Source organism: Deinococcus sp. NW-56 (assembly GCF_002953415.1).
Lineage (GTDB): Bacteria > Deinococcota > Deinococci > Deinococcales > Deinococcaceae > Deinococcus.
Window position 1 is genome coordinate 162501 of the sequence record NZ_CP026516.1, and the last position, 52674, is coordinate 215174.

Below are 52674 nucleotides of genomic sequence, written 5' to 3' on the forward strand. Positions count from 1 at the left end.
CCGCGGCCCTCCCCCCGGAGGAGGCGCTGGCGCAGGCGGTGGCCGAAGACCCCCTCAATCCCTTCCTCGCGCTGCGCGAGGCGCGGGCGGCACGGGGCAACCGCCTCGCGGAGTTGCGGGCGGTGCGGCGGGCGCTCTCGGCAGAGCTGCCCTTTCCGGCCTGGGTACAGCTCGCCGCCGACCTCGACGCGCTGGGGTTTCCGGCCGCCGCCGACGTGGCCCTCGACCGGGCGCGGCGGGACGCGGCGGCGCGGGGCTACGACCCGGAAGTGCGGGTGGGCCGGGGGGCACTGGGGGCCTACGGCAATCCCAGCGGCTACGTGGGCACCCTGCTGGCGCAGGGGCGGCTGGCGCGGGCGGACGTGTGGCTGCGCTACCTGCGCGACCTGCACCCCCGCTTCGAGGGCGGCGACGCGCTGTACGCCCGCTACGCTGACCTGCTCGAGGCCCAGGGCCGGGGCGGCGAGGCCGAGGAATGGCGGCAGTTTCGCCGGGAGCTGCGGGCGGGGACCCTCTACAACCTGGGGCCGCAGGCTCCCGACCTCGTGCGGGCGGCCACCCGCACCCTGACCCTGGCGCTGCTGCTCGCGCTGGGGGCGGCCCTGCTCGCCCTGACCGCGCGGGCGTGGCGGGCGCAGGGTGTCCAGACCCGCCCGCTGGGAGGGCGCTGGCGCGGCTGGCGGCGGCCCCTGCTGCGGCTGCGACACACCTCCGTCCTGTACGCGACCTGGACCGAACGGCTGGGACTGACCGTGCTGGCGGCCGGTCTGGCGCTCGCGCTGGCCGCCTGGGGCTGGGCGAACGCGACGGCGGCGCAGCTTCAGGAGCCCGCCCTGAATGCGGGCACCTACGGGGGCGGGTGGGGCGCGGCCCGGCTGGGCGACCTGGGGTTGCGCCCCGGCCCCGACGCCGCGCTGCTCTCGGGCCTCGCCGCGCAGCTCGACGGGGACGACACGGCCGCCCGCGCACGCTACGCCCAGGCGGCGGGGGACCCCTGTGCCCGCAACAACCTCGCGGTGATCGCGCAGGCGCGGGGGGACGCCCCGCAAGCCCGCGAGGGGTACCGCGCCGCCCTGGCCGAGCGCCCCGACCTCGCCGCCGCCGCCTACAACCTGGGGCTACGCCCCGGCACCCCCGGCACCGACTTTCAGCGGGCGCTGCGGCCGGGGCAGCCCCGGCTGTGTTTTCCGGATGACCGCAGCCTCGCCCGCGCGGTGAGCGGGGACCTCGGGGTCACGCTGGGCCGCCTGGCCCGCGAGCCGCTGGCCGCCGGGGCGACGCTGGGCAGCCCCGGCTGGGCTGGGCCTTTCTGGGGGCGCTGGGGCTGGTGGGGGGCCTCGCCTTGAGCCTGCTGGTGCCGCGCCCGCCCGGGGCCGCGCGGCAGGACCGGCCGCCCCTCTACCGCCTCGCGGCGCTGCTGCTGCCGGGGTCAGCCCTGCTGGACAGCCCCTGGGGCGCGGTGCTGCTGCTGGCCTGGGGCGGCGCGGCGGCGGCGCTGCTGCCCCTCGCCGGGCTGACCCGCTTTGCCCCGCCGCTGGACCCCGCCGACCCGGCGGTGCGGGCCACACTGCTGGCCGTGCTGGCGGCGACCTACGCCCTGAATACGCTCGCCCTCGTGGGGGCCGAGGTGCGCCACGCCCGCGACCGGCGCCGCGCCGCGCAGGCGGGCTAGGGACACCCCGCCCGCAGACACGGGTCAGGTTGGCCCGCCATACTGCCCGGATGTTTAGCCGAGAAGGTCTTCTCCGCCCCCTGACCCCAGGCCGCCGCCGAAGTTCGCGGACCCTCCTGACCACCCTGCTGCTGGGCTTCGCCCCACTGGCCTGGGCGCAGGGCGCGGCGCAGCTCACCGTGACCACCGACCAGACGGTCGCCTACGTCAATGGCGTGGCGGCCCCCTTTCCCGCCGCGCCCCGCTTGATCGGCGGGCGCACGCTGGTGCCCCTGCGCGAGACGGCGGCGCTGCTGGGCCAGCCCGTGGCCGAGGTGGGCGGGCAGCTTCAGGTGGGCCGCCTGAACGTGGACCCAGTGCGCTCGGCGGCCTTTCTGGCGGGAGCCGCGCAGCCTTCCGGCAGCGTGGCGGACGTGGGCGGCGTGCTGTACGTGCCCGTGCGCCTGCTCGCCGACGCCCTGAACGCGAACCTCAGCGTGGGCGCCGACGGCCGCACGCTGACCCTGTCGGTGCTGGCGCAGGGGGTCAATCCCCTCGCGCCGCAGGCCCGCTTCGCCACCGACAAGACGGTGTACGCGCCCGGCGAGCGGGTGGTGTACACCGAGTACGCCTTCGACCCCGACGGGGCCGACCTCACCGCGCGGCGCTGGACCGGACGGCAGGAGGTCTTCTTCCAGCCCGGCACCTACACCGTCACCCTGCAGGTCACCAACAGCCGGGGCCTCCAGAGTGCGCCCTTCTCCCGGACCCTGCGGGTGGAGGGTCCGGCGGTGGATACCCCGCTGACCTACGCCCTGCGCTACGCCGAGCCGGGCGACCGCTTTCCCGATCCGCAGATTCGCAGCTATCCGCTCGCGCCGACCCAGCCCACCTTCCGCGAGAACCATCCCCTGATCTTCAGCAACAGCCCGGAGGTGCCGACCCAGAGCGGCGTCCTGTACCAGGACAGCGTGTCCGGGCGGGTGCGGCTGCTGGGCTACCACCTCAACGGCCTGAAGACCGGAGCGCGGCTGCACATCCTGGCCCGCAACTTGGAGGGCCGTCCGGTGGACCTCCGCACCGAGCGCCAGGGCGAGACGGCCCCCACCCGCATCGAGACGCTGCTGGGGCAGGTCACGTTGCTGGACTACTTCGCGAGCACGGGCGGCCCCACCCTGACCCTGCCGCCCGGCGAGACGGTGCCGGTGTACGCCAGCCCCACCCTGACTCCCGGCACCGGCGTGAACGTGATGCAGGACCTCGTGGCGTCGGGGCGGGTCGAGCTGACCTTCCTGATGCTGGAAGAGGGCCTGCCCGCCACCGCGCAGGTGGCCCAGCAACTGCCCTATCTGCCCCACGACGGCAAGCACCAGCGCGGCACCTTCGAGAACGCCGTGCGCGGCCTGCGCGTGAACCTCACCAGTCTGCCCGCCCGGCTGGTGATCGGGGACGGTCAGGTTGACCCGGCGATCACCGGGGTGGACAAGCTCACCGGGCAGCCCCAGCGCCTCGCGGGGAACTACGGGGTGCGCTACCACCTGGAGGTCTACGGGGCGGGCGGCGCGGCGGTCGCTTTCAGCCCGCGCGGGGGCCTCTACCGGGGCGCGATGCACGTGCAGGACGGTCCCCTGGCCCAGACCATCAAGCTGCCGCGCACGGGCAACGCCATCGAACCCGACCAGCCCGTGCTGCTGTGGCGCTCCCAGAGTGACCGCCTCGACCTCGACCTCGTGCCCGCGAGCGGCAGCAACCTGCCGGTCAGCCTGATCTTCTACAAGACGAGCGGGCTGGGGACGGGAGGCTACGGGGGCCTGTTCAAGCCGTATCAGCCGTAGGCGTAGGGGAGGAGAGAGGGGGCAGAAGAGGCGGCGGTCAGGGTTGCCCTTCTGCCCCCTGCCGTTGCCTGCTACAGCGTCCGGGTCGCCACCACCCACCACTCCGGATGCCGCGCCCGCAGGGCCGCCGCCGCCGCGTGCGCCGCGTCGTCGTCCGGGGCGAGGGCGAAGCAGGTCGCGCCACTGCCGCTCATCAGGGGCGAGCGCAGGCCCGCCGAGGCCAGGGCCGCGAGCGCTTCCCGGATGGGCGCGTGACGGGCGGCCACGGGGCCTTGCAGGGCGTTGAAGTACGGAATCGGGCCGCTCCCCGCCAACCCGGTCAGGATGCCTTCCACGTCAAGGGCGCGGGTGAACTCGTCCTCCTCGTCCAGCCAGGCGTAGGCGTCGCGGGCGCTGACCTCCACGCCGGGGTTGACGAGGACCAGCGGCACGTGCGGAACGGGAAGCGGCGTGAGGACCTCGCCCACCCCCTCGGCGAGCGCGGCCTGCCCCAGCAGGAAGAAGGGCACGTCCGCCCCCAGCGAGAGGGCCAGCTCCGGCAGCCGCACCCCCGCTGGGTAGAGCCGCGCGAGCGCCATCAGGGTGGTCGCCGCGTCGCTGCTGCCCCCGCCCAGCCCGGAGGCCAGCGGCAGCGTCTTGCGCAGGGTGATCGCCGCGCCGCCCGGCATTCCGGCGGCGTCCAGATAGGCCCGCGCCGCCCGGTAGACGAGGTTGCGCTCGTCCGCGGGCAGCCCGGTGGCCCCTTCCACCCGCAGGGTCAGCCCCGGCGCGGGCGCGATCTCCAGCTCGTCGCCCACCCCCAGCGGCACCATGACCGTGTGCAGCTCGTGGTACCCCCCCTGCCGCAGCCCGCGCACGCTGAGGCCGAGGTTGACTTTGGCGGGGGCGAGGTAGGTGGATGGGGCAGCAGGGGAGGGGGCGGTCATCGCGCCCCAGCATCCCACAAGGGAAACGCCCCGGTTATTTGAGGTAGCCCGTGCTCTTGAGAAAAGGCACGACGCAGGGAAGCTGGCGCATGGCCGAGTTCAATCCACGAGCCGGAAAGACGTAGGTCTGGTCGAACAGCTTGGTGGTGAACTGCCGCTGGGTCACAAAGAGTTCCGCCGTGACCAACCCCAGTTTGCCGTAGCGCCGCAGGTCATCGTCACGCCCAATGACTTCCCAGTTCTCCGAGATACTACGTCGGCTATCGGCCTGCCAAGTGACGGGGATACGTGCTCCCGTCAGGTACCCCCAGTCACGGAATGTCCCGTCGGTTAGGAACAGGCTCTCTGTACCGGACATCTTCAGGTTGAAGCTGTGCTGGACGGAAAATTTCTGAACGTGTGATCGGTCGCGAAGTGGCACAACAAACGGCGGTGTTTTGAGTGTGTGACCATCCCAAAACCCGCCGATCTCCAGCGTATCGAACTCACCCGCCACTTCAAAGCCTGCGTGCCCTTCCTGCGCCACGACACGCTGCAGCGTGTCGTGGACTTGATCTTCGCGATGGTGACGGCCCGAAGCGTGAACCAGAGTGACCTGTGCGCCCACCTGCCCGGAGTCAGCTCCCTCGACGCAAAGAGACGCCGGGTGGAACGAGGGTACCGGGATCCTCAGCTCACCGAGTCCGTCTTCCTGGCCTTCCTCCTGGCTCTGCTGCCCCCAGGGAAATTGCTGCTCAGCATGGACCGCACGACGTGGGAGCGCGGCGAGTCGCCCCTGAATCTCCTGGTGCTTGGCGTCGTCCTGCACGGCTACACGGTGCCACTCGTCTGGACTGCCCTGGATCACGACGGCAACAGCAGCACGGTCCGGCGGATCCAGCTGGTCTCACGACTCCTGAAGGCCCTTCCAGCGGGCCGCTGGAAGGGCCTCGTCGCCGACCGGGAGTTCATCGGCGGCGAGTGGTTCCGGTTCCTGAGACGGAAGGGCATCAAGCGCGCCATCCGTATCAGGAAGAACGCCGTGGTCGACGAGTTGCGTGTGGATGCGTGGTTCGGTGATCTGAAGGTCGGAGAAGTGCGGTGCCTCGCCGAGCGGGCCAACGTGTACGGGGAGGTGATGCAGGTCGTGGCCACCAGGTCCCCGCGGGGGACCTGGTGGCGATCGCCACGGATTTCAGCGTCTGGGACACCTGCGTCCTGTACCGGGCGCGCTGGTCGGTGGAGTGCACGTTCGCCAGCCTCAAGGTGCGCGGGTTTGACCTGGAGCGGACCGGTATCACTCGACCAGACCGACTAGAACGGCTGTTCGGGCTGGTCATCCTGGCCTGGGTCAGTTGCCTGCGGGTGGGCGTATGGCTCCAAGCGCACGTCCCGATCAAGGTGAAGGCTCATGGCCGCCCGGCCATGAGCCTGGTGCGGTACGGCGCAGAGCAGCTGTGCAATGCCCTGCGGTGGAATCTGCCCGAATTACCAGGGCTGATCAGGCTGCTGAGCATGCCGTTTCACGTGCCAGGCGCAGTTTAAAGGCAAGATGTCCGGTACAGAGGAACAGGCTGACATTGGGTGTTCTCGTGTCCACGCAAAAGACGTAGAGGCCCATCACGCCGTCCATAGAAGTAAGGAAGACCGTGCGGCTCTTTTCTCCTGTCACTGGATTGGTGCGAGTCCGGACGAGGGCTTCCCCGAACCGTGTGGTCTGCGCTTGCCCTTCACCCACTCCGACGAGCGAAGCAAGGACGAGGAGACTGGGACCGAGGCGGCACTGAGGACGGGAACTCACGCGCTGAAAGTAACACGCTCCCTGCAAGGGTTGGGCCGGGAATCAGCGTCTACTCTATTTCCCCAGCATCCCAGACACGGGCCACTGCCTCGGCCAGCGCGAGGTCGCCCGGTGTGGTGACCTTGAACAGCCGCGCGTCGCCGGGCACCAGCCGCACGGGGAGACCCAGCCGCGCGACGAGTCCGGCGTCGTCGGTGGCCGTGACTCCCTGCGCCCGCGCCTCCGCGTGTGCCCGCAGCAGCAGCTCGCGCCGGAACGCCTGCGGGGTCTGGACCGCCCACAGGCCCTCACGGGGGACTCCTTCGGCCCACCGAGCACCTTCGCCCCGCACCAGGGTGTCCGCGACCGGAAGGGCCACCGTCGCTGAGCCCGTCTCGGCCACCGCCTCCAGCAGCGCCCTCACCACTGTCCCCGGCAGGAAGGGCCGCGCCGCGTCGTGGACCAGCACCACGTCGGCGTCGGTCGCGGCGAGCAGCCGGGCCACGCTCTCCTGGCGCGTCTCCCCGCCGACCACCGCACGGGCGGGGAGGCCGGGGGGCAGGTCCATCCCGGCGGGCAGGGCGACCAGGACTTCATCCATCCAGGGCGCGAGCGCCGCGACGCTGCGGGCGAGCAGGCTCACCCCCGCGACCTCCACGAACGCCTTCGGCCCCCGCCCCAGCCGCGTGCCCGACCCGGCGGCGGGAATCAGGGCGGCGGTGCGGCCCGCGAGGAGGCAGGCGCCGGTCATGCCCCCGAGTCCTTCCAGCGCCGGAAGCCCGGCACGTCCAGCCCGAACTGGTCGAGCACCCGCGCCGTGACGAAGTGCAGCAGTTCCTCCACGGTCTCCGGCGCGTGGTAGAAGCCCGGCGAGGCGGTCATCAAAGTTGCCCCCGCGTCGTGGGCGGCGAGCATGTTCGTCAGCATGGGCCGGGGCAGCGGGTCCTCGCGCAGCACGAGCACCAGCGGCCGCCGCTCCTTGAGGGTGACGTGCGCCGCCCGCGAGAGCAGGTTGTCCGCGAAGCCCCCCGCCACCTTCGCCAGCGTGCCCGCGCTGCACGGCACGACCAGCATTCCATCGGTGCGGAAGGACCCGCTCGCCACGCTCGCCGCGAGGTCGCGGTCGTCGTGGACGGTGTGCGCGAGCGCCGTGAGGTCGGCCAGCGTAGGGCCGCCCGCCTCGGCCGTCATCACCCGTTTGGCCCCGCTCGTCACGATCAGGTGCGTCTCCACGCCGAGTGCGTGCAGCGCCCGCAGGATGCTCCCGGCATACGGAATCCCGCTGCCTCCACTCACGCCGACGACCAGCCGCATGGGGGAGAGGGTAGCAGGGCAGGCGCTGGGAACAGCGGGCGGAAAGACACGGACAGACGGCGGCGTCGGGCCTCCTCACTTGCCCCAACCACCACCCCGTTCATGTTCTAGCCTGACCCATGACCCCCCTTCCCACCGCCGCCGCCCTCCTTCAGGGCTACTGGCAGGGCGCCCACTTCGCCGACCCACCCCCCTACCTCGACCGGGCGCGGGCACTGTCACCCGTCCTGTACGACCCCGCCAGCGGCATGGCCCTGCTGACCGGGCACGCAGCGGCGGGCGCGGCCCTCAAGAGTCCGCACGTCCGCACCAGCAAGTACGCCGCCGACCCCAGCTTCGCCAGCAGCGAGGCCGCCCGGTTGATGGCCCCGATGATGCTCTTTCACGACGGGGCCTCGCACACCCGGCTGCGGTCGCTCGCGGGGCGGGCCTTCACGCCCCGGGTGCTGGAGGAGAGCCGTGAATTCGTCACCGGGCTGACCGACACGCTGCTGGACGGGGCCGCGCGGCAGGCGGGCGCGAACGGGGGAGAGGTGGACGCCGTGGCCGCCCTCGCGGTGCCGCTGCCCGTCGCCGTGATCGTGGAGATGCTGGGGCTGTCCGGGACCGACGCCGACCGCTTCAAAACGTGGGCGGGCAGCGTGGCCGACCTGATCGGCGGCCTGAACGTGCCCCCGGAGCGCTGGGCACAGGTCGAGGCCGACGCCGGGGCGATGCGCTCCTACTTCCGCACCCTCGCGGACGACCTGCGTGCCCATCCCCGTCCCGGCCTGCTCTCGGCCCTCGCCGCCGCCGAGGACGGGGGCGAACGCCTCAGCGGCGACGAACTGCTCGCCAACGCGGTGTTGCTGCTTGTCGCGGGCCACGAGACAACCTCCAACCTGCTCTCGGGCAGCCTCCTCGCCCTGCACGGGTGGCCGGAGGAGCGGGCCTGGCTCGCGGGGGACCCCGGGGGACGGGTGGGGAACGCGGTGGAGGAACTGCTGCGCTTCCTCTCGCCCGTGCAGGGCACCGCCCGCTTCACGACCGCGCCGCTGACGCTGGAGGGAGTGGCGCTGCCGCCGGGCCTGCCGCTGCTCGTGAGCCTCGCGGGGGCGAACCGGGACGCCGCCGCGTACCCCGATCCCCACACCCTGCGCCTCTCGCGGGAGAATGCCCGCACGCACCTCGCCTTCGCCGCCGGGGCGCACTACTGCCTGGGGGCAGGGCTGGCGCGAATGGAGGCAGCGGTGTTCCTGACGCGCTTCCTGGCCCGCTTTCCGGGGTACCGGGTGCCGGAGCAGCCGCTGAGCTACCTCCCCAACCTGACCCTGCGGGGCCTGCGGGCGCTGCGCGTGGCCCTGTAGGTCGGGCGTGGCCCCCGGAGCCGTTCGCGCCCACGCTGGCGCGGAGGGTCCGCCTGTCTCTGGGCAGGGCTGCCGCGCTGGCGTGGCGGCAGCCGGGCGGCGCCCGCTAGACTCGGGGCCTATGGCCGACTCAGACCGCACCCGTGAAGCCCTGCGAGCCGCCATGACCGCCTGGGCGGTCGCGGAGGTGCGCGGCGACCAGGCGCGCGTGACCCTGGCGCCCCACCCCCAGAGCCTCGCCCGGCACCTCGAAGCGGTGGACCCGCAGTGGGCACTCGCCTGGGCCTGCGACAGCGTGACACCGCCCGTGGTCCGCGCCCGCCTGACCGTGGGGGGCGCCACCCGCGAAGGCCTCGCCACCGGCCACACCCTCCCCGACGCCCGGCTGCGGGCGCTGGCCGACGCCGCCCGCTTCTTCGGCCTGGAGTTGCCCGAGGAGGCTCAGTGGGTCGAGTACGACCCCGAGGACGGCCCGAATACCACCGACCTCGACGCCGAGGTGGAGGAGGGGGCAGCCCCCGCCCCCCGCGCCGCCGTGCCCCCGGCCCCGCCCCGCGACCCCCAGATGGAAAAGGCCCGGCAACACATCCAGGACCTGATTGAGCAGCTCAAAGCGGCAGGCAAGGCGAAGGAAGCCACCCAGGCCCTGATGCGCGGCTACGGCGAGTCGCTGGAGGAAAGCCGCGCGATCTACAAGGAACTCCAGGGCATCTTGCGCGGCTAGCCCATGCTCAAGGTCATCGCGGTGGGGGACGTGCACGCCGACTGGCCCGCGCTGTGGGCGGCGCTGCGGGCGTCGAGCTGCATGGACGCGGCCGGGCGGCCCACGCCCCCGGTGCTGGCGGGGCTGTATCAGGTGGTCCTGATCGGTGATCTCGTCCACCCCAAGAACGAGCGGGCCTACGAGCGCCTGACCGGACTGCACCGCTTCGACGTGCGCGACCGCGACCACCTGCTGCTGGCCGCCCGCGAGCAGGTGCGCGAGCTGGAGCGGCTGCGCGAGTACCACGCGGCGGCCCCCCACGCGGTCCACCTCATCCTGGGCAACCACGACGCGGCGGTCCTGAACCTCGACCACGTGCTGGGCACCGGGAGCGGCCTCGTTCACGTCGAGTTCGACCCCAATCGGGGCGGCACCCTGCTGCCGGAGGGCCTGCGGCGCTGGATGGAGGGCTTCCTGCGCGAGGTGCGCCTGGGCAGCGTGCAGTTCGCCCACGTCTCGCCCCTGCCCGCCCACGCCATCTACGACGACCTCTTCTACAGCGACGCCAGCTCCAAGCGCTGGTTTCGCGACACTCCCGAGTACGTGCGGCAGGCGGGCCTGAGCCTCGGCGTCTACGGGCACACCCAGATGCCGACGGGAATCCGGATCGACCGCGACGCGGGGCTGTGCCTGATCGACGCCCTTCACGCCCGGCAGTACCTGGAACTGCTGCTCGACCCCGCCGCGCCTGAGCCGGTGCAGGGGGTCCGGGCCATGCCGTTTTGACCCCTGGGTGGCCCTCACCCCAGGCCGAAGTGTAGTCGTGTTGACAGCTGGGGAGGGGGCCGCTATCCTTGACCCCGCTGCTTTTGCGGCAGCGCGGAGTGGTCCGGTAGTGTAGCGGTTAGCATAACTGCCTGTCACGCAGTAGGTCGCGGGTTCAAATCCCGTCCGGACCGCCACCCGGCTAGGTAGCTCAGCTGGTAGAGCAAACGACTGAAAATCGTTGGGTCGCCGGTTCAAGTCCGGCCCTGGCCACCAAGACAAAGACTCCGCCCCGCGCGGAGTTTTTGCTTTCCACGCCTAGAGGCTGCCAAGAACCCTAAGCAAAAAGTGGCGTGAGGTTGTGGCAGAGCAGAATGCAGGCGGCGAGGAAGTGGAACCCAACCAATGTGGAGGGAAGGCGTTCCAGATCTCGGCTCAGCCTCCGGAAGCGTGCCAGCCACGCAAACGAACGTTCAACCACCCAGCGTTTCGGAAGCAGGATGAACCCCTTGGTCGCTTCTGGACGCTTCACGACGACCAGCTCGACGCCCGCATCCGTCGCGTCTAACGCGGTCTGGACTTTCGTATACCCTTGATCCACGAAGGCGACTTCCACCTGTGCTCCGGTGGCTTCCTGCACCTCTAGGCACAGGTCTTTGACCTGTGCCCTGTCCTGTTCGTTGGCTGGGGAAGTGAGGATAGCCAGCACGTGTCCCAGGGTGTCCACGGCGAGGTGAACCTTGGTGCCCTTGCGCTTCTTGGCCCCGTCATAGCCCGCACGGTGACCGCTTTCAGGTGTGCTTTGGAGGGTTCGGCTGTCCATGACCACCGCGGACGGCTCGGGATCTCGACCTTGCTCCACCCGGGCCAGGATTCGCAGGTCGTGGGCGGCATTCTCGAAGCAGCCTGCCACGAACCAACGGTGCGCCTGTTGGCGCACCGTCTCCGCAGGAGGAAAGTCGTTTGGAAGATAGCTCCACTGCGCCCCCGTGCGGGCCATCCACAGCAAGGCGTTCAGGACATCCCGGATGGGGTACTTCCGTTGACCTGCATCCGCACGGCTGAGCAGCAGGTACGGGAGCAGGAACAAGTAGGTGTCGTCGTCAACGTCGCTGGGGTAGCCTCGCCGCGTCACCCACCCATTCTGCTGTTCTCAGAGCCACGCCCCTCGAGTTCGTCCCTGTTCTTGGCAGCCTCTAAGAACCAAAACCCCCGGCCGGAGTTGGCCGGGGGTCAAAGTCACGTTGTTGCTCAGTCCGCCGAACCCGCCGGGGCTAGCACCAGCGCGAAGCTCTGGCTGGGGCCGAAGGTCTCGGTAAAGCGGCGCTCGGCGGGCACGTTCAGGCGGTCGAGGATGTTCTCCACCGCCCGCGTGAAGCCCTCAGGCCCGCAGTAGTAGTACTCGGCGTCGCCCTGGGGCAGGTGGGGGCGCAGCGTCTCCATCCGGATCAGCCCCGCCTCGTCGTGGTGCTCGCCGGGGCGGTCCCCTGCGCCCACCTCGGTGTAGTAGACGAGCTTGCGGACATTCGGCTGGGTGCGGGCCACCTCGTTCACATGCTCGCGGAAGGCGTGCGCCGAGGCCCCCAGCGCCGCGTGGACGAACAGGACCGGGCGGGTCGAGCCGGAGGCGACCAGGGTGTTCAGCATGCTCAGCATCGGCGTGATGCCCACCCCGCCGCTCATCAGCACGACCGGACGGTCCGAGTCTTGCAGGAAGAAGTCGCCCGCCGGGGTGTGGACCAGCAGCTCGTCCCCCTCCTGAATGTCGTCGTGGAGATAATTGGAGATCAGGCCGCCGGGCGCGAACGGCTCGGTCTGGGGGGCCAGTTCACGCTTCACGGCGATGCGGTAGCTGCGGCCGTTGGGCGCGTCCGAGAGGCTGTACTGACGAATCTGGTCGCGCTCCTGCGCCGGCACCCGCACCTTGAGGCTGAGGTACTGCCCTGGCCGGAAGGGGGGAAGCGGCTGCCCATCCACGGGTTCGAGCACCAGCGAGGCGATCACGCCGCTCTCCTGCACCTTGCGGGTCACCCGGAAGGGCTTGAAGCCGCGCCAGCCGCCGGGCTGCCCGGCCGCCTGGGCATACATGCCGCCCTCCACCCCGATCATGATCTTCGCGAGTTGCCCGTAGGCCGCCGCCCAGGCATCCAGAATCTCGGGCGTGGCGGCGTCGCCCAGCACGCTGGCGATGGCCCCCAGCAGGTGTTCGCCCACGATGGGGTAGTGCTCGGGCAGCACCTCCAGACTGACGTGCTTGTGCGCGATCCGGCCCACCATGCCGCCCAGCCGCTCGGGGTGGTCGATGTGCGCCGCGTAAGCCAGCACCGAGGCCGCGAGGCTGCGGGCCTGCCGCCCGGTCTTCTGGTTGGCCGGGTTGAAGATGTTCAGCAGTTCCGGGTGCGCCGCGAACATGGAGGCGTAGAAGGTGCGGGTGATCGTCTCACCGTGCGCTTCGAGCGCCGGGACGGTGGCTTTGATGATGGCCGTCTGTTCGGGGGTCAGCATGGGTCGGGGTGTCTCCAGGGAAAAGAGGGAGGGGGAGGGGGCGGAGGGCCTCAGCCCAGGTCGAGCAGCGTGACGAGGACGCGGGTGCCGTCCTCCAGCGCCCGGCTGGAGAAGAGGCCGGTGGTCTGGACGTGGAGCACCTCGCCCGCCGGGACTTCGTGGTCCTGCCCGTCCACGCTCAGGCGCAGCCGCCCGCGCAGCACGGCGACGACCACGGCCTGTCCGGCGTGGGTGTGGGGCGGCAGGCCCTCGCCCGCCTGGTACTCGAACAGCAGGGCGCGGCCCGCCGGGGCCTTGACGAGCATCCGGGGGGCAACGGGGCGGGGAGCGGGGTCAGTGGACATGGGAAGCCTCCGGTGGGGCCGCGAGGGCGTGGCGTTCGAGGTTGGGATGCATCCGGCGGGCCAGCCCCAGCAGGGCGGCGGCCTCGGCGGGGGGCAGCTCCTCGCCCAGCGTCTGCTCCCACAGGGCCAGCCAGCGGCCAAAGTGCGCCGGGCCGATGCCCAGGCCGGTGTGCGCCGGGCCGGGTTGCCCCCGGTACGCGCTCGGCCCGCCCGTCACCGCCCGCCAGAACCCCTCCAGCCGGGCGATGTGCAGCGGCCAGCCGCCGCGCGGAAAGGGACCGATCCGCGCGAACACCGGGCCGAGCAGGTCGTCGGCGGTGGCCTTCGCGTAAAAGGCCCACAGCACCCGCCGCAACCGTTCCTCGCCCAGCCGGGCGAACAGGCTGCCTTCCGGAGTCAGGGAAAGGGTCATGGTCGGGCCTCCAGGGGCGTCCGGGCGATGTTGACTGGAGAGCGGACGGGGAGAGAAGACGAAGGAAAGAACATCAGGCGATCCATTCCGGATATGCGGGTCCACATATCCATTGACCGCCACAGCCTAGACGCCTATAAAGTGGATGTCAAGGTCCACCACTCACGGACCCAGGAGGCGCCTCTTGTTTTCCCAGACCACCGAATATGCGCTGCGGGCCGTCGTGACCCTCGCGGGGGCGGAGGGCCAGCCGCTGACGACCGCCGAGATCGCCGCCCGGACGAAGGTGCCCCCCGGTTACCTTTCCAAGGTGCTGCAAACGCTGGGGCGGGCCGGGCTGATCACGGCGGCGCGGGGGCTGCGCGGGGGCTACCGCCTCAGCCGTCCGGCGGCGGATATCTGCATGCTGGAGGTGGTCAATGCCGTCGAGCCGTTGGCCCGCATCCGCGAGTGCCCGCTGGGGCGGCCCGACCACACCAGCCTGTGCCCGCTGCACCGCCGCATCGACGAGGCCGTAGCCGCCACCGAGCGCCAGTTGGCGAGCACCACCCTGGAGGAACTGATCGACCCGGTTCCCGGTCACCCAGAAGTACCGCTCTGGCCCGTGCCCGAGCAGCCCACCTCCTGAACGTCAGGAGGGAGTGGGAGTCAGACGACCCCGCAGGGTGTTTACCCGCTGCTGGAAGAGCTGAGGATCGTCCAGGGCGCGGGCGACCGTGTAAGCTCCTTGGACAGCCAGAAACACCTCGTCGGGGTCGCCGTCGGGAAAGACGACCCGCGTCCGGGCCGCGACCGCCTCCCGGTAGTGCTGCACGATCCGGGCGGCGCGGGGAGCGGCAGGGTCGCGCAGCGCCCGCAGCTCCACCGCCAGCGTCCCGAAGGGGCAGCCCTGGTGCGCGGCCGAGTCCGGGTCGGTCAGCAGCCAGTCGAAGTAGGCCGCCAGCCACACCGGGGGCGGCAGGGGCGTGAGGTCGTCCAGCAGGCCGCGCAGCTCGGCCTCGCAGGCGTCCAGCACCGCCAGCAGCAACTCTTCGCGGGTCCGGAAGTAGTAGTACAGGTTGCCCAGCGGCACCCCGGACACGGCGGCCACGTCCTTGAGGGTGCTGCCGCACACCGCCTGGGTCCGGTAGAGGCGCAGCGCCCCCCGCACGATCTGCTCGCGTTTGCTCCCTGTCACGCCTCTGGCCTCCCTCCGGGGTCAAGATGCCATGAAGCGGGGCTGAGATTTGGCCCGGCCTTCACCCCTACCCTGAGTCAGAAAGCCAACTGAATCCTGAGTTGGTTCTCCGGCTCCTCTACCGGTGCCGGAGCGAGGAGAACCATGAAGAACCGGACGATGCTGGCACTGATGATGGGGCTGGGCCTGGGAGCCGCGCAGGCAGGAGGGGCCGAGGGTGTCCGCCAGGAGGGCTTTCTCGACGTGAATGGGGCGCGGATTCACTACGTCAGCGTGGGGCAGGGCACGCCCATGCTGCTGCTGCACGGCTATCCGCTGAGCGGCGAACTCTTCGCCCGCAACCGCGACGCCCTGGCCGCCGCTGGGTACCGCGTGATCACGGTGGACCACCGGGGCTACGGCCAGAGCACCGCCCCCGCTTCCGACCCCGGCAGCCTGACGACCTACGCGGCCGACGCCCTCGCGGTGATGGACCGCCTCGGCGTGCAGCAGGCCATCGTGGGCGGCATGAGCATGGGCGGCCCCATCGCCTTCGAGATGTACAAGGCGGCTCCGCAGCGCTTCCTGGGCCTGGTGCTGATCAACACCATCGCCAACCCGGCCTCCATCGTGGAGCAGCACCTCTGGCGGGGCATGGCGCAAAAGGCGAGCATCTTCGGACCGCAGTCGCTGGTGGGTGAGCTGCTCAAGGACATGCTGACCGGGCAGACGCGCCTGAACCGTCCCGCCGACGCGGCTTTCCTCACGGCCATCGTCAAGCAGGCGACGGGCGCGGCGGACGTAGCAGGGGCGAATGCGCTGGCGACCCGGCCCGACTACGTGCCTTTCCTGAAGACGATCCAGGTGCCCACGCTGGTGCTGGGGAGCGTGGAGGACACGGTGTATCCGCCCGAGTTCAGCCGGAAGATGCAGCAGAACATCGCCGGGTCGAAGCTGGTACTGATTCCGGGCGCCGCCCACGCGGCGATCTTCGAGAAGGCGGACGCGGCCAACCGGGCCATTCTCGACTGGGCGCGGGCGAACAACCTGCGCTGAGCGGGATGCAGAGGGACGCGGGGAGCTTTCGGCCTCCGCGTCCCTCGCCTGTTCACCTGCCAGACTTCCCCCATGCACTCCACCGCCGACGTGCGCGGCATCTGCGCGGCCCTGCCCGGCTCGCGCGAGACGTTCCCCTTTGACGCGACCACCCTGGTCTTCAAGGTCGCGGGCAAGATGTACGCGCTGACCGACCTCACCGCCGATCCGGTCACCCTCTCGCTGAAGGTGCGGCCGGAGGATGGGGAAGCGTTGCGGGCGGCCGACCCGGCGATCACGCCCGGCTCCCACCTCAACAAGCGCCACTGGGTCACGGTGACGCTGGACGGGACGGTGCCGGAGGCGGTGGTGCGTGAACTGCTCGCCGGAAGTCACGCTTTGGTCGTGGCCGGGCTGACGCGGGCGCAGCGGGCGGGGCTGGGGGGATAAACCAGAAGGGAGCCAGGTTCGTCCCGGCTCCCTTCTGGCGTCCTGACCTCAGAACGCCGTGTCCAGTGCCCCCAGCGCCGCCTGGGGGTCCTGAATCCCGGCCTGGGCCATGTCGGGCCGCCCGCCGCCCTTGCCGCCCGCCGCCGCCGCGAGCTTGCCCACGAGCTGCCCCGCGTGCGCTCCGCGCGAGACGGCGTCTTTCGTCGCCTTCACCACGAGGCCCTTGTCGCTGGCGATCACGGCGAGGTCGGCCCCGCTGGTGTCGAGCAGCTTGTCGGCGGCACCGCGCAACTCGTTGCCCTCGATGCCCGCGAGCTTCAGCGCGGCGACCTTGAAGCCGCCCAACTCGCGCACCTGCTGCCCCGCGCCCCCCCCGCCGCCCATCTGGGCTTCCGCGAGCTGGCGACGGACCTGGGCGGTTTCCTGCCCGGCCGCCTTGAGCTGGGCTTGGAGGCCCTGCACGCGGGCTTCCAGGCCCTCCACACCGGTGTTCAGCAGCCCGGCCACCCGCGAGGCCGCCTCCAGCCGGCCGCGCACCCAGGCGGTGGCCGCCTCGCCCGCGAGCGCCTCGATGCGCCGCACGCCCGCCGCCACGTTCTCGTCGGACACGATCACGAAGGCCCCGATGTCCCCGGTCCGGCGCACGTGTGCCCCGCCGCACAGCTCCTTGCTGGTGACCGTCGTGCTGCCAAAAGAGACGCTGCCCTCCACGCTGACCACCCGCACGGTGTCGCCGTATTTCTCCCCGAAGAGGGCGGTCGCCCCTGCCGCCTTCGCCGCCTCGATGGGCATCTCCTGCCACGTCACCGGGAAGTTGGCCGTGACCCAGCGGCTGACGAGCGCCTCTACCTGGCTGACCTCCTCCGCACTGAGAGCCGCCCCGTGCGCGAAGTCGAAGCGCAGGCGGTCAGGGGCGACCAGCGACCCGGCCTGCCGCACCCCTGACCCCAGCACGGCCCGCAGCGCGGCGTGCAGCAGGTGGGTGGCCGTGTGGTGCCGCTCGGTGGCCCGGCGGTGGGGGGAGACGACGCCGCGCACGCGGGTGCCGGGGCGCAGCTCGCCTTCCTCGACCAGCACGTCGTGGAGGAACACGCCCGCCGGGGTCTTGCGGGTGTCGCGCACGCGCCCGGCGCCGCCGTCCCACTCCAGCCGCCCGGTATCGCCCACCTCGCCGCCGCCCTCCGCGTAAAAGGGGCTGCGCGAGAGGACCACCATGCCCTCGCTCCCGGCGGGCAGATGCTCCAGCCGCTCGCCCGCGCCCATCAGCGCAAGCACCTCGCCCTCGGCCTCCAGCTCGTCGTAGCCGACAAACTCGGTGGCGGGCAGGCCGTCGAGCGCCTCCTGGGAGCCGCCGAACAGCTCGGACTTGCCGTACTTGCTCCCCGCACGGGCGAGGTTCTGCGCGTTTTCCAGGCTCTCGGCGTATCCGGCCTCGTCCACCGAAACGCCGTACTCCTCCGCGATCTCCTTGGTCAGGTCTACCGGGAAGCCGTAGGTGTCGTACAGCACGAAGGCGTCTTCACCGCGCAGCGTGCCGCCCTGCCCCAGCCCGGAGAGCAGCCCGCCGAGGCGCTGGATGCCGCCCTCCAGCGTCTTCAAAAACCGCTCCTCCTCGGCGCGGATGGCCGCCTGCACCCGCTCCTGCTCGGCGCGGAGTTCGGGGTAGGCATCGCCCATCTTCTCCACGACGAGGGGCACCAGCGTGTGCAGCGTCGGCTCGCGCAGGCCCAGCAGGTAGGCGTGGCGGGAGGCGCGGCGCAGAATCTTGCGGATGACGTAGCCGCGCCCGGTGTTGCTCAGGGCCACGCCGTCCGCGATCACCATGCTCACCGAGCGGACATGCTCGGCCACCACCCGGTGCGACACGCTCTGCGGCCCCTCGTAGGGCTTGCCGCTCAGCTCGGCCACCCGCGCGATCAGGGGCGCGAACACGTCGTTGGAGTAGAAGTCGTATGCGCCTTGCACGACGGTGGCGATGCGCTCCAGGCCCATCCCGGTGTCGATGTTCTTGAAGGGGAGGTCGGCCAGCACGGGCGTGCCGTCGGGGAGGGGGTCCTGACGGTCGTACTGCGGGAAGACGCAGTTCCAGATTTCCAGGAAGCGGGCGCTCTCGCGGGTCTGCGCGTAGTCGGCCCAGGTGTCGTCGCCGTAGGCGGGACCCCGGTCATAGAAGATCTCCGAGCAGGGGCCGCAGGGACCGTTGGGGCCTTCCCTGGGCGCGTCGGCAGGCCAGAAGTTCTCGTCGGCCCCGAAGCGCAGGATGCGGCCCTCGGGGAGGCCGATCTCCTTCGTCCAGATGCCGAAGGCTTCCTCGTCTTCTTCGTAGATGGTCGCGTGAAGCCGCTCCGGGTCCAGGCCCATCCATTCGGGCGAGGTCAGAAATTCCCAGGCCCAGGTCAGCGTCTCGCGCTTGAAGTAGTCCCCGAAGGAGAAGTTGCCCAGCATCTCCAGCAGCGAGCAGTGCCGCAGGGTGCGGCCCACATTCTCGATGTCGCCCACCCGCAGGCATTTCTGCACGGTGGTCACGCGCCGGTTCTCGCCGTGGCCGGGGAACTTCGCCGGGGCGCCCATGAACTGCGGCTTGAAGGGCTGCATCCCCGCCACCGTGAACAGCGTGGTCGGGTCGGGGGCAATCAGCGAGTGCGAGGGCAGCCGCAGGTGCCCCTTCAGGGCGAAGAATTGCAGGTATTTCTCGCGGATTTCAGCGGTGGTCAGCGGCCCGGTCATGGGGGGAAGTGTAGCGCGGGGGCTGTGGGGCGATTCTGGCGGGGGCACCTGGGAAGGCGGCGGGGTGAGCCACCCAACGAAAGAGGCGGGGCCGCAGCCCCACCCCCAGACCGGAGACGGGCTTAGACGAACTGTCCGCCGTGCCGGGCCGCCGCCGCCTCGACCGCGTCTGCCGGAATGCTCTCCTCGACGGCCACCGCGCGGCCACTTTCGCCCGCGCTGCTGCGGAGGCGCTCGTACTGCTCGTCACTCACGTCGGAGGAGGAGCTGTAGCTCCGGCTCGCCCCGCCCGTCTCGTCCACGCCCGCTGCGCCGCCGATGGCGCCGACCGCCGCGCCCACGCCGCTGCCCAGGGCCGTCATGCCCAAGATCACCGGCAGGGCCAGTCCGCCCGTCGCCACCGTGGCCGCCGTGCCGAGGACACCTGCCGCCGCGCCCACTGCCGCGCCCACGCCCGTGCCCTTGACCGCACCCTCGCCCGCGTCCTCGGGGGTGCCGCCCCCCTGTACATACTGGGTTCCCGTCGTGGTGGTCGTGCCCATCGTGCCGCCCGCCATACGGCGGTTCACGGTGGTCTGGCCCATCTCGGGCTGAATCAGCCCCTGGCTCCGGAGATCGTCGATAAAGGCGTCGGCCTGGGCCTTGCTGGGAAAGAGAAGGTGTCGCATGGGGCGCAGTCTGCGGCGCCTGCCCCGCGCCCGGTATGAGAGGAAGCCCAAGCGCCGCCGCCCAGCGGGTAGGGTCTGCCCCCGGTGCCCGAAGAAAGGGATAACGGCGACCTCGCGCGGGGCCGCCGTCGCCGGGTGCTGGGTTCAGTCCAGGTCCACCGACCACCACGCCTCGCGCCGGGCGGCGAGGCGGGCGCGGGGGTCGCCCAGGGTCTCCATCGCCTCCGTCAGGCCCCGCCAATCGCTCTCGCTCATGGGGTCGAGGGCCAGCGCCCGCTGGTGGAACTGCGCGGCGTCCTTGGGGCGGCCCGCCGAGGCAGCCGCCTGCGCGGCCAGCCCCAGGACGCTGAGCTGCTTGGCCTCCAGCCGGGCACGGGCTTCGTCCACCCAGGGGCTGTCGGCACCGGGCAAAAAGAGGCCGTACAGGTCGGCGAGTTCGCGCAGTTCCTCCAATCCCAGGCTGCCCGACTCGGCCTGTTTGGCAAGCAGCTCGAAGCGGGCCACGTCGTAGTCGGGCTGAAGGTCGGCGGCGAGCGCGTATCGGCGGTTGGCGCTCACGACGGCCTCGCTGCTCAGGCTGCGGCGCAAGCGGTGCAGGGTGGTGTGAAAGAGGCTGCTGGCGCGGGCCTCGTCCTTTTCCGGCCACAGCGCCTCGGCCGCCTCCCAGGAGGTCACCTCGCGGCGTTCGAGCAGGTAGAAGAACAGCTCCAGCGCCTTGCGCGACACCCACGCGACCGCCGTGCCCTGCCACACGACCTGCGCGGTGCCCAGGGCGCGGGCCGACATCCCGCTTTCCTGGGTGCGCGTCAGGCCCACGCGGCGCAGCCGGGCGTCCACGGCGGTGGTCAGGTCCTGCGGGGTAAAGGGCTTGGGCACATAGTCGTCGGCCCCCAGGTTCATGCCCCGGCGCACGTCGCCGCGCTCGGCATGGCTGGAGAGCAGCACGAAGGGCACGGCGCTCAGCTTCTCGTGGCCCCGGACCTGTTCCAGAAACTCCAGACCGGTCATGTAGGGCATCACCACGTCACTGATGACGAGGTCGGGGGTAAAGACCTTCAGGAGATCGAGCGCCTCCACCGGGTGACTGCTCGTGCGGACCTCGTGCCCGGCGCGGGACAGGATCACGCTGACGAGCTTGAGGATGGCGGCGTCGTCATCCACGACCAGGATGCGCGGCATGGGGGGCAGTGTAGCAGCGGCTGGGGCCGGGACACGTACCGGGATTCACACGCCCGCCGCCGGGCTAGGCTGGGGGGCATGACCACGCCTGCGCCCCTGACCCTCCTTCACGTCCGGACCCTCACCCTGAATCCGCAGCAGCCCGAGGCCGGGGCCGTGCTGGTCGGCGGCGGGCGCGTCCTGGCGGTGGGAAGCCGCGAGGAGCTGCGGGCGCTCGCGCCGGGGGCCGAGGTGCAGGACCACCGCGACCTGCTCCTGACGCCGGGGCTCGCGGAGGCGCATGTCCACCTCGTGAGCTACGGCTTCTCGCTGTCTGAACTGGGCCTGCACGGCGCCCGCAGTGTGTCGGAGGTGCAGGCGAAGGTCGCGCAGCGGGCGATGAACACGCCCCCCGGCACCTGGATTCGCGGGGGCGGCTTCCTGCTCTCCGAGCTGGGTCTCGCCGAGTACCCCACCGCCGAGCTGCTGGACGAGGTCAGCCCGCACCATCCCGTCCTGATCTACTCGCGCGACCTGCACCTGAGCTGGGCGAACTCGCTCGCGCTGCGTTTGAGCGGAATCACGGCGGACACCCCCGACCCCGAGGGCGGAAAGATCGTGCGCCCGCTGGGGACGCTGCTGGAACACGCCAGCGGCCTCGTCGCACGGATCCGCCCCACCCCCACCGACGCCGAATACCTCGCGGCGGCGAAGGCGGGCGCCGACGATCTGGCCGCGCGAGGCTACGTCAGCGCCCACACGATGGCCTTCGAGCCGGTGGAGGCGCCGAGAGCCGTGCAACTCCTCGCCCAGCGGGGTGAGTTGCCGCTGCGGGTGTGGGCCACCCTGCCGCACGACCGGCTGGAGCACGCCCGCGACCTGGGGCTGCGCCTCACGCCCGGCGGCCTCTTCCAGTGGGGTGGGGTCAAGTTCTTCGCGGACGGGGCGCTGGGCAGCCGCACCGCGTGGCTGCACGCGCCCGGCTTCGCGGACGGGTCGGGCACCGGGATTCCCCTCGACCCCCCCGAGCTGATCCGCGAGCGCGGCGAGGAGGCGCTGCGGCTGGGCCTCACGCCCGTGACCCACGCGATCGGGGACCGGGCGAACACCGAGGTACTGGGCGTATACGACGCCCTGCGCCCCCTCGCCGACGGGGTGGGCGTGCGGCTGCGGATTGAGCACGCGCAGCACCTCCGCCCAGGGGACATCGCCCGCTTCCGGGGCCTGACCGCCAGCGTGCAGCCCATCCACCTCCAGGCCGACGGTCCGATGATCCGGGAGCTGTTGCCGCACCTGCTGGAGACGAGCTACCCTTTCCGGTCCCTGCAGCAGGCCGGGGCCATCCTCGCCTTCGGGTCCGACGCCCCGGTCGCGCCGCCCGAGTACCGCGCCAACTTCGCCGCCGCGCTCACCCGCCGCGACGACGCGGGCGAGGCGATCGCCCCCGCCGAGGCCCTGACCGAGGGGGAGGTGCTGTGGGCGCACACGCGCGGCCCCGCTCTCGCCGCCGGGTGGGACGACGAGGGGATCATCCGGCCGGGAGCGCGGGCGGCCTTCACCCTGTGGGACCGGCTGGGCGGGCAGGCGCGGGCGCTGGTGCTGTAGGAGCCGACCTTACAGCCCGGTCGTGCCGCCGGGTCCTGGCAGATTCGGCCCGACGTGCCCCGCCTCGCGCCGGGTGTCGTCCAGCGCGTCCATCGTGCGGTTCAGCCTCGCCTGACGCACCGCGAGCACGGCCATGGTGCCGAGAAACAGCCCGAGCGAGATCAGACCCGTCATGGTGCTCCCAAGACTGAGGGAGACAGGTCAGCTCCCTGTCTCCCCCTGCGGTGCCCGGCCGGGCGCTCCGTTTACGCCTCGACTTCTTCCGGCAGTTCCGCGTTGGTGTACACGTTTTGCACGTCGTCGAGGTCTTCGAGGGCGTCCACCAGGGCCATCAGCTTGCGGGCGTCGCCCTCGTCGACGGCCACCGTGTTGCTGGGAATCATGGTGATCTGGCCGCTCTCGGGCTTGAAGCCCGCCGCCGCGAGCGCGTCCTGCACGCTGTAGAGGTCGTTCGGCGCCGTGCTGATCTCCAGGCCGTCCTCGGACTCCTGAAAGTCCTCGGCGCCGTGCTCGATGACGGCTTCCTGCGCGGCCTCCGACGCGTCGGGGAGCAGCAGGACGCCTTTTTTCTCGAACTGCCACGCGACCGAGCCGCTGGTGCCGAGGCTGCCGCCGCGCTTGTTGAACACGGCGCGGATGTCGGCCACCGTGCGGTTCACGTTGTCGGTCAGGGCCTCGATAAAGATGGCGGTGCCGCCGGGGCCGTAGCCCTCGTAGGTGACTTCCTTGTACTCGGCCGCCCCCTCGGCCGCGCCCGCCGCCCGCTTGATCGCGTTCTCGATGTTGTCGGCGGGCACCGTGTCGGCCTTGGCCGCCGCGATGGCGTTTTTCAGGCTGAGATTGGCCGCGGGGTCACCGCTGCCGCCCGAACGGACGGCCGCCTGAATGGCGCGGATGTGCTTGGAGTACATCGCGCTGCGCTTCTTGTCGTTGGCACCCTTTTTGCGCTTGATCTGTGCCCATTTGCTGTGTCCGGCCATGTTCCGTGTCTCCTTCAGGAAAGACGCGCTCACCCGGGGAGAGCGGGGGCGCGTGGTGGCGAGCATTCTAACGCGGCGGCCGCGCGGCCCGTCGGAAGCCCGTCACACCCGCAGGTCGTCTTCTTCCGTCAGGAAGTCCACCGCGCCCGAGCCGATCTCGTAAAAGGCGCCGATCACCCGCACCTGCCCGCTCGCCTCGGCCTCGCGGATCACGGGCTGCTCGCGCAGGGCGGCGGCCTGATGGCGGACGTTGTTCAGCACGGCCTCGCGCATCCGGGCCTTTTTGTCGCGGATGGGCGGGAGGCCCTGCACGCTGGGCTGAATGCGGGCGATCAGGCGGCGCAGGTGCTCGGGCTCGTGGGCGAGATCGTCATCGGGCAGCAGCGCGGCGGCCACGGCCCCGCACCCCTCGTGGCCCATCACCACGATCAGCCGCACGTCGAGGTGCCGGATCGCGTACTCCAGCGTGCCCAGTTCCGAGTCGCCCACCACGTTGCCCGCCACCCGCGCCACGAACAGGTCCCCGAGCCCCTGATCGAAGACGATCTCGACGGGCACCCGGCTGTCGCTGCACGCGAGCACCGCCGCGAAGGGCGTCTGGCCCATGATCTGGGCGCGGCGCTGGTTGGCGTCCGCCTCGGGGCGGGTGGCCTGACCGGAGAAGAAGCGGGCGTTGCCGTCCTTGAGGGCCTCGATGGCGGCTTCCGGCGAGGTCATGCGGCCCTGGCGCAGCGCCGCGATGTCCTTCATGCTGGCCCCGCGCCGCACCGCGTCCAGGATGCGCCGTTCGAGATCGGAGACGGGAGCCGGGGTCCGGGCGTCGGGAACGGAAGTGCTCACCCAGTCATCCTAGACCCGCAGGCCCAGGATGACCGGAGGCGGTGACCGTTCCTGCCTGGGAAACGCGTCTCTCAAGCAGGAACGGCTACTGCCCCTGTCCGGCCGTGTATCCCGGCTGGCCGTCGAAGGTATAGAGGTGCTCGGTCTTCACGAAATCCAGCCCGGCCTCCGACACGCGGGCCAGCAGCGCGAGCACGTCGGCGGGCGTGGCGGGCCGCTCGCCGCGCCACAGGAAGCGGCAGCGCCAGTGGTCCGAGCAGATCGTCTCGGGCAGGCCCTGCGGCCAGACCTTGACCCCCAGGTTGGAGATCATGTCGAGGGTCCAGTCGGTGCCCTCTGCTCCCTGAAGCCGCGCCCCCAGCACATCCGGCCGCCTCTGCGCGTCCCACCACTCCAGAAAGACGTCGGTGCCCACCAGCACCTTCTCGGCACGGGGCCGGGGCGTGAGGCTCACCTGAATCTGGGAGGCTGCCTCGCCCTGCACGGCGGGGAGGCGCTCCGGCATCTGGCCCAGACGCTCGATCACGGCGTCCGCGAAGGCCTGGGTGCCCACCCGCCGGGACGTGTGCTCGCCCGCGATGTCCCCGGTGTGGATGCCGTCTTCCAGGGTCCGCAGCCAGGCGTTCTGCACCCGCGTGGCCACGTCGCCCTGCCCGATGTGCGTCAGCATCAGCGCCGCCGCGTGCAGCAGGCCGCTGGGGTTGGCCCGGTCCTGCCCGGCGATGTCGGGGGCACTGCCGTGAACCGCCTCGAACAGGGCGACGGTCTGCCCGATATTCGCGCTGCCCCCCAGGCCCACCGACCCCGCGACCTCCGAGGCGATGTCCGAGAGGATGTCCCCGTAGAGGTTCAGGGTCACGATCACGTCGAAGCGCTCGGGCTGGGCGCCCAGTCGCGCCGCGCCGATGTCCACGATCAGGTGGTCGGCCGTGATCTCCGGATATTCCCGCGCCACCTCGCCGAAGACCCGGTGAAACAGGCCGTCGGTGAGCTTCATGATGTTGTCCTTGCTCATCGCCGTGACCTTGCGCCGCCCGTGGGCGCGGGCGTACTCGAAGGCGTAACGCACCACCCGCTCGCAGCCCTCGCGGGTGACCAGTTTGAGGCACTGGTAGACCTCGTCGGTCTGGCGGTGCTCGATGCCCGCGTACAGGGCTTCCTCGTTCTCGCGCACGATCACGAGGTCCATGCCGGGGTGGTGCGTGGCGACGAAGGGCGCGTAGGCCCGCGCCGGGCGCACGTTGGCGTACAGGCCCAGCGCCTTGCGCAGGGTCACGTTCACGCTCTTGTACCCGCCGCCCTGCGGGGTGGTGATCGGCCCCTTGAGCAGCACGCCCGTGCGCCGCAGGTCCTCCCAGGCCTCCGGCGCGACTCCCGACGACACGCCGCGCAGGTAGACCTCCTGCCCCACCTCCACCGGGCGCGGCTCGATGCGGGCGCCCGCGGCTTCCAGCACCCGCAGGGTGGCCGCCATGATTTCCGGGCCGATTCCGTCGCCGGGCGCGACCGCGATGGGCGTGAGGGTGGGGGGGGTGGGCGCCTGCGGGGCAGGGTGGACATCGGTGCTGTTCATGGCCTCTCCTTGGAACGCCCGGCACCGGGGCCGGGAACGCGACCACTATAGCGAAAAAGATGTCGCGTCTCCGGTGTCGTGATTTGAACCGCGTTCAAGCAGGCGGTACGGTGGGACGGCTGCGTCCGCGCATCCCTCCTCCCATGACCGAGCCTGCCCCCGACCGTCCCTGGACCTTCCTGACCAACCACACGCACGTCCTGCTGTGTCTGGTGCGCGAGCCGGGCGGCACCCTGCGGCAGGTCGCGGAGCGGGTCGGCATTACCGAGCGGGCGGTGCAGCGGATCATCCGCGATCTGGAACAGGCCGGGGTGATCACGCGCACCCGCGAGGGTCGCCGCAACCGCTATGCGGTGAACCCCGGTTTTCATCTGCGGCACCCGCTGGAGGCCCACCGCACCGTGGGCGAACTGCTGACCCTGCTGGAGGGGGAGGAGGCGGGGGCCTGACCGGGAGGCCGGGGTCATGCTCTAGGCTGACCCCATGACGGCGCCGCTCGATCCCACCGAGGCCCTGACGCTTGGCGAGCTGCTGGAGCGCTACGCCACCCTGCGCGACACCCTGCTGGGGCTGGAGGCCGAGCGCGACGAGCTGGCCGCCCGCATCAAGGCGGCGCTGGCCTCGGGGGAGCGGGCTGAAACCGACCTCTACCGCGCCGAACTCAAGGTGTCGCGCCGGGTCGAGTACCCGCTCGACCGCTTCCGCGACGTGTTCGGGGACGCGGCGGCGCTGGAGGCGGCCACCATCGACCGCAAACGGGCCGAGGCGCTCGCCAAAGCGGGCGACCTCAACCCCGAGCGGCTGCGTGACCTCGCCGTGGTCCGGGAAACGCAGGCGCTGGTGCTGGTGCCCAAGACGCGCTGAGGCTCATGGACGACGCCTTTCCCGTGGAGGTCGAACCCACCGTGCGGGCCTACGCGGGGAGCCTGGGCGCTGCCGGGCGGCGGTGGCTGGACTCGCTGGCGGGCGCGGTGGAGCGGCAATGCCGGGACTGGGAGCTTCAGAGGGGCGAGGCCCTGACGGGGGGCAGCCGTTCTTACGTGTGCCGGGTCACCCGCGCGGACGGTGGGCGGGCCGTGCTCAAGCTGGCCCTGCCGGAACCCGCGCTCACTGCGCAGATGTCCACCCTCCTGGCGGCCCAGGGACAGGGCTACGTGCGGGTGCTGAGGCATGACCCCGGCCGGGGAGCCCTGCTGATGGAGGCCCTCGGGCCGTCGGCGGAGAAGGACCATGACCTTCCCGCCGTGCTGGCCCTGACCGCCGAGACGCTGAAGCGGGCCTGGCAGGTGCCCCCCGAACGCTGCGCCCTGCCGGGCGAGGCCGAACACAAGGCGGCCAGCCTCCTGGCCCTCGTGCGCGACCTCGCCGGGGAGAACCGGGAGATTCAGGCGGTGGTGGAGCAGGCTCTGCGCTACGCCCACGAGCGGTGGGAGGCCCGCGACCCGGCCCGGCAGATCATCGTCCACGGCGACCCCCATGTCGGGAATCTGCTGCGGGTAGAGGGCACCCGTATCGGCGCCGAGACGGGTTACGTGTTCGTCGACCCCGAGGGATTTCTCTGCGAGCCCGAATACGACCTCGGGGTGGCGCTGCGAGGCTGGAACTCGCATCTGCTGGCCTCGGACGATCCGCAAGCAGAAGTGCGCGGTTGGTGCGATCAGATGGCCCAGGCGACGGGCACCGACCCCGAGGCCATCTGGCAGTGGACGTACCTGGAGCGGGTTTCCACTGGACTGTATGTCGGCCATCACGGGTTGCCGAAGCCCGGCGCCCTCTATCTGGAGGTGGCGTTCAGGCTACTGGCGTGACCGGATGGCTCTGGCCCGTCCAGCAGCACCTCGACGACGACCACATCGCGCCACTCGCCGCCTTGCCGGGCGTGGCGCAGGTGCACGCCGACCTCGCGGAAGCCGCAGCGGGCGTGCAGTCGGCGGCTGGCGGCGTTCTCGGTCAGGATGCGGCTGGTGAGCTTGTGGAGCCCGGCTTCATGGGCCGCCCCCAGCAAAGCCCGCAGCGCCGCCTCGCCGTGGCCTTGTCCCCGCGCCTCCCGCGCCGTGTAAACTCCGTGGTCCCCGATGGTCGCGTAGGCGGGCCGGGTGCTGTAGGGACTGCTCCACGCAAAGGCCACGACCTCTCCCGCCCCGTTCAGCGCGACGACGGCAGGCTGCGTGCCGGACAGCCGTTCCCGAATCTCGTTCTCGTGCCGCTCCCGCGTCTCGAAGGTCGCCCCCCGGTCCTGAATGCCCTGGTTGTAGATGCGCGTGACGGCGGGCGCGTCGGCCGGGGTGGCCGCTCGTGTCTGGGACATGGCCAATGCTGCCACATCCTCCACGGCACAAAAAAAGCATTGCCGGGAAGCAACGGCACCCGAGAATCATCCCTTATGGCTGCTGCCTTCCGGCCCTGACCAGGTTCGAGCGTTCCCGCTGCGCTGCACCAGCAATGCGCCGCAGAGCATAGCACAGGCCCGCCGCAGGCGACCAGACCAAAAAAAGTGCCGGAGTACGGCGACTCCGGCGACTCGTGGTGCTCGGGATGGGACTTGAACCCACACAGGAAACCTACACGCCCCTCAAACGTGCGCGTCTACCAATTCCGCCACCCGAGCAGGGTGAAGGGCAGAAGCAATGCTACGGGGCCACCGTGACCTTGTCAAGCGCGGCGGGTGTGCTAAGCTCGGCGCTGCCGCCGCGAGTGGTGGGGCCGGGCTGGGCCTTGGTCGCCTGCCGTTTGCCCCGGCTGCTGCGTGCGGGACTTCATAACAAGAGAGGTACACAGTGATCGACAAACAGCAGACCATCCAGACCTACGCCAAGAGCGCGAACGACACCGGGAGCACCGCTGTGCAGGTGGCCCTCCTCACCGAGCGCATCAACAACCTGTCCCGGCACCTGACCGAGAACAAAAAGGACAAGCACGGCCAGCGCGGCCTGCAACTCCTCAACGGCCAGCGCCGCCGCCTCCTGAAGTACCTGGAGCGCACCAGCTACGACGAGTACATTGCCCTGACCGACCAGCTCGGCATCCGCCGCGGCCAGCGCATCGTTCGCTAAACGCCCTTGATTGCCCGCTCCTGGCGCAAGCTGGGGGCGCTTTTTTATGGGCGCTGGACCCAGTCGCCGCCGGGCACGGGCGCCGCGCCGGGAAGGGCGAGTCGCGCAGTCCTGGCGTACACGTAGGTCCAGACCTCCTCCGCCTCGCCCGGCGCAAGTACCACGGTTACCCGCTGCCGGTGGTACAGGGGCGGCGTCTCGCCCACCCCTTCGAGCGCGTCGAGCAGGGGAAGGACCCGTGCCCAGACCTCCGGCGCGTAGGTCAGCACCTCGCCCCGGACGCGCTCGCCGGGCTCCCCCGGCACGAGGGCGGGGTAGTTCTCGGGCGAGAGGTGCAGCAGCCGGAAGCCGGACAGGGTCGCCGCCTGCGCCTGGGGCGGGCCGAAGCGTGCGGCCAGCGCCGCATTGCGCCCGCCGGGCCGCAGGGTGCCGTACACGAAGACGCGGGGAGGAGACTCGGGACTCATCCGGCCAGCCTACGCCGGGCGGTCACACGGACGGCTCACAAGGAAAGTGCGGGCACACATCCCACCGGCCGGGGGGGTCACACTGCATCATGAACGCCAACCGGACCGCCGCGCCGCGCGGCCTGATCCTCCTGGCCGCCCTGCTGGTCGCGGCCGACACTGTCTACGCCCAACCCGCCGCCCCCGCTGCCGTCCCGGCGGCTCCCGCCACGCCGACCCGCGCGGCCCCCGCGCCCCTCACGGCGGCCGAGACCGCGTCGCTGCGGGCGCTCTACGAGAAGCTGCGCCCCGCCACCCTGCGGATCGAGGACTGCCCGCCCAACGACTGCACCGAGCCCAACGGGGTGGGCACCGCCTTTCACATCGGGGACGGCTACGCGCTGACCGCCTACCACGTCGTGTCGGAGGGCCGCAACCTCAGCGCGGTGACGCTGGGCAAGGGGCGCTACACCCTGGAAGTCGTGGGCTTCGACGAGAACTCGGACACGGCCCTGCTGAAGGTGAACCTGCCCGCCCAGATTCCGTCCATGCCGCTGGCGACCGCGCGTCCGGCGGTGGGGGCGCCCACGCTCGCCATCGGCAACGGCAACGGCACCTTCCTGACCCTCAAGACCGGGCGCGTCACCGGGCTGGACGTGGCGTCGGATCAGGCCGACTTCCCCTCGGGGGTGCTCGAACTCAATACCCGGTTGCAGCCCGGCGACAGCGGCGGTCCGATCATCAACGCGCAGGGCGAGGTGGTCGGCGTCATCAGCTACATCAGCGTGGCGCGGCGGGGCGGCATCACGTCCTACGCGGTGCCCGTCACCCGCACGGATGCCCGGCTGGCCGAGCTGCGGCGGGGGGTCAAGCGCGAATACCCGGTGATCGGGGTGGGGCTGGACTCGTGGCTGGACTTCCTGACCAATCTGCCCGCCGACCGCTTTGCCGAAGCCGACGAGCTGCTGGGTCTGGGACTGGGCACCACCCCTGGCGCCTTCTTTACCCGTGTGTCGCCCGGCAGTCCCGCCGCCCAGGCCGGACTCCGCGCCCTCGACTACGACGAGGACGGCAAGCGCATCGCGGGCGACATCGTGACCGCCGTGAACGGGCAGCGGGTCAACAACTTCTCCGACTTCCAGTTCGCGGTGCGGCGCTACCAGCCCGGCGACACCATCACCCTGCGCGTGTTGCGCGACGGCAAGACGCTCGACCTGCGCCTGACGCTGGTGCCGCGCACCGCTGTGCGCAACTGAACTCAGGCCGGGAGAGGGGCGGGGCTGCCTGCGGGTGGCCCGCCCCCATTTCATGAATTGCGAGAAGAGGACTTGACAATTCTGCCATAAACAGAACAATGCAGCTATGGATACCCTGCTGAAGAAAGCGGGCGCGATGCTCGCCCACCTCGACCTCTTCACGCACATGCTGCACCTGCGGGGGCTGCTGCAACTCGCCGCCCACATGGAGGAGCGGGGCGACCGCGTGACCCTGATCTCGCCCGAGGCGATCACGCTGGTGGGGGCCGACATGACCACCGACGAGCGCGTGACCACCAGCAAGGGCGCGACCGTGGAGGCCGGGAACGCCTACAGCGTGCTGCGGACCCTCAAGGGCCACGACGCGCCGGAGTACGCCGTCACCCGGGAGGAACTCAAAGCGCTGAATGCCCGTGCGGTCTCGGAACTGGAAGCCAGCGACGCGATGCGGGCCTTCGGGGACACGCTGGCGCGGATCGGCGCTCCGGCGGCGGCCCCGGCTCCTGCCGAGGCGGCGACCGAGCGGCCGGGGCGGGGTCGGCGTGGGGCGGAGGCCGAGGCGCCGACGGATCAGCCTGCGGCCTGAGGAAGTGTTCAAGCGCGTCACGTCCCGTTGATGGGCGTGGCGCTTTTTTGGGCCTATCCATCTTGATTTGGTTTTCCCCCACCCCCAGCCCCTCCCCCCAGAGGGGGCAGGGGAGCAGCGCTGCGCTAGGCAAAGGTCGTCCCCCCATCTTTCAGCCTCGCTCAGCCCGTCTCCGTTTCCCCCTCCACGCCATCCTTCGCCCAACCGAATGCCTCGGCGCTGACGCGCCGAACGGCTCGTCTGCCTGGAAAGCGAACTCGCAAGGTGGGAACGTTGAGTTCGGCGGACACATGGAAAAGAAGGCTTTGGCAAAAGCAAGGTAGTGTCTGCTCCTCCCCCCTTGCGCGGGAGGTTGGGACTCGTAGAGCTGCTGGCAGAGAGGGGCTGGGGTGAGGGGGCCACCGCGTAACCTCCCCGCCCCTACCCCGCCCGCCAGTACCTCGGCGTCTCCATCGCGGGCAGCAGGCGCACCCGGTCCGCTTCAGCTCGCTCGGCCAGGGCCTGTGCTTCGCGGCGGGCACGGCTTTTTCCCAGCCAGCCCGACCAGTACGCCTCCATCGTGGCGGCGATCAGGCTGGTGGGCACCGTGTCGGCCCCGTCCAGCGGGTGAAACAGCAGGTCGAGGTCGGTCAGGGGGCCGCCGTCCGGCCCGCCGACGGGCTGCCAGTAGGGGAGGTCGGCGGTGCGGTAGCCCAGCGCGTGCAGGGCGCGGCGGCGGGCGTGAGGATCGGTGCCGATGCGGGCTTCGGCGGCCCGTTCCTCGGGGCTCTGGCGACCCGCGAACACGCTGTCGGCGAAGAGGCCCGCCAGGCCGTGCGAGCGCACGTCCTCCAGCCGTACGCCGTTCAGCGCGTGGCTCACCCCCTGCCCCCGTGCTTCGGGCGCCACCGCGAGAAAGGAACTGAAGCCCGCCTCCGGCAGCAGGTGGTACACGGTGCCGCCCAGCACGCGGCCGGAGGCGTCCTCAGCCACCAGGATTCGGTCGCGTCGCGGTTCCCGGCCCCCGCCCGACACCAGGCGCCCGAAGGCGGCGGGTGGAATCAGCAGGTCGGGGGCGTAGTAGCTGCGTTCCTGAATCTCCCCGAAGGCGGCGAGGGCGGGGTCGTTCGGGTCGGTGACCCGGCGAATGGTGGGGGGAAGCGTCATGGGCGGCAGCCTACGCCCGCGCCCCACCCGCGACTGCGGAGGCGGGCACGCTGGGCCGCTATCCTGCCCGCATGACCGCGCCCCGGGTGGCCCCCAACTTCATCACCGAGATCATCGAGCGCGACCTCGCGAGCGGCAAGTACCCGCAGGTCGTGACCCGCTTTCCGCCGGAACCCAACGGGTACCTGCACCTCGGGCACACCTTTGCCTCGTTCCTCGACTTCCAGACGGCCCTGCAGTACGGCGGGCGCTACCACCTGCGGCTGGACGACACCAACCCCGAGGGCGAGAGCGTGGAATTCGCCCAGGCCATACAGGACGACCTGCGCTGGCTGGGCTGGGACTGGGGCGAGCACCTGTATTACGCCTCCGACAACTTCGAGCGGTACTACGGGTACGCCCAGCAGCTCATCCGGCAGGGCGACGCCTACGTGGACTCGGTGAGCGCCGACGAGATGGCGCGGCTGCGCGGCAACGCGACCACGCCGGGCACGCCCAGCGAGTACCGCTCGCGCACGCCGGAGGAGAACCTCGACCTCTTCCGGCGGATGCGGGCGGGCGAGTTCCCGGACGGGGCGCACGTCCTGCGCGGCAAGATCGACCTCGCCGCCTCCAACATGAAGCTGCGAGACCCGGTGCTCTACCGCATCCTGCGCGGGCACCACTACCGCACGGGCGACGCGTGGTGCATCTACCCCATGTACGACTTCCAGCACCCCCTGCAAGACGCGCTGGAGGGCGTGACCCACTCCATGTGCAGTCTGGAGTTTGTGGACAACCGCGCCATCTACGACTGGCTCATGGAGCGGCTGGGCTTCGATCCCCGCCCCCACCAGTACGAGTTCGGTCGCCGGGGGCTGGAATACACCGTGACCAGCAAGCGCAAGCTGCGGCGGCTGGTGCAGGAAGGCCACGTCTCCGGCTGGGACGACCCCCGGATGCCCACCCTGCGGGCGCAGCGCCGCCTGGGAGTGACGCCAGAAGCGGTGCGGGCCTTCGCCGCCCAGATCGGGGTGAGCCGCACCAACCGCACGGTGGACATCAGCATCTATGAAAACGCTGTGCGCGACGACCTCAACCACCGCGCCCCCCGCGTGATGGCGGTGCTGGACCCGGTGCGGGTCGTGCTGACCAACCTGCCGGAAGGGGAGACCCGCCCGCTGTCCCTGCCCTACTGGCCTCACGACGTGATCCGCGACTCGCCCGACGGCCTCGTCGCCCTGCCCGGCGGCGAGCGGGTGGCGCCGGGGGCGGCGGTGCGCGAGGTGCCCCTCTCGCGCGAGCTGTACATCGAGCGCGAGGATTTCTCGCTGGACCCCCCCAAGGGCTACAAGCGCCTGACGCGGGGCGGCACGGTGCGCCTGCGCGGGGCGGGCATCATCCGCGCCGATGAGGTGGAGACGGATGGGGCGGGCAACGTGACCACCATCCACGCGACCCTGCTGGGCGAGGACGCGAAGGCTGCCGGGGTCATTCACTGGGTCAGCGCCGCGCACGCCCTCCCCGCCGAGTTCCGCCTCTACGACCGCCTCTTCCGGGTGGCCCACCCCGAGGGCGGCAGTGCTGATGGAGAGAGGCCCGACGATATCGCCCCCGACTTCGACCCCGAGCGCATGAGCCACGAGAACGAGGCCGCGCCCCTCGACGCGGGTTTCCTGCGGTTCCTGAATCCGCAGAGCCTGCGCGTGGTGCGGGGGTACGTGGAACCCAGCGTGGCGGGCGACCCGGTGGACACCCGCTACCAGTTCGAGCGGCAGGGCTACTTCTGGCGCGATCCGGTGGACAGCCGGGGGGACGCGCTGGTGTTCGGTCGCATCATCACGCTGAAGGACACCTGGGCGAAGGAGGCGCAGAAGGACGCGCCGAAGGCGGAGGCCAGAGCGCCCAAGCCTGCGCCGAAAGCCGAGGTTTCTCAGGCCACCGGCCCGAAGCCCCAGGCCGCCCCCCTCACCCCCGAGCAGGAGGCCGAGGTTGCTCGCCTGACCGGACTGGGGGCCTCAGAGGGAGACGCCCGCACGGTGGCACGGGACCCGGCGCTGCTCGCGTTCCTGGCGGGGGCGCAGCCCGGCGCCACGTTCGGGCAGGTCGCCTCGTGGACGGTGAACGACCTCGCGGGACCGCTGCGGGCGGGCGAGGTGCGGGTCACGGCGGCGGACCTCGCGCCCCTCGCCGAGCGGCTGGCTTCCGGTGGGCTGACCACCCGCGTGGCCCGCGACGTGCTGGCACGGGCGGCGACGTCCGGCGAGGCCCCGCTGGCGATTATCGAGCGCGAGGGACTCGGCGCGGGCCTCAGCGACGAGGCACTGGCTGGGGCCGTGGCCGACGTACTGGCCGCCAACCCCGACAAGGTGGAGGCGTACCGGGGCGGCAGGGCGGCGCTGATGGGCTTTTTCACCGGGCAGGTCATGCGGGCGACCGGGGGCAAGGCCGACCCCGCGAAGGTCGCGGCGGCGCTGCGGGAGGCGCTGGGGGGCTGAAGCCGGGTAACCCGTCCCGCCTGCCCGACCCCTCACATGGACGCGTCAGACCCATGCGCTATAACCCCAGGCTGATGCATAAGTATGCGCTCGCCTCCCTGATCCTGCTCTCCGGCGCCCTCGGCACCGCCTCGGCCCGCGACCTCGCGGCGATCAAGGCGTCGGGGGTGCTGTACGTGGGCACCGAACCCACCTACGCGCCCTTCACCTACACCCAGGGCAAGAAGATCGTGGGCTTCGAGGCCGAACTCGCCGAGGCGATCGCCCGCGAGCTGGGCGTCAAGGTGGAGTGGCGGCCCAGCGGCTTCGACACGCTGCTGATCGGCTTGGACCGGGACCGCTTCGACCTCGTGATCTCCAGCCACGGCATCACCCCGGAGCGGCAGAAGGCGGTGGACTTTGCCACCCCCCACTACTGCTCGGGCGGCGTGGTGCTCGCCAAGTCGAACGGCCCCCTCACCGTCGCGGCGCTGAAGGGCAAGGCGGTCGGGGTGCAACTGGGCACCACCTACGCGCAGCGGGCGCAGAAGCTCCCCGGCCTGGGCAGCGTGAAGACCTACCCCACCAACGCCGACGCGCTCCAGATGCTGCTCAACGGCCGGGTGAACGCCTTTGTCACCGACCGCTTCGTCGCGCTGGAAGCCCGCAAGAAGTTCCCGCAGGCGAACCTCAAGCTGGGCGAGATGCTCTTTCAGGAGAAGATCGGCATCGCCGTCAAGAAAGGGAATACGCCGCTGCGGAACGCCGTCAACGCCGCCCTGCGCGACGTGATGGCGGACGGCACCTACAAGAAGATTTCCACGAAGTACTTCGGTGAAGACATTCGCTGCAAGTAGGTCCGGGAACAGCCAGAGAGCGGAGGGCCGTGTCGCCTTCCGCTCTCTGCATGGTTTCTCGCCTGAATTCAATTCAGCGTGCGCCCACCGCCCTGCCCCATCAGCGTCTCGGCCTTGCGGAGGTGGTCTTCCAGCGTGCCGCGCCAGTCGTCGCTCTCAGGGGTGAATTCCAGCGCCTGCTGGGCGTGGGCGTAGGCGGCGGCGGGGTCGCGGAAGCCCTGCTGCGCCATCACGTCGGCGGCCATCTGGTGGCCCATCACCCAGTCGCGGGTGCCCTGGGCCGATTCGCGCACCACCCGCTCGAAGTGGTCGAGCGCCTCGTCGAGGTGGTAGTACTCCAGCGCCACATTGCCCAGCACCATGCTCGCCGGAATCACCGCACCCTGCGCGAGCGCCTGCTCGGCGGCCAGCTGCGCCTCCTGCAAGCGGCCCAGGCGGTAGTCGCACTCCGCGAGGTCGGCCAGCACCTCCGGGCGGTAGGGGTACTCGGGGTCCGAGAGCGCCGCTTCCAGATGCTCGCGGGCCTCCAGCGGGCGGTCGAGGTCCAGCAGGGCCACCCCCAGCTCGTGCTGGGCAAAGGGGCGGTCACCGTCCCCGGCCAGCGTCAGCGCCCGCGTGAACTGCGCCAGCGCCTCGTCGTGGCGGCCCAGGTGGGTCAGCACCTGCCCCCACACCAGCGCCACCCCGTAGCTGGGGTCGCCGTGCTGCCGCTCCAGCCGGTCGGCCTCGCGGATGCTCTCCAGCGCGTCGTCGGGCTTGCCCGTCTGGAGCAGGCCCTGCGCCTGAAGGTAGTGCCAGGTGGCGAGGTTCAGGCCCTCTTCCTCCGCGTTCTGGCCGGTGTAGAGGGGCCGGGCCTGCCCCAGCAGCGAGAGCGCCGCGTTCATGTCCCCGAGTTGCAACTCCAGCGCCGCGCCCTCCTGCAGCATCACGGCCCGGTTGAGGCCGGAGGCGTGGTGGGCGGCCTCCGCGTAGAGGTGACGGGCCTCGGCGGTGTGCCCGAGGCTCTCCTCGGCGTCGGCCTGCCAGCTCCTGAGCCGCCAACGCAGGTGGGCGGGCAACTCCGCGAGGGGCAGGTGAATGTCCAGGGCGTCTTGCGGGTGCCCGGCGAGGGACAGCGCGGCGAGCGCGTGGTAGCGGGCCAGGGGATCGGCGGCCTCGCGCACCTCGGGCGGGGGCGGGGCCGCGTCCGGGCCGCGCAGCCGGGCGTCGAGTTCGGCGCTCAGGGCCACGTAGAGGGGGTCGCTGCGAATCGCCGGGTCAGCGGTGCGGGCGTCCCTCAGCGCGGCGCCGACTTCGGTGGTGGCGGGGTCGCCGTAGAGAGCCTGCACGCTGGCGAGGTACAGCGAGAGCCGCGCCTTGCGGGGGCGGTCGGCCTCGTGCAGGGCGCCCTCCAGCACGCTGAAGGCCGTATCGTAGTCGTCCCCCGCGAGCGCCGTGCAAGCCTGCTGCCAGGTGGTGGCGACATCGATCATCACCCCCCAGGATAGCGCGGGCAGGGAAGAGGGCGGGGGGCCACCTTTCGGCGGACGACGCCCCCCGCCTGCCCTGTGGTCAACTCAGGCTGATTCCGGAGGTTCCCCCATGCCACTCCCCCGCCTCGCCCGGCTGCTCGCCTTTGCCCTGCCCCTCCTCGTGTTCGCCCTGTTCGGCCTGTGGCTGTTGCGAACGGCCTTCTCGGCTTCCCCTACCGTTCCCTACGCCGAATTCACGCGGCTGCTGGAGGCGGGCCGGGTCGAGCGGGTCGTGGTGCGTGGCGAGCGGGCCGAGGTGACCCTGGCGCCGCCCGAAGTGGGGCGCGTCGCGGTGCGTCTGCCGTCCACCCAGGCCACGTCCGGCCCCACCCTGATCTCGCAACTGGAGCGGCAGGGAGTGGACTACCGCTTCGAGGCGCCGGGCCAGTGGCTCGCCATCGGGTTGAACTTTCTGCCCATCCTGCTGGTTCTGCTGCTGCCGCTGGCCCTTTTTGCGGCTTTGCTCGTCGTGCTGGTGCGGCGCGGTCGGTCACGGACCCCTTAACCGCCCCTCAATGAAGCACAGGTGTGACGCCGGATACGCCCACACATCTTGAGTCTGGTACACTCAACCCTAGTGGGACGGATGCCGTCCCGATCGTTCTATTTTCCCTGGAGGCACCACTCTTGAGGCGGCTCAATCCCTGGCTGATCGTCCTGTTCGTTCTGGCTCTGTTCCTGATGTTCTCCCAGGCCCCGGGCGGTTCGCGGGCCACGGTCGGTTACAACGTGTTCAAAGATCTGCTCGCGCAGGACCGCATCGAGCAGGTGGTCGTGCGGGACAACGTCGCGCAGGTGCGCCTGACCGAACCCACCGAGGTGCCGGTCGTGAATGGGCAGCAGCCCATCGAGACGGACCGCTTTACCGTTCGCCTGCCCGGCAACCAGGCCACGCCCGACGCCGGCCTGATCTCGCAGCTCGAGCAGCAGGGGGTGGATTACCGCTTCGAGGCGCCCAGCCAGTGGCTCGCCATCCTGCTGAACTTCCTGCCCATCTTGCTCCTCATCGGCCTGATGTACTTCTTCTTCATGCGGGCGCAGGGCGGCCAGAACGGCGTGATGCAGTTCGGGCAGTCACGCGCCAAGAAGTACGGCAAGGAAAACCGCGTCCAGACCAAGTTCACCGACGTGGCGGGCCACGAGGAAGCCAAGCGCGAGCTGATCGAGGTCGTGGACTTCCTGAAAAACCCCGCCAAGTACCACCAGATCGGCGCCGAGATTCCCAAGGGCGTGCTGCTCGTCGGCCCTCCCGGCACCGGTAAGACCCTGCTGGCGCGGGCCATCGCGGGTGAGGCGGACGTTCCCTTCTTCTCGGTGAGCGCGTCCGAGTTCATGGAGATGTTCGTGGGCGTGGGCGCCAGCCGCGTGCGGACGCTCTTCGAGGACGCCCGCAAGTCGGCCCCGGCGATCATGTTTATCGACGAGATCGACTCCATCGGCCGCAAGCGTGGCGCGGGCATCGGCGGCGGCCACGACGAGCGCGAGCAGACCCTCAACCAGATCCTGTCCGAGATGGACGGCTTCGACAAGTCGAGCAGCGTGATCGTGCTGGCCGCGACCAACCGCCCCGACGTGCTCGATCCCGCGCTGCTGCGTCCCGGCCGCTTCGACCGTCAGGTGACCATCGACCTGCCCAACCTCAAGGAGCGCGAGGCGATCCTCAAGGTGCACCTGCGCAACAAGCCGCTGGCCCCCGGTGTGGACGTGCCCGAGGTTGCCAAGAGCACCCCGTACTTCTCGGGCGCCGACCTCAAGAACGTCACCAACGAGGCCGCGCTGGAAGCCGCCCGCCTGGGCAAGACCCAGATCGACATGAGCGACTTCTACCGGGCGCTCGACAAGATCACGCTGGGCCTGGAAAACGGCTCGCTCACGATCAGCCCCGAGGAAAAGAAGGCCATCGCCTACCACGAGGCTGGGCACGCCGTGACCGCCGCCGTGATTCCCGGCAGCGACAAGCTTCAGAAGGTCTCCATCATTCCGCGCGGGCGGGCGCTGGGCGCCGCGTTCTACCTCCCCGAAGAGCAGGTGCTGATGAGCAAGGAGCGCCTGGAAAACCAGCTCGTGGTCGCGCTGGGGGGCCGCGCCGCCGAGGAAGTCTTTATGGGCAGCGTGACGAGCGGCGCCGCCGACGACTTCCGCAAGGCGACGAACATCGCCCGCAAGATGGTGCTGGAGTGGGGCATGGGCGAGAACTTCAAGAACATGGCCCTGACCACCGATTCCGGCCCGGTCTTCCTGGGCGAGGACATGGCCAAGCCCAAGATGTTCAGCGAGCACACCTCGCAGCTCGTGGACGAGGATGTCAAGCGCATCCTGGGCCGCGCCTACGAGCGGGCCAAGGGCCTGGTGACCGAGTACGGTCAGGCCATGCACGAGGTCGCTGACGCCCTGCTGACCCAGGAACTCATCACGGGCGACGTGGTGCGCGAGGCCGTCTCGCGTCTGGGCGGCCAGCAGGCCGGAGCGCCGACCCCGCAGCCCACGCTGTAAGCCGGAGCAATATCAGCCCCCCGTCCCCGTGGCGGGGGGGTTTGCTGTGCATGGGCTGGAGGGCGCGGCTACTCCCTCCAGATCGCCCAGTGCTCGTCCAGCGCGTCCATCTGCTCCTTCGTCCGCCCACCCAGCCGCAGCAGGGCCATGATCTGCCCCCGGTGGTGGCTGTCGTGGACGATGGTGTGCTGGAGGAAATGCGCGGGGTGGGAGCGGTAGCCCCCCTCATTCCAGGGGTCCGCAAAGGGTTCGCCCGAGGCGAGGTGGGCCTGCACGGCAGTCACGGCGGCCTCGTCCCCGGCCGCGAAGGCGGCGGCCAGTTCGGTGGGTGGGCTGTCGTGCCAGCGCCACTGGGGATCGCCGTCGGCGTCCTGCTGCGTGGGGTCGAGCAGGGGGGCCGCGTGCTCCCGCGAGAGGTTGTGCAGCCAGCCCACGCGAAACCCCGCCATATGCCGCAGGTGCCGCCCAATCGTCCAGCCGCCCCGGCCATCGCTGAGGTCGAAGTCGGCGGGTACCAGGGCGTTCAGCAGTGCCTCATTCACGCGTCCATTGCGGCGAAAGGACTCCAGCAGCAGGTCTAGGTCGGTCATGAAACCTCCGGGAGTCTCCAGCGTAAGGGTCGGGAGTGCCCTAGGGTCGTCAGCCCACCTCCCTCCGGACAGCCACGAGGTCGCCCTCGTTCAGTCCTTCGGCCGGCCGAACGCTGGCCCGGACCGGCAGGAGATACAGGGCACCCTGGGGAAACAGCGAGGGCTTCCAGCGGGTGCTCCCGATCTGGGCGCGAACTGGAAGCATGCCCCAGCCGGAGGTCACGAGGTGGGGTGCGCCTTTCGGGGAGACAGTCCGCCCGAGCTGCGCGGGGTGTGCGGGCGGCTGTCGGGGCGCTGCGCGGCGGCGGGGGCCGGGGGTACACTGGCCCATGAACCAGGACCCGGTGCCCCATGACGACCTGCTGCGTGGCAAGGCGTACACGGAGGGGGAGATTACCGTCTCGTACGATGCTCCCCGCTGCACCCACGTCGCCAACTGCGTGCGCGGCCTGCCCGACGTCTTCCGGCCCAGGGAGCGGCCCTGGATTCAGCTGTGGAACGGGGCGGACGCCGCGCGGGTGGCCGAGGTCGTGCGGACCTGCCCGACCGGGGCGCTGCATTACGCCCTGCACGGGGCGCCCCCCGAAGCCCCAGCCGTGCCCACCACCGTCATGCCGGTGACCGACGGCCCCCTGGTGCTGCGCGGTGACCTCGTCCTCCAGACCCCGGCGGGCGAGGTGCGCGAGGTGCGGGCTGCGCTGTGCCGCTGCGGGGCGAGCGGCAACAAGCCCTTTTGCGACGGCACCCACGCCCGCATCGGCTGGAAGAGCGACCAACCCGGCGGTCAGGCCACTCCCGACCAGCGCGGCGACGGCCACCCGGCAGAAGGCCAGCAGGCGGACGGAGCGCGGCGGGACTAATCCGCGACCGTGTGCCCCGCCCCACGCAGCGCCGCCAGCGCGTCGGGCAACCGCGCCGCCGGGACCAGCACGTAATCGGTGTCGAAGGTGCTCAGCGCGAAGATGCCCACCCCGGCCCCGCGCAGCGGCTCCAGCACGGCGGCCAGAATGCCCGTCAGCCCGAAATCGAAGGGGCCGTGCAACTTCAGCGCGGCCCACCCGGCCTGGTGCCGGACACCGGGCGGGAGGTGCGCCATCTCGCACACCAGCGACAGTTCCTCGGCGGTGCGCGTCAGGCTGAAGAACCCTCCCCCGAGCGGCGGCAGGGGAGCCTCCGGTGGAAGCTGGGCGACGGCGAACTCGGTGGGCGCGGAGCCTCCCAGGACCGAGAGCGTGAGGTGGGGGCGGGCCGGAGGAGTCATGGTCGAAGATGGCACGCCCGCTACACTGGCCTATGACCCCTGCCCTGACCATTCCCGACCTGATCCGCAAGAAGCGCGACGGTGCAGAGCACACCCGCGCGGAACTTGAGCAGCTTGTGCTGGGCTACACGCGCGGTGACGTGCCCGATTACCAGATCAGCGCGTGGCTGATGGCCGTCTACCTGCGCGGCATGACCGCCCAAGAAACCGCCAACCTGACGCTGGTGATGGCCGACTCCGGCGACCAGATGGACCTCGCGGGGCTGCCGCGCACCGTGGACAAGCACTCGACGGGCGGCGTGGGCGACAAGACCAGCCTGATCCTGACGCCCATGCTCGCCGCCCTCGGCCTGACCGTCGCCAAGATGAGCGGGCGCGGGCTGGCCCACACGGGCGGCACCATCGACAAGCTCGAAAGCTTTCCCGGCTGGAGCCCCGACCTCCCGGAAGACCGCTTTCTGGCCCAGGCGAGCGAGATCGGCCTCGCGCTCGTCGGGCAGACCAGGGACCTCGCCCCCGCCGACGGCAAGCTCTACGCCCTGCGCGACGTGACCGCCACCGTGGACTGCCTGCCCTTGATCGCCTCGTCCATCATGAGCAAGAAGCTCGCGTCCGGGGCGCACACCGTCGTGCTGGACGTGAAGGTGGGCGCCGGGGCCTTTATGCGGACGCTGGAAGACGGCCGGGGCCTCGCCCGCGCGATGGTGGATATCGGGACGCGGGCGGGGCGGCAGGTGCGGGCCGTGCTGACCGACATGGATACCCCGCTGGGCCACATGGCCGGGAACAGCCTGGAGGTGCAGGAGGCCCTGAGCACCCTGCGCGGCGAAGGCCCCGATGACCTCACCGAGCTGTGCGTGGCCCTCGCGGTGGAGGCGCTCGCGGCCTATGGGGAAGACCCCGCAGAGGCCGAGGCCCGCGCCCGCGCCACCCTCACGGACGGCTCGGCCCTGGCGAAGTTCCGCGCCTTCGTGGAGGCGCAGGGCGGGGACACCTCCCTGGTGGACCGCCCCGAGCGGCTGGACGTGGCCCCCGGCCGGGCGGACGTGGTGGCCCCCGCCCACGGCTTCGTGGAGCGCCTCGACGCCCTCGCGGTGGGCCGGGCGGTCCTGGTGCTGGGCGGTGGGCGCGAGCGCAAGGGCGAGGCCATTGACCACGGGGTCGGCGTGGAAGTGTTGAAGAAGCCCGGCGAGGCGGTGGAGGCGGGCGAACCCGTGCTGCGCCTCTACCACCGGGACGGCCGGGGCTTGGACGCCGCCCGCCGACTGCTGGAAGAGGGCCTGAGCGTGACAGAAACGGCCCCGCCGCCCCAGCCCTTGATTCTCGACCGGGTGAACTGACCACCGCTGGGTGAACGTTCCCCCTCTGCCGCATGGCGTGGGGGGTGCGTTACCCTCACCCCATGCGGACGGTCGTCCTGATCATCATCGTCGTGCTCGCGGCCATCTTCGCGGTCCTCAACCGTCACGCGCTGATGTTCGGGCACACCCTGAACCTGGGCTTCGTGACCTACACGGGCGTGCCGCTGGGGCTGATCCTGCTGCTGTCGGGCCTCTTTCTGGCGCTGCTGTTCTTCCTGTGGGCCAACGTCGAGCGGCTGCGTGGGCAGGCCGACAGCGCCCGACTGCTGCGCGACATGGAGGCGCTGCGGGCCAACCTCGACGCGCAGGAGGGGAGCCGTTTCGCGCAGCTTCAGGCCTACATCGACGAGCGGTTCGAGACGCTGGGCCAGAGCGTGAGCCGCCCGGCGCTGCCCGCCCCCGACCTCGCGGAGACGAACGCCCGCCTCGACGCCTTGCAGCGTGACCTGAACCTGCAACTCGCGCAGATGGACGATTACCTCAAGCGGCGGCTGGGCTGAACACTGGGATGTGAGGGTTCTGCCCTTTCACCTTGAGGTGAGTCCCAGATGGGCTACACTGCTCCAATGATTGACGCGCCGGTGCAGGCCTGACGGCGTCGTGAACAGGTGGCTCATGGCAGACCTCAACACACCCCGAATGGTCCCTGGTTCGCACCTGCCCTGCCGTTAGCCCCACTTCGAAAGTGGCATGACTCGCGTGGGGATGCCCCAGGATGCACACCTCGCCACTCGACATTGCGTCTGTTCCCCGGAATGGATGCAGGAGACGTTATGCCTATTGTGAACGCCTCGGATTACCTCAACAACCTGACTGACTTGCTGCGTGAGACCTTTGAAGGAACGGGGGGTCAAGGCAGTCATTACATCGATGGCAAGGGCCACGGCAGCCTTTTGGAAACCCTGGGCAGCCTCGACCACCGGCTCGCCTCCAGGTCCCTGACGACCGGCGGAGTGACGATTGCTGCTCATGCTGACCACACGCGCTACTACATGCACACCCTGCGCCGGTTCATCAGGGACGAGGACGACGTGCGTCCCGATTGGCCCGGAAGCTGGCAACGTCGGACGGTCACGGCAGACGAGTGGGAACACGTCAGAGCGGCTGTGCGCGAGGAGTATCTGGCGACACTCAGGCACGTGGAAGAGGTCGAGGTCTGGGATGACGAGCCCCTCGGCGGGTTTCTGAGCATCCTGGCCCACTGCGCCTACCATCTGGGTGCGATTCGCCTGCTGGCGGTCACGCTTCAAGCGACGTGAGGCTCGCGCTCCTGTAGGGCGACTGCACCGGAGCGAGCGGCGCGGCCGTTTCCTTCCGTTCCCTCACCTCCTTGCACCCGGTTCAGAACTGGGGTCCGGTCCTTCCCGGCGCGTCTAGAATGCGCCGGGAAGCTGGTTTTCCCCAAAGAGGAGTGAAAAGGCTATGGCGCTCGACCGTTTTTTCCGCAGACGCCGTCCCCAGCCGCAGGGCGGGGCGGAGTTGCCGGACCTGTGGACCCAGTGCCCCCAGTGCAAGGAGGGGGTTTACAACCGTGACCTCGAACTCAGCGCCCACGTCTGCCCGCGCTGCGGCCACCACCTGCGGCTCGACGCGGGGCGGCGGCTGGAGGTGCTGCTCGATGGGGGCAGCTTCCGGCAGCTCTCGGGCCGGGTGCAGCCTGTCGACCCCCTGGGCTTCGAGGACACCGAGCCCTACCCGGCGCGGCTGGCGCGGGCGCAGAAGAAGACGGGCCGCCCCGACGCGATCCTGACCGGGACCGGGACCATCCTGGGCCTGCCCGTGACGGTGGCTGCGATGGATTTCGCCTTTTCGGGCGGCAGCATGGGCAGCGTGGTGGGCGAGGAAATCGCGCGGGCCGCCGAGCACGCGGCGGGGGCCGGGACGCCCTTGGTCCTCGTCGCGGCGAGCGGCGGGGCGCGGATGCAGGAGAGTGCGCTGTCGCTGATGCAGATGGCGAAGACGACCGTGGCGCTGGAGGGTCTGGCCGAGCGCGGGCTGCCCTACGTCTCCATCCTGAGTGATCCCACGACCGGGGGTGTGACCGCCTCCTTCGCCACCGTCGCGGACGTGATCGTGGCCGAGCCGGGCGCCTTGATCGGCTTCGCGGGGCCGCGCGTCATTCAGCAGACCATCCGCCAGCACCTGCCCGAGGGCTTCCAGCGCTCCGAGTTTCTGCTGGAACATGGCATGGTGGACGCGGTGGTGGATCGCCGCGAGCACCGGGCCTACCTGCGTTCGCTGCTGGGCGTGCTGACCCGGCAGCCCGCCCCTGAGGTGGGCGCGTGACCGCCCCCGCCGACACCCTGCGCGAGCTGGAAGCCCGGCTGCGCGACCTGGAGGACACGGCGCAGCGCACCGGGCAGAACCTCGACGCGGCCCTGACGCCGCTGCGGGCCGAGGTCGAGCGGCTGCGCGGCGAGGGCCACGCCCGCCTGACCCGCTGGGAACGGGTGGGCCTCGCGCGGGCGCCGGGCCGCCCCACCGCGTTGGATTACGTCGAGCGCCTCTGCACCGACTTCACCGAGCTGCACGGCGACCGCGCCTACGGCGACGACCCCGCCCTGATCGGCGGCCCGGCCCGCTGGGAGGGCGTGCCTGTGATGCTGCTGATGCAGCAGAAGGGCCGCGACACCAAGGGCAAGATCAAGCGCCGTTTCGGCATGAGTAACCCGGAAGGCTACCGCAAGGCGATCCGGCTGATGGACCTCGCCGACCGCTTCGGGCTGCCTGTCGTCACCCTGATCGACACGCCCGGCGCCTACCCTGGCATCGAGGCCGAGGAACGCGGCCAGGGCTGGGCCATCGCCGAGAGCATTCAGCGGATGGTGCGCCTGCGCGTGCCCGCCGTGTGCGCGGTGATCGGCGAGGGCGGCTCGGGCGGGGCGCTCGCGCTGGGCGTGGGCAACCGGGTGCTGATTCAGGAAAACGCCTGGTACTCGGTGATCTCGCCCGAGGGCGCCGCCAGCATCATCTGGAAGGACGCGGCCAAGGCCCCCGAGGCAGCCGAGGCCCTCAAGCTCACCGCTCCCGACCTGCTGGAGCTGGGGCTGGTCGAGGAGGTCGTATCCGAACCCGTGGGCGGCGCGCACCTTGACCCCGATGCGGCCGCCGCGGCGCTGGGCGAGGCCGTCTCGCGCCACCTTGCGGAGCTGTCGCGCCTGGGGCCGGACGAGCTGAAAGCCGGGCGTTCGGCCCGATTCCGGGCGCTGGGAGCGTTCCGGGAGGAGTGACGCTCCTCACGGAGGGCTGCCGGGGGTGCGAGACCTCCGGCAGCCCTCCCGTTGGCCCCTTTCCTCCGCGCGGTAGGGTGGCCCCATGACCCCGCTGCTCGACCTGCTGGCCCAGAATCCGGTGCTGACCCTGTTCACGGTGTTGCTGCTGGGATTTGCGCTGGGAGGCGTGCGGGTGCTGGGCTTCAGCCTGGGGGTGGCGGGGGTGCTGTTCGCGGGCCTGCTCGTGAGTGCGCTCGACCCGCGCATCGCGCTCGACCCCGCCGTGTACGAGCTGGGGCTGGCCCTCTTCGTGTACGCCATCGCACTGGCGAGCGGTGGGCACGTCCTGTCGTCCTTCGGGCGGGCCGGGCTGATTCGCAATGGGCTGGTGCTGGGGCTGCTCACCCTGGGGGCCGGGCTGACCCTGGGGCTGGGGCGGCTGCTGGGCCTGGAACCGGCACTCACGGCGGGGCTGTACACCGGGGCGCTGACGAGCACCCCGGCCCTCGCGGGCGTGATCGAGGCGGTCGCGGGGCAGCCCGGCGCGGGCGACCCGGTGGTGGCCTACTCCATCGCGTACCCGATGGGCGTGATCGGGGTGATGCTGGCCCTCTTCCTCTTCGAGCGCCGCTTCCGGCCCGACTACGCTGCCGAGGCGCGGGCGCTGGGCGTCTCCGGCGAGGAACTCGTCACCCGCACCCTGCGGGTCACCGACGGGCGCGAGCTGACGGTGGAGGCCTTCGCCCGGGCGCACAGCGGGCGGGTGGTGTTCGGTCGGCTGCTGCACGGCGGGCACCTCGACGCCGCCGAGGCGGGGTCAGTGCTGCGGGTGGGGGACCTCGTGTCGGTCACGGGCGCTCCCGCCGACGTGGCCGCCGTGATCCGGGTGCTGGGCGAGGAGGTGGCGCAGTCCCTGAGCGAGGACCGCTCGGTGCTGGACTTCCGGCGCATCTTCGTGTCCAGTCCGCGCGTGGCGGGGCGGCGCCTCTCCGAGCTGCGGGTCAACGAGCGGCTGGGCGCCACCGTCACCCGCGTGCGCCGGGGCGACCGCGACATCGTGCCGGACGGCCGCACCGTGCTGGAACTCGGCGACCGGGTGCGCGTGCTGGCGCCGCGCGGGCGCATGGCGGAGGTGACCCGCTTTTTCGGGGACTCCTACCGCCACCTCTCCGAGATCAACCTGCTCACCTTCAGCCTGGGGCTGGTGCTGGGGCTGCTGCTGGGCACGCTGCCGCTGCCGCTGCCGGGGGGCGGCACCTTCCGGCTGGGCGTCGCGGGGGGGCCGCTGCTGGTGGGGCTGGTGCTGGGCGCCCTGGGCCGCAGCGGGCGCGTCGTCTGGAACATCCCCTACAGCGCCAACCTGACCCTGCGGCAGTTCGGGCTGGCCCTCTTTCTGGCGGGCGTGGGGCTGCGCAGCGGCGGGCGGTTTGCCGCGCAGCTCGCCAGCGCCGAGGGCCTTGCTCTGCTGCTCGCGGGGGCCGCCGTCACCCTGAGCGTGACGGGCGCCCTGCTGTGGATCGGTTACCGCCTGCTGCGCCTGCCCTACAGCCTGCTCTCGGGCCTCGCGGCAGGAATGGACACCCAGCCCGCCGTGCTGGGCTACGCCACCGAGCGCACCGGGGGAGAGGTGCCCGAACTGGGCTACGCCTCGGTCTACCCGGTCGCGTTGATCGGCAAGATCCTGCTCGCGCAGCTCATCCTGCGGCTGGCGGGCTAGGGGAGGGGCCGGGGCGGCGGGCGGGTTTCAGTGCCCGCTCGTCGCCTTCAGCCCGATGATCGCCACGATCATCATGCCCAGGAAGAGCAGGCGGCTCAGCGTGACGGGTTCCTTGAACAGCACGATGCCCAGAATCGCCGCACCGACCGCCCCGATCCCCACCCACACCCCGTAGGCCGTGCCGATGGGGAGCGTCTTGGCGGCCAGTCCCAGCAGGCCCATGCTGGCGACCATGCTCAGCAGGGTCAGCACCGTGGGGACGGGCCGGGTAAAGCCCTCGGTGTACTTGAGTCCGATCGCCCAGCCGATTTCCAGCAGTCCCGCGATCACCAGCAGAATCCATGCCATAAGAGACCTCCTGCGCCGTCTTGTCGTGACCGGGTACGGCGGTGCTCTCGTCCGGAGTTCGGCTCCTCCATCCTGTTTCAGCGGAGAGGGGCGACTGCGAGCAGTGTAGCGGCCCCATGTAAGCAAACGAGGAGCGGCGTGTAAGCCTCCCGTTACACGCCGCTCCCGCCAGAAGCTGGCCGCTAGACCCCCAGGTACGCGCTCCGCACCCGGTCGTCGCCCAGCAGCGCCTGCTGCGAACCTTGCAGCGACACCCGGCCCCCCTCCAGCACATAGCCCCGGTGCGCGATGCCCAGCGCGGCGAAGGCGTTTTGCTCGGCCAGCAGCACGCTGACTCCGGCCTCGTTGACCCGCTGCACGGCCTGAAATACCTGCTCGACCACCAGCGGGGCCAGCCCCAGCGACGGCTCGTCCAGCAGCAGGAGCTGCGGCCGCGCCATCAGCGACCGGGCGATGGCGACCATCTGCTGCTGCCCGCCCGACAGGCTCCCGGCGGGAGCGTTCCGCTTGCCCACCAGATCGGGAAAGAGGTCGTAGACCCGCCCCAGCTCGCGCTCGGTGCCCGCCGCGTCCCGGCGGTGAACGAAGGCGCCCAGCCGCAGGTTCTTCTCCACGCTGAGGTCGGGGAACAGCAGGCGCCCCTCCGGGCACTGCGAGACCCCGTGCGACACGTTGAACTCGGGCCGCCCGCCCGTCAGCGGCACCCCGCGCCACGTCGCCGTGCCCGCCGAGGGGCGCTGGAGCCCGCTGAGGGTGCGAAAGAGGGTGCTCTTGCCCGCCCCGTTCGCCCCCAGCAGCACGACGATCTCGCCCTCCTGCACGGTCAGGTCCACGTCGTGCAGCGCCCGGAAGGGGCCGTAGTTCACGCTGAGCCGCCCCACCTCAAGCATGGGCACCCTCCCCGGCCGTGCCGGGCTGCCCCATCTGCCCGCCGTGTGCGTGCCCGCCCAGGTACGCCTCGATCACGGCGGGGTCGCGGCTGACCGCTCCCGGCGTGCCCTGCGCAATCTTCTGGCCGTGGTGCAGCACCACGATCTCGTCGGCAAGGCCCATCACCAGGCTCATCTTGTGCTCGACGAGCGCGACCGTCAGGCCGCCCCCCACCAGTTCGCGGATCAATCCCATCAGGTTGACGGTCTCCTCGGGGTTCATCCCGGCGGCGGGTTCGTCCAGCAGCAGCAGCTTGGGGTCGCTGGACAGCGCCATCGCGATGCCGACGCGCTTCTGGCCCTCCTGGGTCAAGGCCCCGGCGGGCCGCCCCGCTTGCCCCGCCAGCCCCACCCGCTCCAGTGCCCGCATCGCACCGTCGCGGCTCTCGCGTTCGTCGTGGCGCTCGCGGCCCGTCCGCAGCAGGGCGTCCCACAGCCCGGCGCGGGTGCGGACCCGGTGGCCGATCATCGCGTTGTCCAGCACGCTGAGTTCCTTGTAGATGGTGGTCGTCTGAAAGGTGCGGGCGATCCCGCGCCCCACGACCTGATGGGTCTTCAGGCGGGTGATGTCCTCGCCCGCGAAGCGGATGCGGCCCGAGGTCGGCGCGTAGAAGCCCGAGATCAGGTTGAAAAAGGTGCTCTTGCCTGCCCCGTTTGGCCCGATGATGGCGGTGATTTTCCCGGCCGGGAGGCGGGTCGTCACGTCGCGCACGGCGTGGAGGCCGCCGAAGCGGATGCCCAGCCCCTCGACTTCCAGGATGGATGGCAGCTCAGGCATGGTCCACCGCCCGTTCGGTGCGGGCGCTCGCCCGGCGCACGCTCCAGCGGTCCCACAGCCCGGCCAGCCCCTGCGGCGCGAACAGTACCAGCAGCACCAGCAGCGGCCCGAACACGATGTACTGGTAGTCCTGCAAGCCCTTGAGGAATTGCAGCGCCACGTAGATGATCCCGGTCCCCAGCAGCGGCCCCGCCAGCGTGCCCACCCCGCCGACCAGCAGGTACAGCAGCACGGTGAAGGTGGTCGTCGGGCCGGTCACCGCCGAGCCCAGGAAGCCCACGTAGGCCGCGTACACGCCGCCCGCCAGCCCCGCGATGGCCGTCGAGAGCATCAGCGCCCGCAACTTGTGCGAGTACACGTCAATCCCCGCACTCCGCGCGAGGTCCTCGCCGCCCCGGATGGCGACCAGCGAGCGTCCGAACACGCTCTGGCGGGTACGGGCCACGATCAGCACCGTCAGCGCGAGGGCCGCCAGCGCCACGTAGTAGAAGTTGGACGATTTGGAAAAGTCGATCCCGAACAGGCTGGAGGCGGGCGGCACCCCGTTGAGGCCGTCGTTGCCCCCGGTGAGCGCGTCCCACTTGTTGATCACCAGCGCGATGATCACACCCACGCCCAGCGTGAAGATGGAAAAGGCGTCGCCCCTGGTCCGGAAGGCCACCAGCCCCAGCAGCAGCCCGCCCAGCGCACAGATGGCGACGGCCGTGGGCCACGCCAACCAGAAGTTCCAGCCCTGCTTCAGGGTCAGGATGCCCACCGCGTAGGCCCCGATCCCGAAAAAGCCCGCGTGCGCCAGCGGCAGTTGCCCCGTGTAGCCCAGCATCACGTTCAGGCCGTAGGCGACCATCGACCAGATCATCACGTTGATCGCCACGTCCAGCACAAAGCCGCCGGGCTGGAGCAGCGGAATCAGCGCCGCGAGGGCGAAGACGGCCACCCACACGAGAGCGCCAGGTTTGAAGCCGGAGCGGGTCATCGGGTGCCCTCCCCGTGAAGAAGTCCATTCACCCGGATCACGTCCCCCTCCGGAACAGCCCCTGCGGCCGAATCGCCAGCACGATCACCAGCGCCGCGAACCCGATCACGTCCGCGAAGTCGAGATTGATGTAAAAGCCGCCGAACACCTCCGCGAAGGCCAGCAGAAAGGCCCCCACGATGGCCCCCGGCACGCTGCCCATGCCGCCCAGGATGATGATGGCGAAGACCTTGAGGTTCATCACCTCGCCCATTGACGGCGCGACCGACACGATGGGGGCGATGAGGGCCGCCGCCACCGCCGCGAGCGCCCCCGAGATGGCGAAGGTCAGCATCCCGACCCGGTTCACGTTGATGCCGACCAGCCGCGCTCCCTCGCGGTTCTGGCTCATCGCCTCGATGGTGGCGCCCGTCAGCGTGCGCTTGAGGAAGAAGTTCAGCCCCAGCATCACCAGCACCGAGGCCAGGATCACCAGCAGCCGCTGCCAGGTGATCACCACCCCGCCCACGTTGAGGATGCCGGGAATGGGCTCGGCGATCTGCTTGAAGTCCGCGCCCCAGATGCGCTGCACGACGGCCTCGAAGAAGAACAGCACCCCGATCGCCGCGATCATCGCGTGGACATGCGGGGCGTTCCGCAGCGGATAGAAGACCAGCCGTTCGAGCAGCGCCGCGAGTCCCGCCACGAGCACCGCCGCGATCAGCAGCGCGGGCAGGTAACCCACGCCGAGGCCATTCAGCACCGCGTAGGTGAAATAGGCCCCCAGCATGTACAGCCCGCCGTGCGCGAAGTTGGGCACCCGCATCACGCCGTACACCAGCGTCAGGCCCAGCGCGACGAGGGCATACACGCCGCCCAGCGCCAGCGCGTTGGAGAGTTGTTGAAAGAGGATGGTCAAGGTCGGGTCTCCTGAGGGGTGAGGGAGAAGAAAAAGAGGGCCGCGTCCCGCTGAGGGGAGGGCGCAGCCCAGGCAGGAGAGAGGCCCCGGACGGACTCTGGGCCGCGCCCCTCCCCACGCGGCTTACTTGTAGACCTTGGTGACGCGCAGGCGGTTGTACTTGCCGTTCTTGACGCTGGCGATCACGAACTCGGCGTCCACGTGGCCCCCGGCGGTCACGCCCGCGAGCTTGTAGATCGTCTGGCGCTGGGGCAGCGCCCTAGCGGCGGCATTCAGCCGGGCACGGATGGCCTCGGGGTTGTCGGTGGTTCCGGCGAGCGTCATCGCGCGGGCGATGATGTTCATGCCCATGTAGTTCAGGGCGGCCTCGCTGGTGGGGTCTTTCTTGTAGGCCCGCACGTACTGGGTGCGGAACACCTGGGTGCCGGGATACTCGATGGTGGGCAGCACGCCCACGCTGCCGTCGAGGTACGAGCGCGGAATCACGTCGTCCATCTGCTCGAACTTGGCCTGGTCCATCACGATAAAGCCGCCCTTGAAGCCCTGTTCCCGCGCGGCCTTGATGACCTGCGCGGTGGGCTGCGAGGGACCGCCCACGAACAGCACGTCGGGGCGCTCGGCCAGGGCCTTGGTCACGGCGCTGGAGTAGTCCACGGTGGTGTTGTAGTCCACCCCGTTGTTGGCGCCCACCGTGCCGCCCTGCTTTTTCCACCCTTCGCTGATCGCCTCGGTCCACTGCTTGCCGTAGGCGCTGGTGGTGCCGATCAGCCCGAGTTTCTTGCCAAAGGCCTTCATCTGGGTCTGTACGAAGGGCTGGATGTAGTTGTCGTAGCGCGGCGGCAGCATGAAGGTCATGGGGTTTTTGGCGGCGAGGATCGCAGGTTCGCTGGAATACGCGACCAGCAGGAAGCTGGGGTCGCGCACCGCCAGCGGCTGCACCGCCTGAATCCCGCCCGCGTGCGGCACGAAGATCACGTCGATCCCCTGCGAGGTCAGCCGCCGCACGTTGGTGGCCGTCTCGTTGGGGAGGTAGCGGTCGTCGAGCGAG

The 52674-nt window shown here is 70.8% G+C and carries 56 protein-coding genes, 3 tRNA genes, 1 other RNA gene, 1 pseudogene and 1 riboswitch (2 of these 62 running past the window's edge); of the genes and pseudogenes, 30 read left to right on the forward strand and 31 right to left on the reverse strand.

The features are described 5' to 3' along the window. The 3 genes in view from C3K08_RS00900 to C3K08_RS00905 are tightly spaced (at most 50 nt apart) and all read left to right on the forward strand, a layout consistent with a single transcriptional unit that may run on beyond the window. A protein-coding gene (locus tag C3K08_RS00900) for a hypothetical protein (RefSeq protein WP_369848364.1) crosses the window boundary here: on the forward strand, nt 1-1346 show its 3' portion. The gene continues 421 nt to the left of window position 1, outside the view; the window shows 1346 of its 1767 coding nt (coding positions 422-1767); the start codon falls outside the window, past its left edge; the stop codon is at nt 1344-1346. A gap of 8 nt (nt 1347-1354) precedes the next feature. Further along, nucleotides 1355-1672: a hypothetical protein gene (locus C3K08_RS18855; protein WP_369848366.1), complete on the forward strand. Its 318-nt coding sequence runs from the start codon at nt 1355-1357 to the stop codon at nt 1670-1672. A 50-nt stretch (nt 1673-1722) separates the two neighbouring features. After that, nucleotides 1723-3486, forward strand: a complete 1764-nt coding sequence (locus C3K08_RS00905) for a stalk domain-containing protein (RefSeq protein ID WP_234009106.1) — start codon at nt 1723-1725, stop codon at nt 3484-3486. A 71-nt stretch (nt 3487-3557) separates the two neighbouring features. Here the strand turns inward: C3K08_RS00905 and C3K08_RS00910 are convergent, their stop codons facing one another. Next, complete coding sequence (locus C3K08_RS00910) at nt 3558-4412, reverse strand: 4-(cytidine 5'-diphospho)-2-C-methyl-D-erythritol kinase (protein WP_104989632.1); 855 nt, start codon at nt 4410-4412, stop codon at nt 3558-3560. Between the two features lie 34 nt (nt 4413-4446). After that, on the reverse strand, nt 4447-4770 hold the full coding sequence (locus C3K08_RS17750; RefSeq protein ID WP_158679803.1) for a hypothetical protein: 324 nt from the start codon (nt 4768-4770) through the stop codon (nt 4447-4449). 204 nt (nt 4771-4974) lie between these two features. On the opposite strand from C3K08_RS17750, the pseudogene C3K08_RS00915 reads away from it, so the two are divergent. Continuing rightward, a pseudogene (locus C3K08_RS00915) lies at nt 4975-5936 on the forward strand (IS4 family transposase). 305 nt (nt 5937-6241) lie between these two features. Here the strand turns inward: C3K08_RS00915 and ispD are convergent. After that, nucleotides 6242-6922, reverse strand: a complete 681-nt coding sequence (gene ispD, locus C3K08_RS00920; protein WP_104989633.1) for a 2-C-methyl-D-erythritol 4-phosphate cytidylyltransferase — start codon at nt 6920-6922, stop codon at nt 6242-6244. Continuing rightward, nucleotides 6919-7485 (reverse strand): UbiX family flavin prenyltransferase, encoded by a 567-nt coding sequence (locus tag C3K08_RS00925; RefSeq protein ID WP_104989634.1) that lies wholly within the window; start codon nt 7483-7485, stop codon nt 6919-6921. The genes ispD and C3K08_RS00925 overlap by 4 nt, the downstream gene beginning before the upstream one ends. 119 nt (nt 7486-7604) lie before the next feature. Here C3K08_RS00925 and C3K08_RS00930 point away from each other — a divergent pair, with 119 nt between their 5' ends. The 5 genes from C3K08_RS00930 (at nt 7605) to C3K08_RS00950 (ending at nt 10575) form a co-directional block, all read left to right on the forward strand. Next, nucleotides 7605-8831, forward strand: coding sequence for a cytochrome P450 (locus tag C3K08_RS00930; RefSeq protein WP_104989635.1), 1227 nt, complete (start codon nt 7605-7607; stop codon nt 8829-8831). A gap of 121 nt (nt 8832-8952) precedes the next feature. Continuing rightward, nucleotides 8953-9555: a single-stranded DNA-binding protein gene (locus tag C3K08_RS00935; RefSeq protein ID WP_104989636.1), complete on the forward strand. Its 603-nt coding sequence runs from the start codon at nt 8953-8955 to the stop codon at nt 9553-9555. A 3-nt stretch (nt 9556-9558) separates the two neighbouring features. Further along, on the forward strand, nt 9559-10320 hold the full coding sequence (locus C3K08_RS00940; RefSeq protein WP_104989637.1) for a metallophosphoesterase: 762 nt from the start codon (nt 9559-9561) through the stop codon (nt 10318-10320). A gap of 100 nt (nt 10321-10420) precedes the next feature. After that, nucleotides 10421-10496, forward strand: a tRNA-Asp gene (locus C3K08_RS00945). A 3-nt stretch (nt 10497-10499) separates the two neighbouring features. Next, nucleotides 10500-10575: transfer RNA gene (locus C3K08_RS00950), tRNA-Phe, on the forward strand. Between the two features lie 61 nt (nt 10576-10636). Here the strand turns inward: C3K08_RS00950 and C3K08_RS00955 are convergent. From C3K08_RS00955 to C3K08_RS00970, 4 genes are all read right to left on the reverse strand, one after another. Further along, nucleotides 10637-11434: an IS5 family transposase gene (locus C3K08_RS00955; RefSeq protein ID WP_104989638.1), complete on the reverse strand. Its 798-nt coding sequence runs from the start codon at nt 11432-11434 to the stop codon at nt 10637-10639. 116 nt (nt 11435-11550) lie between these two features. Next, complete coding sequence (gene hmpA, locus C3K08_RS00960; RefSeq protein ID WP_104989639.1) at nt 11551-12804, reverse strand: NO-inducible flavohemoprotein; 1254 nt, start codon at nt 12802-12804, stop codon at nt 11551-11553. Nucleotides 12805-12854: 50 nt separating this feature from the next. After that, on the reverse strand, nt 12855-13148 hold the full coding sequence (locus C3K08_RS00965; RefSeq protein ID WP_104989640.1) for a cupin domain-containing protein: 294 nt from the start codon (nt 13146-13148) through the stop codon (nt 12855-12857). Further along, nucleotides 13138-13560, reverse strand: coding sequence for a group III truncated hemoglobin (locus tag C3K08_RS00970; protein ID WP_104989641.1), 423 nt, complete (start codon nt 13558-13560; stop codon nt 13138-13140). The genes C3K08_RS00965 and C3K08_RS00970 overlap by 11 nt, the downstream gene beginning before the upstream one ends. 184 nt (nt 13561-13744) lie before the next feature. Here C3K08_RS00970 and C3K08_RS00975 point away from each other — a divergent pair, with 184 nt between their 5' ends. Then, on the forward strand, nt 13745-14188 hold the full coding sequence (locus C3K08_RS00975; RefSeq protein ID WP_199776958.1) for an Rrf2 family transcriptional regulator: 444 nt from the start codon (nt 13745-13747) through the stop codon (nt 14186-14188). Nucleotides 14189-14191: 3 nt separating this feature from the next. On the opposite strand, the gene C3K08_RS00980 is transcribed toward C3K08_RS00975, so the two are convergent. Next, on the reverse strand, nt 14192-14737 hold the full coding sequence (locus C3K08_RS00980) for a TetR/AcrR family transcriptional regulator (protein ID WP_104989643.1): 546 nt from the start codon (nt 14735-14737) through the stop codon (nt 14192-14194). A 144-nt stretch (nt 14738-14881) separates the two neighbouring features. On the opposite strand from C3K08_RS00980, the gene C3K08_RS00985 reads away from it, so the two are divergent. After that, the gene (locus C3K08_RS00985) at nt 14882-15772 is read left to right on the forward strand and encodes an alpha/beta fold hydrolase (protein WP_104989644.1); all 891 of its coding nucleotides are present in this window, start codon (nt 14882-14884) and stop codon (nt 15770-15772) included. A gap of 72 nt (nt 15773-15844) precedes the next feature. After that, on the forward strand, nt 15845-16201 hold the full coding sequence (locus tag C3K08_RS00990) for an MmcQ/YjbR family DNA-binding protein (RefSeq protein ID WP_104989645.1): 357 nt from the start codon (nt 15845-15847) through the stop codon (nt 16199-16201). A 48-nt stretch (nt 16202-16249) separates the two neighbouring features. Here the strand turns inward: C3K08_RS00990 and alaS are convergent, their stop codons facing one another. The 3 genes from alaS to C3K08_RS01005 form a co-directional block, all read right to left on the reverse strand. Next, the gene (gene alaS / locus C3K08_RS00995; protein WP_104989646.1) at nt 16250-18928 is read right to left on the reverse strand and encodes an alanine--tRNA ligase; all 2679 of its coding nucleotides are present in this window, start codon (nt 18926-18928) and stop codon (nt 16250-16252) included. Nucleotides 18929-19050: 122 nt separating this feature from the next. Further along, entirely contained in the window at nt 19051-19596 is a 546-nt protein-coding gene (locus C3K08_RS01000) for a hypothetical protein (RefSeq protein ID WP_104989647.1), read from the reverse strand. 144 nt (nt 19597-19740) lie between these two features. Further along, nucleotides 19741-20775, reverse strand: coding sequence for a response regulator (locus C3K08_RS01005; protein WP_104989648.1), 1035 nt, complete (start codon nt 20773-20775; stop codon nt 19741-19743). Between the two features lie 78 nt (nt 20776-20853). Between C3K08_RS01005 and C3K08_RS01010 the strand changes: the two genes are divergently transcribed. After that, entirely contained in the window at nt 20854-22359 is a 1506-nt protein-coding gene (locus C3K08_RS01010; protein ID WP_104989649.1) for an amidohydrolase, read from the forward strand. Between the two features lie 9 nt (nt 22360-22368). Here C3K08_RS01010 and C3K08_RS18210 read toward each other — a convergent pair whose 3' ends face one another. From C3K08_RS18210 to C3K08_RS01025, 4 genes are all read right to left on the reverse strand, one after another. Beyond that, nucleotides 22369-22533, reverse strand: a complete 165-nt coding sequence (locus tag C3K08_RS18210; protein ID WP_199776959.1) for a hypothetical protein — start codon at nt 22531-22533, stop codon at nt 22369-22371. Nucleotides 22534-22604: 71 nt separating this feature from the next. Further along, a complete protein-coding gene (locus C3K08_RS01015; RefSeq protein WP_104991841.1) occupies nt 22605-23339 on the reverse strand; it encodes a YebC/PmpR family DNA-binding transcriptional regulator in 735 nt (244 codons plus the stop codon). A 102-nt stretch (nt 23340-23441) separates the two neighbouring features. Then, the gene (locus tag C3K08_RS01020) at nt 23442-24089 is read right to left on the reverse strand and encodes a carbonic anhydrase (RefSeq protein WP_104991842.1); all 648 of its coding nucleotides are present in this window, start codon (nt 24087-24089) and stop codon (nt 23442-23444) included. Nucleotides 24090-24264: 175 nt separating this feature from the next. Further along, nucleotides 24265-25752 (reverse strand): NADP-dependent isocitrate dehydrogenase, encoded by a 1488-nt coding sequence (locus C3K08_RS01025; protein ID WP_104989650.1) that lies wholly within the window; start codon nt 25750-25752, stop codon nt 24265-24267. A gap of 143 nt (nt 25753-25895) precedes the next feature. Here C3K08_RS01025 and C3K08_RS01030 point away from each other — a divergent pair, with 143 nt between their 5' ends. Genes C3K08_RS01030 through C3K08_RS01040 form a run of 3 tightly spaced genes read left to right on the forward strand, consistent with a single transcriptional unit; the run spans nt 25896 to nt 27560 of the window. Then, complete coding sequence (locus C3K08_RS01030) at nt 25896-26201, forward strand: winged helix-turn-helix domain-containing protein (protein ID WP_234009107.1); 306 nt, start codon at nt 25896-25898, stop codon at nt 26199-26201. Between the two features lie 34 nt (nt 26202-26235). Further along, the gene (locus C3K08_RS01035; RefSeq protein ID WP_104989652.1) at nt 26236-26616 is read left to right on the forward strand and encodes a hypothetical protein; all 381 of its coding nucleotides are present in this window, start codon (nt 26236-26238) and stop codon (nt 26614-26616) included. Nucleotides 26617-26621: 5 nt separating this feature from the next. Continuing rightward, nucleotides 26622-27560: an aminoglycoside phosphotransferase family protein gene (locus C3K08_RS01040; RefSeq protein ID WP_104989653.1), complete on the forward strand. Its 939-nt coding sequence runs from the start codon at nt 26622-26624 to the stop codon at nt 27558-27560. Here C3K08_RS01040 and C3K08_RS01045 read toward each other — a convergent pair. The 3 genes from C3K08_RS01045 to C3K08_RS01055 all read right to left on the reverse strand — a co-directional run bounded on the left by C3K08_RS01045 (nt 27527) and on the right by C3K08_RS01055 (nt 28360). Beyond that, complete coding sequence (locus C3K08_RS01045) at nt 27527-28060, reverse strand: arsinothricin resistance N-acetyltransferase ArsN1 family A (RefSeq protein ID WP_104989654.1); 534 nt, start codon at nt 28058-28060, stop codon at nt 27527-27529. The genes C3K08_RS01040 and C3K08_RS01045 overlap by 34 nt on opposite strands. A gap of 36 nt (nt 28061-28096) precedes the next feature. Next, an RNA gene (ffs, locus tag C3K08_RS01050) (signal recognition particle sRNA small type) lies at nt 28097-28195 on the reverse strand. Nucleotides 28196-28276: 81 nt separating this feature from the next. Next, a tRNA-Leu gene (locus C3K08_RS01055) sits at nt 28277-28360 on the reverse strand. A 169-nt stretch (nt 28361-28529) separates the two neighbouring features. On the opposite strand from C3K08_RS01055, the gene rpsO reads away from it, so the two are divergent. Continuing rightward, a complete protein-coding gene (gene rpsO, locus C3K08_RS01060; protein WP_104989655.1) occupies nt 28530-28805 on the forward strand; it encodes a 30S ribosomal protein S15 in 276 nt (91 codons plus the stop codon). 44 nt (nt 28806-28849) lie between these two features. Here rpsO and C3K08_RS01065 read toward each other — a convergent pair whose 3' ends face one another. Continuing rightward, nucleotides 28850-29272: a gamma-glutamylcyclotransferase family protein gene (locus C3K08_RS01065; protein WP_104989656.1), complete on the reverse strand. Its 423-nt coding sequence runs from the start codon at nt 29270-29272 to the stop codon at nt 28850-28852. An 89-nt stretch (nt 29273-29361) separates the two neighbouring features. Between C3K08_RS01065 and C3K08_RS01070 the strand changes: the two genes are divergently transcribed. Both C3K08_RS01070 and C3K08_RS01075 read left to right on the forward strand, forming a co-directional pair. Then, entirely contained in the window at nt 29362-30507 is a 1146-nt protein-coding gene (locus C3K08_RS01070; RefSeq protein WP_104989657.1) for a S1C family serine protease, read from the forward strand. 106 nt (nt 30508-30613) lie between these two features. Next, nucleotides 30614-31093, forward strand: coding sequence for a multidrug DMT transporter (locus C3K08_RS01075; RefSeq protein ID WP_104989658.1), 480 nt, complete (start codon nt 30614-30616; stop codon nt 31091-31093). A 420-nt stretch (nt 31094-31513) separates the two neighbouring features. Here the strand turns inward: C3K08_RS01075 and C3K08_RS01080 are convergent, their stop codons facing one another. Then, nucleotides 31514-32239 carry a GNAT family N-acetyltransferase gene (locus C3K08_RS01080; RefSeq protein ID WP_104989659.1) on the reverse strand — a complete coding sequence of 242 codons (726 nt, stop codon included), beginning with the start codon at nt 32237-32239 and terminating at the stop codon, nt 31514-31516. A gap of 71 nt (nt 32240-32310) precedes the next feature. Here C3K08_RS01080 and C3K08_RS01085 point away from each other — a divergent pair, with 71 nt between their 5' ends. Next, entirely contained in the window at nt 32311-34716 is a 2406-nt protein-coding gene (locus tag C3K08_RS01085; protein WP_104989660.1) for a glutamine--tRNA ligase/YqeY domain fusion protein, read from the forward strand. A gap of 74 nt (nt 34717-34790) precedes the next feature. Then, a complete protein-coding gene (locus C3K08_RS01090) occupies nt 34791-35552 on the forward strand; it encodes an ABC transporter substrate-binding protein (RefSeq protein ID WP_104989661.1) in 762 nt (253 codons plus the stop codon). Nucleotides 35553-35620: 68 nt separating this feature from the next. Here C3K08_RS01090 and C3K08_RS01095 read toward each other — a convergent pair whose 3' ends face one another. Then, the gene (locus tag C3K08_RS01095; RefSeq protein WP_104989662.1) at nt 35621-37024 is read right to left on the reverse strand and encodes a tetratricopeptide repeat protein; all 1404 of its coding nucleotides are present in this window, start codon (nt 37022-37024) and stop codon (nt 35621-35623) included. A gap of 109 nt (nt 37025-37133) precedes the next feature. Between C3K08_RS01095 and C3K08_RS01100 the strand changes: the two genes are divergently transcribed. Beyond that, complete coding sequence (locus tag C3K08_RS01100; RefSeq protein ID WP_104989663.1) at nt 37134-37568, forward strand: ATP-dependent metallopeptidase FtsH/Yme1/Tma family protein; 435 nt, start codon at nt 37134-37136, stop codon at nt 37566-37568. 122 nt (nt 37569-37690) lie between these two features. Then, a complete protein-coding gene (gene ftsH, locus C3K08_RS01105; RefSeq protein WP_104989664.1) occupies nt 37691-39556 on the forward strand; it encodes an ATP-dependent zinc metalloprotease FtsH in 1866 nt (621 codons plus the stop codon). A 68-nt stretch (nt 39557-39624) separates the two neighbouring features. On the opposite strand, the gene C3K08_RS01110 is transcribed toward ftsH, so the two are convergent. Then, nucleotides 39625-40146: a DinB family protein gene (locus C3K08_RS01110; RefSeq protein ID WP_104989665.1), complete on the reverse strand. Its 522-nt coding sequence runs from the start codon at nt 40144-40146 to the stop codon at nt 39625-39627. 49 nt (nt 40147-40195) lie between these two features. Continuing rightward, nucleotides 40196-40477: a DUF1905 domain-containing protein gene (locus C3K08_RS18860; RefSeq protein ID WP_104989666.1), complete on the reverse strand. Its 282-nt coding sequence runs from the start codon at nt 40475-40477 to the stop codon at nt 40196-40198. Here C3K08_RS18860 and C3K08_RS01120 point away from each other — a divergent pair. Further along, entirely contained in the window at nt 40476-41006 is a 531-nt protein-coding gene (locus tag C3K08_RS01120; RefSeq protein WP_104989667.1) for a (4Fe-4S)-binding protein, read from the forward strand. The two genes, C3K08_RS18860 and C3K08_RS01120, sit on opposite strands and share 2 nt — an antisense overlap. On the opposite strand, the gene C3K08_RS01125 is transcribed toward C3K08_RS01120, so the two are convergent. Further along, complete coding sequence (locus C3K08_RS01125) at nt 41003-41407, reverse strand: ACT domain-containing protein (RefSeq protein WP_104989668.1); 405 nt, start codon at nt 41405-41407, stop codon at nt 41003-41005. The two genes, C3K08_RS01120 and C3K08_RS01125, sit on opposite strands and share 4 nt — an antisense overlap. Nucleotides 41408-41439: 32 nt before the next feature. On the opposite strand from C3K08_RS01125, the gene C3K08_RS01130 reads away from it, so the two are divergent. The 6 genes from C3K08_RS01130 (at nt 41440) to C3K08_RS01155 (ending at nt 47697) form a co-directional block, all read left to right on the forward strand. Beyond that, nucleotides 41440-42747 (forward strand): thymidine phosphorylase, encoded by a 1308-nt coding sequence (locus C3K08_RS01130; protein ID WP_199776960.1) that lies wholly within the window; start codon nt 41440-41442, stop codon nt 42745-42747. Between the two features lie 62 nt (nt 42748-42809). Further along, the gene (locus C3K08_RS01135) at nt 42810-43268 is read left to right on the forward strand and encodes a hypothetical protein (RefSeq protein WP_104989670.1); all 459 of its coding nucleotides are present in this window, start codon (nt 42810-42812) and stop codon (nt 43266-43268) included. 273 nt (nt 43269-43541) lie between these two features. Further along, nucleotides 43542-44027, forward strand: coding sequence for a DinB family protein (locus C3K08_RS01140; RefSeq protein ID WP_104989671.1), 486 nt, complete (start codon nt 43542-43544; stop codon nt 44025-44027). A gap of 163 nt (nt 44028-44190) precedes the next feature. Beyond that, nucleotides 44191-45054 carry an acetyl-CoA carboxylase, carboxyltransferase subunit beta gene (accD, locus tag C3K08_RS01145; protein WP_104989672.1) on the forward strand — a complete coding sequence of 288 codons (864 nt, stop codon included), beginning with the start codon at nt 44191-44193 and terminating at the stop codon, nt 45052-45054. After that, on the forward strand, nt 45051-45998 hold the full coding sequence (locus tag C3K08_RS01150) for an acetyl-CoA carboxylase carboxyltransferase subunit alpha (protein WP_104989673.1): 948 nt from the start codon (nt 45051-45053) through the stop codon (nt 45996-45998). Before accD ends, C3K08_RS01150 begins: the two co-directional genes overlap by 4 nt. A gap of 85 nt (nt 45999-46083) precedes the next feature. After that, nucleotides 46084-47697, forward strand: coding sequence for an aspartate:alanine exchanger family transporter (locus C3K08_RS01155; protein ID WP_199776961.1), 1614 nt, complete (start codon nt 46084-46086; stop codon nt 47695-47697). 27 nt (nt 47698-47724) lie between these two features. Here the strand turns inward: C3K08_RS01155 and sugE are convergent, their stop codons facing one another. The 6 genes from sugE to C3K08_RS01185 all read right to left on the reverse strand — a co-directional run. Continuing rightward, complete coding sequence (sugE, locus tag C3K08_RS01160) at nt 47725-48045, reverse strand: quaternary ammonium compound efflux SMR transporter SugE (RefSeq protein WP_104989674.1); 321 nt, start codon at nt 48043-48045, stop codon at nt 47725-47727. Between the two features lie 9 nt (nt 48046-48054). Then, nucleotides 48055-48113, reverse strand: a riboswitch (guanidine-III (ykkC-III) riboswitch). 114 nt (nt 48114-48227) lie between these two features. Continuing rightward, nucleotides 48228-48935 carry an ABC transporter ATP-binding protein gene (locus C3K08_RS01165; protein WP_104989675.1) on the reverse strand — a complete coding sequence of 236 codons (708 nt, stop codon included), beginning with the start codon at nt 48933-48935 and terminating at the stop codon, nt 48228-48230. Next, nucleotides 48928-49752, reverse strand: a complete 825-nt coding sequence (locus C3K08_RS01170; RefSeq protein ID WP_104989676.1) for an ABC transporter ATP-binding protein — start codon at nt 49750-49752, stop codon at nt 48928-48930. Before C3K08_RS01170 ends, C3K08_RS01165 begins: the two co-directional genes overlap by 8 nt. Then, nucleotides 49745-50728 carry a branched-chain amino acid ABC transporter permease gene (locus C3K08_RS01175; RefSeq protein ID WP_104989677.1) on the reverse strand — a complete coding sequence of 328 codons (984 nt, stop codon included), beginning with the start codon at nt 50726-50728 and terminating at the stop codon, nt 49745-49747. The genes C3K08_RS01170 and C3K08_RS01175 overlap by 8 nt, the downstream gene beginning before the upstream one ends. 37 nt (nt 50729-50765) lie before the next feature. Continuing rightward, nucleotides 50766-51626, reverse strand: coding sequence for a branched-chain amino acid ABC transporter permease (locus C3K08_RS01180; RefSeq protein ID WP_104989678.1), 861 nt, complete (start codon nt 51624-51626; stop codon nt 50766-50768). A 123-nt stretch (nt 51627-51749) separates the two neighbouring features. Beyond that, nucleotides 51750-52674, reverse strand: the 3' portion of a protein-coding gene (locus tag C3K08_RS01185) for an ABC transporter substrate-binding protein (protein WP_104989679.1). It continues 215 nt past the right edge of the window; only the last 925 of its 1140 coding nucleotides appear in the window; its start codon lies off the right edge, out of view; the stop codon is at nt 51750-51752.

Bases quoted from the DNA above. Each gene is read 5' to 3' on its own strand.
- C3K08_RS01025 (WP_104989650.1), bottom strand. From the start codon at position 25,752: ATGAACAGCACCGATGTCCACCCTGCCCCGCAGGCGCCCACCCCCCCC.
- C3K08_RS01045 (WP_104989654.1), bottom strand. From the start codon at position 28,060: ATGTCCCAGACACGAGCGGCCACCCCGGCCGACGCGCCCGCCGTCACG.
- C3K08_RS00910 (WP_104989632.1), bottom strand. From the start codon at position 4,412: ATGACCGCCCCCTCCCCTGCTGCCCCATCCACCTACCTCGCCCCCGCC.
- C3K08_RS00925 (WP_104989634.1), bottom strand. From the start codon at position 7,485: ATGCGGCTGGTCGTCGGCGTGAGTGGAGGCAGCGGGATTCCGTATGCC.
- C3K08_RS00930 (WP_104989635.1), top strand. From the start codon at position 7,605: ATGACCCCCCTTCCCACCGCCGCCGCCCTCCTTCAGGGCTACTGGCAG.
- C3K08_RS01000 (WP_104989647.1), bottom strand. From the start codon at position 19,596: ATGCGACACCTTCTCTTTCCCAGCAAGGCCCAGGCCGACGCCTTTATC.
- C3K08_RS00940 (WP_104989637.1), top strand. From the start codon at position 9,559: ATGCTCAAGGTCATCGCGGTGGGGGACGTGCACGCCGACTGGCCCGCG.
- C3K08_RS17750 (WP_158679803.1), bottom strand. From the start codon at position 4,770: ATGTCCGGTACAGAGAGCCTGTTCCTAACCGACGGGACATTCCGTGAC.
- C3K08_RS01090 (WP_104989661.1), top strand. From the start codon at position 34,791: ATGCATAAGTATGCGCTCGCCTCCCTGATCCTGCTCTCCGGCGCCCTC.
- C3K08_RS01015 (WP_104991841.1), bottom strand. From the start codon at position 23,339: ATGGCCGGACACAGCAAATGGGCACAGATCAAGCGCAAAAAGGGTGCC.
- C3K08_RS00935 (WP_104989636.1), top strand. From the start codon at position 8,953: ATGGCCGACTCAGACCGCACCCGTGAAGCCCTGCGAGCCGCCATGACC.
- C3K08_RS01125 (WP_104989668.1), bottom strand. From the start codon at position 41,407: ATGACTCCTCCGGCCCGCCCCCACCTCACGCTCTCGGTCCTGGGAGGC.
- C3K08_RS01140 (WP_104989671.1), top strand. From the start codon at position 43,542: ATGCCTATTGTGAACGCCTCGGATTACCTCAACAACCTGACTGACTTG.
- C3K08_RS01080 (WP_104989659.1), bottom strand. From the start codon at position 32,239: ATGACGCTTCCCCCCACCATTCGCCGGGTCACCGACCCGAACGACCCC.
- C3K08_RS01085 (WP_104989660.1), top strand. From the start codon at position 32,311: ATGACCGCGCCCCGGGTGGCCCCCAACTTCATCACCGAGATCATCGAG.
- C3K08_RS00985 (WP_104989644.1), top strand. From the start codon at position 14,882: ATGAAGAACCGGACGATGCTGGCACTGATGATGGGGCTGGGCCTGGGA.
- alaS (WP_104989646.1), bottom strand. From the start codon at position 18,928: ATGACCGGGCCGCTGACCACCGCTGAAATCCGCGAGAAATACCTGCAA.
- C3K08_RS00990 (WP_104989645.1), top strand. From the start codon at position 15,845: ATGCACTCCACCGCCGACGTGCGCGGCATCTGCGCGGCCCTGCCCGGC.
- C3K08_RS01075 (WP_104989658.1), top strand. From the start codon at position 30,614: ATGGATACCCTGCTGAAGAAAGCGGGCGCGATGCTCGCCCACCTCGAC.
- C3K08_RS01065 (WP_104989656.1), bottom strand. From the start codon at position 29,272: ATGAGTCCCGAGTCTCCTCCCCGCGTCTTCGTGTACGGCACCCTGCGG.
- C3K08_RS01035 (WP_104989652.1), top strand. From the start codon at position 26,236: ATGACGGCGCCGCTCGATCCCACCGAGGCCCTGACGCTTGGCGAGCTG.
- C3K08_RS18210 (WP_199776959.1), bottom strand. From the start codon at position 22,533: ATGACGGGTCTGATCTCGCTCGGGCTGTTTCTCGGCACCATGGCCGTG.
- C3K08_RS01120 (WP_104989667.1), top strand. From the start codon at position 40,476: ATGAACCAGGACCCGGTGCCCCATGACGACCTGCTGCGTGGCAAGGCG.
- C3K08_RS01040 (WP_104989653.1), top strand. From the start codon at position 26,622: ATGGACGACGCCTTTCCCGTGGAGGTCGAACCCACCGTGCGGGCCTAC.
- C3K08_RS01130 (WP_199776960.1), top strand. From the start codon at position 41,440: ATGACCCCTGCCCTGACCATTCCCGACCTGATCCGCAAGAAGCGCGAC.
- C3K08_RS01110 (WP_104989665.1), bottom strand. From the start codon at position 40,146: ATGACCGACCTAGACCTGCTGCTGGAGTCCTTTCGCCGCAATGGACGC.
- C3K08_RS01030 (WP_234009107.1), top strand. From the start codon at position 25,896: ATGACCGAGCCTGCCCCCGACCGTCCCTGGACCTTCCTGACCAACCAC.
- C3K08_RS01070 (WP_104989657.1), top strand. From the start codon at position 29,362: ATGAACGCCAACCGGACCGCCGCGCCGCGCGGCCTGATCCTCCTGGCC.
- C3K08_RS01155 (WP_199776961.1), top strand. From the start codon at position 46,084: ATGACCCCGCTGCTCGACCTGCTGGCCCAGAATCCGGTGCTGACCCTG.
- C3K08_RS01135 (WP_104989670.1), top strand. From the start codon at position 42,810: ATGCGGACGGTCGTCCTGATCATCATCGTCGTGCTCGCGGCCATCTTC.
- sugE (WP_104989674.1), bottom strand. From the start codon at position 48,045: ATGGCATGGATTCTGCTGGTGATCGCGGGACTGCTGGAAATCGGCTGG.
- C3K08_RS01170 (WP_104989676.1), bottom strand. From the start codon at position 49,752: ATGCCTGAGCTGCCATCCATCCTGGAAGTCGAGGGGCTGGGCATCCGC.
- C3K08_RS01010 (WP_104989649.1), top strand. From the start codon at position 20,854: ATGACCACGCCTGCGCCCCTGACCCTCCTTCACGTCCGGACCCTCACC.
- C3K08_RS01095 (WP_104989662.1), bottom strand. From the start codon at position 37,024: ATGATCGATGTCGCCACCACCTGGCAGCAGGCTTGCACGGCGCTCGCG.
- C3K08_RS01165 (WP_104989675.1), bottom strand. From the start codon at position 48,935: ATGCTTGAGGTGGGGCGGCTCAGCGTGAACTACGGCCCCTTCCGGGCG.
- C3K08_RS00905 (WP_234009106.1), top strand. From the start codon at position 1,723: ATGTTTAGCCGAGAAGGTCTTCTCCGCCCCCTGACCCCAGGCCGCCGC.
- C3K08_RS00965 (WP_104989640.1), bottom strand. From the start codon at position 13,148: ATGTCCACTGACCCCGCTCCCCGCCCCGTTGCCCCCCGGATGCTCGTC.
- ispD (WP_104989633.1), bottom strand. From the start codon at position 6,922: ATGACCGGCGCCTGCCTCCTCGCGGGCCGCACCGCCGCCCTGATTCCC.
- C3K08_RS01175 (WP_104989677.1), bottom strand. From the start codon at position 50,728: ATGACCCGCTCCGGCTTCAAACCTGGCGCTCTCGTGTGGGTGGCCGTC.
- accD (WP_104989672.1), top strand. From the start codon at position 44,191: ATGGCGCTCGACCGTTTTTTCCGCAGACGCCGTCCCCAGCCGCAGGGC.
- hmpA (WP_104989639.1), bottom strand. From the start codon at position 12,804: ATGCTGACCCCCGAACAGACGGCCATCATCAAAGCCACCGTCCCGGCG.
- C3K08_RS01100 (WP_104989663.1), top strand. From the start codon at position 37,134: ATGCCACTCCCCCGCCTCGCCCGGCTGCTCGCCTTTGCCCTGCCCCTC.
- C3K08_RS01005 (WP_104989648.1), bottom strand. From the start codon at position 20,775: ATGCCGCGCATCCTGGTCGTGGATGACGACGCCGCCATCCTCAAGCTC.
- C3K08_RS01020 (WP_104991842.1), bottom strand. From the start codon at position 24,089: ATGAAGGACATCGCGGCGCTGCGCCAGGGCCGCATGACCTCGCCGGAA.
- C3K08_RS00970 (WP_104989641.1), bottom strand. From the start codon at position 13,560: ATGACCCTTTCCCTGACTCCGGAAGGCAGCCTGTTCGCCCGGCTGGGC.
- C3K08_RS18860 (WP_104989666.1), bottom strand. From the start codon at position 40,477: ATGGGCCAGTGTACCCCCGGCCCCCGCCGCCGCGCAGCGCCCCGACAG.